This is a genomic window from Acidisoma silvae (assembly GCF_020618775.1).
Taxonomy (GTDB): domain Bacteria; phylum Pseudomonadota; class Alphaproteobacteria; order Acetobacterales; family Acetobacteraceae; genus Acidisoma; species Acidisoma silvae.
The window spans coordinates 279,576-335,917 of the sequence record NZ_JAESVB010000003.1; the positions used below are offsets into that span (position 1 = coordinate 279,576).

Below are 56,342 nucleotides of genomic sequence, written 5' to 3' on the forward strand. Positions count from 1 at the left end.
ATCGAGATTTCTTTCCGGCCCCAATCGGCCAGGCTGAAATCACGGACCTTGTAATCTCCGGCTGGGGAGGTGATGGCAGTATCGGGCATGGGTGTTCGTTCCGTTCGATATCTAAAGGCGGAATAGCCGAGCGCCCGCCTGAGGGAAAGTTTTTCCGAGCAGGGCCGACAGGCGCAGGCGTCACATCCCATGCCTGATCGCGCCCGTATGAAGCGAAGCGCCCCGAAACACGATGCCGGGAGCGCCGAGGAGACCGCTGGACTATGATACGATCGCTACTGACAGCCCGCCGTTTCGCGCCTCTGTTCTGGTGCCAGTTCTTCGCCGCCTTCAACGACAATTTTCTGAAGAACGCGCTTCTGTTCCTCATCCTGTGGGGTGCCATCGGTGCCGGCAACCATGGCGGGGAACCGCCGCATGCGGCCAATGCGCTGATCACGCTGGCCGGCGCCATTTTCATCCTGCCGTTCTTCCTGCTCTCGGCCATCGGCGGCGAAATGGCGGATCGTTACGACAAGGCGCGCCTGTGCCAGCGAATCAAACTGGTTGAAATTGCAGTCGCTGTTCTCGCGGTTGTGGGCTTTCTGCTGCAGAGCATCCCGATCCTGTTCGTCGCGCTCTTTGCCTTCGGCACGCTCAGCGCCCTGTTCGGTCCCGTGAAATACGGCATCCTGCCCGACCAGTTGCAGGCGGAAGCGCTGCCGACGGCGAATGCACTGGTGGAGGGTGCCACCTTCCTGGCCATCATCGGCGGCACGGCGGCCGGCGGTTTTGTCTCCACCCTGCCGCATGGGCGGCTGGTCCTGGCCGGCACCGTTCTGGTCTTCGCGCTGGCGAGCTGGGCCTGTGCCAGGCTCATTCCCCAAACCGGCGAAGCTGCACCCGATCTGAGGATCGAACGCAATATCTTCGCCTCCACCTTCTCCCTTGTCGCCCATCTGCGCGACGAGCGGCGCATCTGGTGGGTGGCGCTGGCCAATGCCTGGTTCTGGCTGGTGGGCGCCATTGCCCTCGGCCTGCTGCCCGGGCTGATCAAACTGTCGCTCGGCGCCGACCGGCAGACGGCAACGCTTGCCTTGCTGCTGTTCTGTGTCGGCATCGCCGTGGGGTCGCTTCTGGCCGCGCGACTGACGGGTGGGCGCGCGAAACTGATGCCCTCCGTCATTGGCACGGCCCTGGTCGGCGTCTTCCTGCTCGACCTGGCGCGCGTGACCCTGGGTGTTAAAGACCACCCGAACCTGACCGCCCATGTCTTCACCGATCTGGTTCTTATCTCGATCTCGGGCGGCTTGCTGGCCGTGCCGACCTTCGCCGCGTTGCAGGCCTGGGCGAAGCCCGACCATCGGGCGCGCATCGTGGCCGGGGCGAATGTCATCGGCGCCGGCGCCATGGCGATCGGTGCTATCCTGACGGCGGCGCTGCTGGGGACGGGGCTTGCCGTGCCGGTGATCTTCGGCCTGCTCGGCATCGCCTGTCTGTTGGTCGCCGTCTGGATGCTGGCTACGCTACCTTCAACCCTCACTCAGCCGAAAGAAGCTGCGATGGACATGACCGTATTCGAGGCGACGGCCCGAGCCGCGCGCATCCATGGCAAAAACCGTGTTGCGGCCGAGGATGCGACCTCCGGCACCATTACCTACAAGCGCCTGCTGCTGGGCGCGGCCATTCTGGGCCGCAAGCTCAGCCCCCTATCCGCCCCCGGTGAAGCGGTGGGCGTGCTGATGCCCAATGCCAATGCAACCATGGCCCTGGTGCTGGGCCTGATCTCCTCGGGCCGCGTGCCCACCATGCTCAACTTCACGGCGGGCGCGGCGAATCTGCTGCATGCCTGCAAGGCTGCGAAAGTGCGCAGCATTGTTACCTCCCGCGCCTTCATCCAGAAGGGCGAGCTTGAAAAGCTCATCCAAGGGCTGGAAGCCTCGCCGGACGGCGAGCAGCTGCGCATCGTCTATCTGGAAGACGTCCGTAAGCAGATCGGTACCGTCGACAAGCTGCGCGGCCTTCTGCAAGGCAACCGGCCCATGGCGAAGCGGCGCGCGGACGATACCGCCGCCATCGTCTTCACTTCGGGCTCGGAAGGCGTGCCGAAAGGCGTCGCCATCAGTCACCGCAATATGCTGGCCAATATCGCGCAGGTCGCGACCGTCATCGAATTCAATAGTTCGGACAAGATCTTTAACGTCCTGCCGATGTTCCATTCCTTCGGCCTGACCGCCGGGGTCGTGCTGCCACTCTATTACGGCGTGCAGGTGTTCCAGTATCCCTCGCCGCTGCATTACAAGACCATCCCAGACCTGATCCGCAAAACCGGCGCGACGGCGCTGATCGGCACCGATACCTTCCTTGCTGGCTATGCGCGTCAGGCGAAACCGGACGATTTCCGCACGTTGCGCTACGTCGTGGCCGGGGCTGAGCCGGTGAAGGCCGCGACGCGCGCGCTGTATCAGGACAAATTCGGCATCCAGCTGCTGGAAGGCTATGGCGTGACCGAGACTGGGCCGGTACTGGCGCTGAATACGCCGACCTTCAGCCGCATCGGCACTGTCGGGCAGATGCTGCCGGATATCGAGATGCGGCTTGATCCGGTGCCGGGCATTGCCGAGGGCGGCAGGCTGGTGGTGCGCGGACCCAATATCATGCTCGGCTATCTGCGGGTCGATGCGCCAGGCGTGATCGAGCCGCTGCCGGAAGGCTGGCACGATACCGGCGATATCGTAACGATCGATGCCGACGGCTATATCACCATCAAGGGCCGCGCGAAGCGTTTCGCCAAGCTGGGTGGCGAGATGATCTCGCTACAAGTCGTCGATATGCTGGCGGCTGAGCTTTGGCCGGAGGCGGTATCGGTCGCGGCTGCCATCCCCGACGCCCGCAAGGGCGAGAGAATTATTCTGTTCACGGAACAGGTCGATGCCGACCGCGCGAGCTTTCTGACCTTCGCCCGCGCCCAAGGTGCGACGGAGCTGACGGTGCCGGCGGAAATCCGTGTGATTGCCGCCGTGCCCGTGCTGGGCTCAGGCAAGGTCGATTTCGCCGGGGTTCAGCGCCTGGCGCTGAGCACCGTCGCCAGCGGCCAGGCTGCCTGAGAGAACAATCCTCGTCCTCGGGCTTGACTCTGAGACCCAGCTTGTAGCGCTGAAATGGGTAGACCCGCGGCATGAAGCCGCGGGCGACCCTCTGAAATCTAAAGCGCCTCGATCGCCGCCGCGATGGAGAGAACGTCGCCGTCCTCTCCACGCGGACCGATGACTTGCAACCCAACCGGTAGGCCATTCGGCAGAATCTCGGAGCGGATGATGGCCGCCGGCGCCTGGGCAAGATTGACCGGGTAGCTGAAGCCCGCCCATTCCGTCCAACGGCCGAGGCCGGAGCCCAGCGGCACTTCCTCCCCCGCCGTGAAGGGCAGAACCGAACAGGCCGGGGAAATGATGGCGTCGAAACCGTCCAGCAGCATGTCGAAAGCCGCACCGAAAGCAGCCCGGCGGCCATGCGCCTTGATGAGATCGACGGCGCTGTATTCAGCGCCCTGAGCCGCGATCTGCCGCAGGCCGGGATCGACATTGGCGAGATCGGCTTCCGACAGCGCGGACAGGCGCGCTGCCGCGCCCGCGAACCAGTGGCGGTGAAACAGATCGAGCAGGTTCTCGTCCACCGGCAGGTCGACAGGGACAAGTTCCACCCCGGCTGCTGCCAGCCGCGCCAGAGCGCGCTCGAAAGCCGCCGCGATCTCAGGATCGACATAGCCGGAGGGCGGCGTGCGCCAGACACCGAAGATCATGCCCTTGAGGTCGGTCGGCGGGGCGGCATCGGCTGGGGAGAAGGACAGCGGGTTCTGGAACCAGTCGCGCAGATCGCGCCCGGACATGACCTGTAGCATCAGCTGCGCGTCGGCCACGGTACGCGTCATCGGACCGATATGGGCGACTGTGCCGAAAGCACTGGCCGGATAGGCCGGCACGCGGCTGAAGGTGGGCTTATGGCCGACGATGCCGGTGAAGGCCGCCGGCACGCGAATGGAACCCCCGCCATCGGTGCCCAGATGCAGCGCGCCCGCGCCGGTTGCGGCTGCAACGGCGGCCCCGCCGGAGGAGCCGCCCGGCGTGAGATCGGGATTCCAGGGATTGCGGGTAATGCCGGTCAGCGGACCGTCGGTCAGCGCTTTCCAGCCGAATTCGGGAGTCGTGGTCAGACCGAGAAACACTGCGCCGGCTTGGCGCAGCAGAGCCACCGAAGGGGCATCAGCCGGGGAGGTCACGCCCGGTGAGCGCGACCCGTACTGGGCAAGGCTGTCCTTGACGTAGACGATATCCTTGATGGTCGTCGGAATACCGTCCAGCTGGCCGATCGGATTTCCGTCATGCCAGCGCGCCTCGGACTCAGCGGCCGCGGCGAGTGCGGTTTCGTGATCAATGCGGACGAAGGCGTTGAAACGGTCCTGCACCACCTCGGCGCGTGCGAGCGCCGCGCGTGTGACATCAACCGGGGAAAGCTCTCGTTTTTCGTAAAGTGCGAGCAGCTCTGTCGCGCTCAGGCGGCAAAGCGCGTCGGCGTCATCCAGAGGGGTCGCCGGCAGAGAAGGCTGGGCCATGCGGTGCTAGTCCTTTCCAAGCACCCGACCCCGCCTCGCTGCCGGACGAGCGTCAGGTATTCATCGCGTCGAAGAAGTCCTGGTTCGTCTTGCTGTATTTCAGCTTGTCGAGCAGGAACTCCATACCGTCCGTCGAACCCATCGGGTTGAGGATGCGGCGCAGCACCCACATCTTGGACAAGGTCGCGCGCTCCACCAAGAGCTCTTCTTTGCGGGTGCCCGATTTGGTGATGTCGATGGCCGGGAAGGTGCGCTTGTCGGAGATCTTGCGGTCGAGAATGATTTCCGAGTTACCGGTGCCCTTGAACTCTTCGAAGATGACTTCGTCCATGCGGCTGCCGGTATCGATCAGCGCAGTCGCGATGATGGTCAGGCTGCCGCCTTCCTCGATATTGCGGGCCGCACCGAAGAAGCGCTTGGGACGCTGCAACGCATTGCTGTCGACACCGCCGGTGAGCACCTTGCCCGAGCTGGGCACGACCGCGTTATAGGCGCGGGCCAGACGGGTGATGCTGTCGAGCAAGATAACGACGTCACGCTTATGCTCGACCAGGCGCTTGGCCTTTTCGATTACCATCTCCGTCACCTGAACATGGCGGGTCGCCGGCTCGTCGAAGGTTGAGCTGATAACCTCACCCTTCACGCTGCGCGCCATGTCGGTCACTTCCTCGGGCCGCTCATCGATGAGCAGAACGATCAGGAAGACTTCCGGGTGATTGGTGGAAATCGCGGTCGCGATGCTCTGCAACATCACGGTCTTGCCGGTGCGCGGCGGCGCCACGATCAGCGCGCGCTGGCCCTTGCCGATCGGGGAGATGAGGTCGATGACGCGCGGCGTATAATCCTTCGCCGCCCCTTTGACGGGGGAGGGCGGCAGCTCCATTTCCATCTTCAGGCGGTCGTTTGGATAAAGCGGCGTCAGATTATCGAAATTGGTGCGGTGCCGAACCGCTTCGGGCGCCTCGTAATTGATCGTATTGATCTTATACATCGCGAAATAGCGTTCGCCGTCCTTCGGCGCCCGGATCTGCCCTTCGACCGAATCGCCCGTACGCAGACCGAAGCGACGGACCTGATGCGGGCTGACATAGATGTCGTCCGGGCCCGGCAGATAATTGGACTGCGGGCTGCGCAGGAAGCCGAAGCCGTCGGGGAGGATTTCGAGTGTGCCTTCGCCATGAATGGCCTGATCATTCTCCGCAAGGCTTTTGAGAATGGCGAACATCATTTCCTGCTTGCGCAGCGATGACGCGTTCTCGATCTGCAAAGACTCAGCAAGGCTGAGGAGATCGGTGGGGCTTTTGGCTTTAAGCTCGGCGAGATGCATAGGAACGCCTTCGGGGGATCAGATCGGCCGGGATTTTATGGCCTACAAGCGACGGGACGTGCTTGGGGGTTGATTGGACGGGTATGATACGGGAGGCGGCTGATACCGGTTAAAGACGCGGCCGCTCTATGGCTGGAAGAACACCAACCACTCATATAGCTTTCAACTGGCCTGTCAGGCGGCACAAGTCAAGACCCCGTGTAGCCGTGAAAAGCTCATCCCACGAAAAAGAGCTGACCTGCCGCAGACGCCAATTGCAGTCGCCCCGTTCGGCCTGATAGCCTGATCTCCGCTCGGCAAGATTAAAAAACAGCAAACAATTGCCGGCTTAAACCTGTCAAAGGGCAAATCTGTCAAAAGACAGGCAAGTAAAACGAGCGAAAACGACAAACGCTCAAGGGAGAGACAAAAGATGGACCAGATGGCTCCGAACAGCCTGCTACAGGCTCCGCCTTTCGCAAAGCGTTATGAAAACTTCATCGGCGGCAAATGGGTCGCGCCCGTCGGTGGCCGCTATTTCGAAAATACATCATCCATCAATGGCCGCGTCGTCTGCGAGGTTCCCCGGTCGGACAAGGACGATATCGAGTTGGCACTCGATGCCGCCCATGCCGCGAAGGACGCCTGGGGACGCACCCCGGCCGCCGACCGCGCCCTGATCCTGCTGCGCATCGCGCAGGTGCTGGAAGACAATCTGGACAAGCTGGCTTTGGCCGAAGCCTGGGACAACGGCAAGCCCATCCGGGAAACGACAGCCGCCGATATTCCGCTCGCCATCGACCATTTCCGCTATTTCGCAAGTTGCGTGCGGGCCCAGGAAGGGTCGCTGAGCGAAATCGACCATGACACCATCGCCTATCATTTCCATGAACCGCTCGGTGTCGTCGGCCAGATCATTCCCTGGAACTTCCCTATCCTGATGGCTTGCTGGAAGCTGGCCCCGGCGCTCGCCGCCGGGAACTGCGTGGTTCTGAAGCCGGCCGAACAGACCCCGGCCAGCATCCTTGTGCTGGCCGAGCTGATCGGCGACCTGCTGCCGCCCGGCGTGCTGAACATCGTGAATGGTTTCGGTCTCGAAGCCGGCAAACCGCTGGCATCCAGCCCGCGCATCGCCAAAATCGCCTTCACGGGCGAAACGACGACAGGCCGGCTGATCATGCAGTATGCCAGCCAGAATCTCATTCCGGTGACGCTGGAACTGGGCGGCAAATCGCCGAACATCTTCTTCGCCGATGTCGCGAACGAGGATGACGCCTTCTTCGACAAGGCGCTGGAAGGCTTCACCATGTTCGCCTTGAACCAGGGCGAGGTCTGCACCTGTCCCAGCCGTGCGCTGATCCAGGAATCGGTTTACGACCGCTTCATGGAACGCGCGATCAAGCGGGTGGAGGCGATCCGCCAGGGCAATCCGCTTGACCCCAGCACGATGATCGGTGCCCAGGCCTCATCGGAACAGCTTGAGAAGATCCTCAGCTATTTCGATATCGGCCGCCAGGAAGGCGCCAAGATCCTGACGGGTGGTGAGCGCAACGTGCTCGACGGCGACCTGAAGGATGGTTTCTACATCAAACCGACAATCCTTCAGGGCCATAACAAAATGCGGGTCTTCCAGGAGGAGATTTTCGGACCGGTCGTGTCCGTCACCACCTTCAAGACCGAGGCGGAAGCGCTGGAAATGGCCAATGACACGCTCTACGGCCTCGGCGCCGGGGTCTGGACCCGCGACGGCAGCCGTGCCTATCGCTTCGGCCGTGGCATTCAGGCCGGCCGCGTCTGGACCAACTGCTATCATGCCTATCCGGCCCATGCCGCTTTCGGCGGCTACAAACAGTCCGGCATCGGGCGCGAGACGCATAAGATGATGCTGGATCACTACCAGCAGACCAAGAACCTTCTGGTCAGCTATAGCCCGAAGGCGCTTGGGTTCTTCTGATAGGGGTATCCCACCGCAGCAGGTAGGTCCCCGGCACAAGCCGAGGGCGGCCCCGCCCGGGGATGACGGGTTTAAGATTCGACGTCCTGCCTGTCACCCGCGGACTTGTTCCGCGGGTGACAGGCAGGGTGAGGCGACCGCCTCAGAACGGCTTCACAATGACCATGATGACGATGATGATCATCAGAACCGTCGGCACCTCATTGGCGATACGATAGAATTTCTCAGGCCGCTTATTGCGGTCGTTCAGGAAATCCTTGCGCCATTTTGATTGCGCACCGTGAAAACCGGTGAGTGCGAGAACCGAGACCAGCTTCACATACCACCAGCCGGTGCTCCAGACGACAACGCCCGGCGTCGCCAGCAGGATAATGCCGAAGATCCAGGTCGCGATCATGGCCGGGTTCATGATCTGCTTCAGCAGCCGCCGCTCCATGATCTTGAAGCGCTCGCTTTCCGTAGAGCCCACCGGCACCTGACAGTGATAGACATAGAGGCGCGGCAGATAGAAGGTCGCGGCCATCCAGGCGACCATGCTGATAACGTGGAAGGCCTTGATCCACGGATAGAGGCTGATCAGCAGCATCAGACGGAGACCTTCGCCAGTCCAAGCAAAGCCGGCAATTGCGCCATGTCCTTGAAAATCCCAGCACCTTCCACGACCAGTTCCTGACCGGGGGCATGCGGCGAAAAGCCGAGGCAGGTCATGCCGGCCAAGCGGGCGGCGCGCGAACCGGGTACCGAATCCTCGATCACCACGCAGCGCTCCGGCGGCACGCCGCCGGCTTCGGCCGCGGCCAGAAACAGATGCGGATCAGGCTTGCCGTTCAGGCCGATCCTGATCATGTCCTCGGCGCTGTGCTGACGGTCACCGACCAGATGCGCCATGCCCGTGCGGCCGAATTTGACCGCCATCTCGGCATGGCTGGAATTGGAGGCCACGCGCCACTTCATGCCGGCCTCGGTCAGTTGCTCCAGCGCCTCGGCGGCGCCGGGAATAGCACCGACCTCGTCACCCAGAGCCTTGACCATGGCGGCCGAGAAAGTCGCCCCGAAATCTGCCGGCACCGGGCGGCCGATCACCGCTTCCGTGCGCCGGATAATGTCCTTCAGCGAAGTGCCCATGAAGGTGTGCATGCAGTCCTCGGCGGTGATCATCCAGCCGAGATCATTCAGCTGCCGCGACAGCACAACGGCGGCCAGGCCTTCACTGTCGATCAGAACACCGTCACAGTCGAAAATGACCAGGTCGATCGGTTGATCGCGCCGGGCGAGAACTTCAGAAGCCGTCAGCATGCGGGTATCGCCATCCTTGAGGTCGTGTCATGCCCGGCCTGGGCGAAAGGGCAGTTGCCATGTGGCGTCGGGCAAATACGGCCACCGGCCGTGCTACAGAGGCCTGGGCCCCTAGACTGCGCATGGCGGGCGACACCCGCCAGGGCCGCGATGAACCCAGGATCGTCATTCTGCACCGGCGCCCGGAAATAGCCCGGCACCCCGTGCTTCTCCGCCAGATCGCGATATTCCATATCAAGCTCGACCAGCGTCTCTGAATGATCGGAGACGAAGGCGACGGGCACCACGACCAGCGCCACCCCGTCCCGTCCCGCTTCCATCACCGCATCATCCGTGCTGGGCGCCAGCCATTGCTGCGGCGTGGCGCGGGATTGGTAGCAGACAAGACTGTCGATCGCAGGATCGGTGAGGTATCGCCGCAGACCGGCCACATAGGCTTCGATCTGGAACTGATAGGGATCGCCACGGTCGACGATGACCTGGGGCAGCCCATGGGCCGAAAATAGCACTCTGAGGGGCGTGCCGGGGGGCAGGGCGGCTTTTGCGGCGTCGATGGTCCCTTGCGCCAGCGCCGCCGCATTGGCCAGCACAGCCTCATCCTCGAACCAGCAGCAGAGGGTCGTGGTTTTGACGGCGAGGCCCGCCTTGGCGGCGGCCTCCCGCCACGCCACCAGAGAACTACCTGTGGTTGTGCTGGAATACTGCGCATAGAGCGGCAGGAGAAGAATTTCCTCCGGCTGCCATGCCTTGACCGCTGCGACCGCCGCCTCGCTGAACGGATGCCAATAGCGCATGGCGATGAAGCATTTGGCGTCCCAATCCTGCTTAAGGTCCGCTTCAAGCGCGCTTGCCTGTCGTTCTGTCAAAGGCAGAAGCGGGGATCCGCCCCCCATCAGCCGATAATTCTCCTGGGCCGCCGGCACGCGCTTATGCGCGATATAGCGCGCCAGAAAAGGGCGGATGAAAGGCGGCACCCGCAAAATCGCAGGATCCGTGAAGAGGTTCATCAGGAAGGGACGAACCGCGTCCTGATTGTCCGGGCCGCCGAGATTGAACAGGACGACCGCAACCCGCGGCCGAGCCGGTTTTACCGATGCATCGGCCTGGCGGGTTGAAATCTGATCCACTCACTGACCTCGAACGAAATCGACCAGGTGCGCCACATGATCGGGGGGTGTCGGCGGCATCACGCCATGGCCGAGATTGAAGACGAAGGGGCGACCCTTCATGGCATCCAGGATAGCACGCGCTTCCTGTTCCATCACCTCTCCCCCGCTTAGAAGAGCAAAGGGATCAAGGTTGCCCTGCAGCCCTACCGTCGAAGGCACCAACTGCCTGACGAGATTGAGGTCTGCCGCCGTATCGACGCCCATGGTGCTGACCCCTGTCTTTTCCGCATAGGCTGCCGCCATGGTGCCGGCGAGGCGCGGAAAGCCCACGATCGGGATATCGGGGTGATGCTGACGGATAGCGGCCACGATGCGCGCTGTCGGCTGGATGACATGTTTCTCGAAGCTGGTCGGCGACAGCAAACCGGCCCAGCTGTCGAACAGCATCACCGCTTCCGCTCCGGCTGCGATCTGAGCCAGCAGGTAGGTGATGCTGGCCTGGGTGATCCGGTCAATCAGCCCATCGAACAGAGCGGGATCTTGGGCGGCCATTTTACGCGTCTCGGCAAAATCCTTCGAACCGCCCCCTTCGACCATGTAGCAGGCCACCGTGAAGGGCGCGCCGACGAAGCCGATCAGCGCGGTGTCGGGATGCTCGGCCGCAAGCCTGGCGCGGGTCAGCCGGATGGTTTCCAGGACCGGCGTTACCTTTTCCAGGAATCCTTGAACCTGCAGGTTTTGCAATTCATCCACAGTCCGGAGTGGCGGCAGGCGTGGGCCATGGCCTTCATCAAAACGTAGCTCCCGTCCCAGAGCCCAGGGCAGGATCAGGATGTCGCTGAAGAGGATCGCGCCATCCATGCCGAAGCGGCGGATAGGCTGCAAGGTCGCCTCGGAAGCCCGTGTCGGATCCAGACAAAAACTAACAAAATCAGTAGTTTGAGAACGAAGTTCCCGATACTCCGGGAGGTATCTTCCAGCCTGCCGCATCAGCCAAATGGGCGGTGGCCAGACGGTTTTCCCCAGAAATGCGTCCAAAAGTCTTTTCACGGTTATCCCCAAAGAAGGTCGGTCTCCCTACTAACTCAGAATAGAATTTTAAGTAGGTGGGGGTAGTAGATGGGGTGTGGAAAAGCGGGGTACCCGGTCGGCCCAGTTTTTCTCCCCAGAGTTTTCCACAGGCTTGAGAGGGATTAGCGCGCTGTTTTTTCTCAAGACTCTGTGACCGCCCCGTTACAGCCCGGTTAGGGCCGTACACATCTTCACATGTACGCTGGAATTGCAGGCTGTCCCCGCATGGCGCGCCGCCCAGCCGAAGCGCTCTCCCTTATCCCCACTTATCCCGTTATGATCCCGAGATGTCCACGCACAGATTGAACCTCCATCTGGTCTCGGATGCGACCGGCGAGACGCTCAACGCTATCGCCCGCGCGACCACCGTTCAGTTCGAGCATCTGGCCATCGTGCCCCATCGCTGGAGCCTGATCCGGACGCGGTTTCAGCTGCATCGGGTGCTGGACGGATTGCAGGCCGAGCCCGGTCCGGTGCTGTCCAGCCTGGTCGATCGCGCGCTGCGCAGCGAGCTGGATATGGCCTGCGACCGCTTGGGCGTGCCGATCGTGCACGTGCTGGATCAGGTCATGACGATGCTGCAGGACCATCTGGGCGAGCAGGCCTCTGCCCGGCCGGGGCGACAGTATATACTGGATGCCGATTATTTCCGGCGGATCGACGCCATTCATTATGTTCTGGCGCATGATGACGGGCAGGCTCAGGCCGGGATTGCAGAGGCCGATATCATTCTGGTCGGCGTCTCGCGCTCGTCCAAAACCCCGACCTCCTTCTATCTGGCCAATCGCGGCATCAAGGCGGGCAATATTCCACTGGTGCCGGGCATCGCGCTGTCTGATGCGCTGGATAATCCGCGCTGCCCTGTCGTGGGGCTGACGCTGGATCCGCAATCGCTGATCGATATCCGCCGTCATCGCCTGCGGATGCTGGGCACGCATCAAGCGATAGGCCAGGCGCCGGATCGGGGCGATTACACCGACCTGGAGGCCGTCACGGCCGAACTGCTATGGGCCAAGCGGCTTTGCACCAGCCGCGGCTGGCCGGTGATCGATGTCAGCCGCCGGTCCATCGAGGAGACGGCGGCGACGATCATTCAACTGATGGAATCCTGGACCGAACGCCGGCTGAAGGCAGAGGCTGAACGCCGATCCGGCACGATTACACCTTGAGTTTATCACCTTTGCCGCGCCAGATGGCATAAGGCCAAAACCAAACTTCCATAGTATGAGCCCATCATTGGCCTTTACACGGACCGACCATGCTATCCAGCCGCGCTAAATATGCCCTCCGTGCCATTTTGATCCTTGTGGAGGAGGCTGAGGCTGATCACTGGACCAGTGCGCAGACCATTGCCGAGCGCAGCGACACACCCAGGAAATTCCTTGAAGCAATCCTGGTGCAGCTGCGCGACCAAGGTTTCATTCAAAGCCGCCGGGGCCCGGTCGGCGGCCATAAGCTGCTAATGCCGGCCAGCCAGATATCGGTTGCCGATGTCATGCGGATCATCGATGGGCCCATCGCGCTGACACCTTGCGCCAGCAAGACCCGCTTCGGTGTCTGCAAGGATTGCAAGGATATCGAGACCTGCCAGCTGACCGACCTCATGAAACGGGTGCGCGATGCGGCGGCCGCGGTTCTGGAGGGCTGCACCATCGCCGATCTGGCTAAGGTGCCGCAGGCGGGAGCGATGCTTTCTCTTTGACCGCCCTGATGGAGGGCTATTTTCTACTTGACCAATAGGAAATAGATGCTGGCATAATGGGGCATGAAAGCGCATGCTATTTTCGAGCTTGCGCCGATCTGGCTGCGTGTCATCTGCTGTTGGCCTACCACCATCGGGCCGTGACGTTTGTCGCAAAGATTGCAGTCCGCGAAACGGTCTTTTCGGAAGGGAGACAGGATGACCCAACAGACCATCGCCATTGTCGGCGCGGGCTTCAGTGGCACCCTGCTGGCGCTGCATTTGATGCGGCAATGCTCACCCGAGACCCGCATCGTCCTGATCGAGCGCAACCAGCATTTCGGGCGCGGCGCCGCCTATTCCACTGGCAATTCCTCGCATCTTCTGAATGTCCCGGCTGCCAAGATGAGCGCCTTCCAGGCGCGGCCCTCCGATTTCCTGGACTGGCTGAAAGCCTGTCCGCCCGAACTGCTGGACGGCCTGCAACCGCTGCCCACGACCTTCGTTCCCCGCGCGATTTTTGGCCGCTATATCAGCGATCTTCTTGAAAACGAGATGAAGTCCACCCTTCATTGCGGACAGCTTGAATTGCTGCGGGCCGATGTCACTGATATCGCACCCGGATCGGGCGGCATGGTGGTGACGCTCGGCAATGGCGAAGCCCTGCCGGTCGACCGCGCGGTGCTGGCGGTGGGTAATTTCCCGCCCTCGCCGCCGCCCGTCGCCGATGCGAGTTTCTATGATACCGAGCATTATCGCCCTGACCCCTGGGCGCCTGACCTGCTCGATAATCTGGACCCGGAAGCCCCGCTGCTGCTGATCGGCACCGGTCTGACGACCGTCGATACCGTCGTCTCGCTGCTCGACCGCGCCCATCGCGGCCCGATCGTCGCTTTGTCCCGCCGTGGATTGCTGCCGCAGAATCATCTTCTGGGCCCGGTCAAAACGGCGCTGCCGGAAACCGAGGAATTTCCGACGCGGCTCAGCAATCTCGCGCGTTTTCTGCGGGATCGCAGCGGCCAGGCACGGGAGGCCGGCGGATCCTGGCAGGCGGTGATCGACGAATTGCGGCCGATGACGACGGAAATCTGGCAGGCCATGCCGCATGAGGACCGTCTGCGCTTCCTGCGTCATCTGCGTCCCTGGTGGGATACGCATCGCCATCGCATTTCCGGCCCGGTCGCGGCGCGCATCGCGGAGGCTCGCCGCACTGGCCAGTTGCGCATTCAGGCCGGACGCATCCGGGGTTACAGCGTGACGCCGGACGGGGTGGAAGTGACCTATCGGCCGCGCTTCAAGGACGAGCTGGACAGCTTGACCGTCGGACGCGTGATCAACTGTTCCGGGCCGGAAAGCGATTTCGGCCGCATTCGTGACCCGCTGGTCCGCCGCATGCTGGATCAGGGGATGGTGCGGCCGGATGCGCTGTCGTTGGGTCTTGATATTACCCGGACCTGCGCGCTGCTGGGCCGCGACGGCGGCATTTCCCGTCGCTTGTTCGCCATCGGCCCTGTCACCAAGGGCGCCTTCTGGGAAATGACGGCGGTGCCCGATATCCGCCAGCAGGCTGAATTCCTGGCCGGGCAATTGGCAGCACTGGTCAAGCCGCCTGCGGTGGCGGCCCAATCATCGGACGTATCCTGGTCGATCTGACGGCCGGCCGCTTGCGCTCAGGCGCGGATCGCGGCTTCCTGAGTCTTGCATTGAGATTGGGCAAGGACGGGCAAGATGGCGCATCTGGGATTTGTGGGTACGGGCACATTGGCGGACGCGGTGATCCGCGGGCTGCAAACGACAGCCGCCGCCGAACATACTTACCATCTCTCGCCACGGTCTGAGGGCCGGTCGAAGGCTCTGGCCGCCGACTTTCCGCAGAATACGGTGCGGGAAGAGAGCAATGAGGCCGTCGTCGAGAAAAGCGACATCGTTCTCATCGGTGTGCTGCCCAAGCAGATTTCCGATCTGGGCCGGCTGCCGTTCCGGGCCGATCAGATCATCGTCAGCTTTCTGGCCGGCGTCCCGGTGGATGTGCTGTTGCAGCAGGTCGCGCCCGCTACCCGCGTCGTGCGCATGATCCCGCTGCCCGGCGTCGAGTTCTGCAAAGGGCCGATCCTGATGACGCCGTCCGACGCCTCGGTTGAGGAACTGTTCGGTGGCGTCGGCGAACTCGTGATTCCTGCGCGGGAATCGGACCTCGATACGATAAGCATGGCGACGGGCCTCATGTCCGCCACCTTCCAGTTGCAAAATACGGTGATCGACTGGATGAAAAGCCGGAATATCGCTGACGGTGTCGCGACGCCTTTCGTGCGCTCGCTCTATTCCGGCCTCGCTGAACTGGCGCTCGCCGCCGAACGGCAGGGCCACGGCCTGCCGCCGCAGAATTATGAGACGCCCGGCGGGTTGAACGAGACGGTGCGCGCCTATTTCAACCGCACCGGCTGGTTCGATGAGATGACAAAGGCGCTGGACGTGGTCGAAGCCCATCGCCGTACGTTGATGAAGAAAAGCTAAACTTCCAGCAGCGCCTTGATGACCCCGGTCTCGGGTTTCGCCCAGACCGGAATGGCGGCGGCACCTTCCGTCATCGGCGCACGGTGGGTGGCAAGGGCGGCGGTCGGCACCTGCCCTGCCGCCATGGCGCGCATCACCTCGGCGAAATCATCCGTCAGCGCGTTGCGGCTGGCGATCAGCGTCGTCTCACGCTTGTGAAATTCCGGATCGGGAAAGGAAATATCGGCTGGCACGATGCTGAGCAGCACATAGCGTCCGCCATGGCCGAGATAGAACAGCCCGGCATTCATCGACGGCGGATGCCCGGTGGCGTCGATCACGACATCGAAGAACTCGCCTTCGGTCATCGCTTCAAGCTGCGCCTTTGTATCCGGGCCGGCGGTGACGATATGGGTCGCACCCAGTTCCCGCTTGGCGAAATCCAGCCGGTTCTGCCGCAGGTCCATGACCGTCACCTCCGCGCCGCGCGCGCGGGCGAAGATGGTGGCGGCAATGCCAATTGGCCCCGCGCCCACCACCAGAACACGATCCTCCGCTTGCACGGCGCCGCGACGGATGCCATGCGCGCCGATGGCCAGAAACTCCACCATCGCCGCCTGATCCAGCGTCAGTTCAGGGGCCGCGATGACGTTCTGCGCCGGTACGGCGATGTATTCCGCCATGCCGCCATCCTGATGCACGCCGAGCACACTGACGCGGCGGCAGCAATTCGTCAGGCCCCGCTGGCAGGCGCGGCATTGCCCGCAACTGAGATAGGGGACGACGACGGCGGTGGTGCCGGTGGCCAGGCTTGAACCGGCCGGTGCTTCCACGATCTCGGCACCCAGTTCATGGCCCATGACGCGCGGATAGCTGAGATAGGGCTGCGTGCCACCGAGGATATGGTAATCGGTGCCGCAGATGCCGACACGGCGGACGCGCAGAAGCACGTCGCCCGGACCCCGTTTGGGTTCGTCGCGATCGATCAGGCGCAGCGCGCCGGGCTCGGGACAGATCAATGTTTTCATCGTGTTTGATCCGGCAACCGGCGCGTCAGATCGACCAGCCCCCGTCGATGATCTGTGCCGTGCCGGTGGTGTAGCTGCTTTCGTCCGACGCCAGATACAGCGCGAGATAGGCGATTTCCTCGGTCGAACCCAGGCGTCCCATTGGCTGGCGGCGCACGAAGCCGGCACGGGCGTCATCCTCGGAGATATGCCCGGCATCGGCCTGCGCCTTGATCCGGTCATTGAGAGAGGGCGACTGCACGGTGCCCGGGCAGATGGCGTTGCAACGAATGCCGCGCGTCACATAATCGGCGGCGACGGATTTCGTCAGCCCGATGACGGCGGCTTTCGATGCGCCGTAAGCGGCGCGGTTGGGCGCGCCTTTCTCGGAGGAGGCGATGGACGCCATATTGACGATCGAGCCTCGCCCGGCATCCAGCATGGCCGGCAGGAAGGCGCGGATCATCCGATACATGGCGGTGACGTTGAGATCGAAGGAGAAAGCCCAGGCCTTCTCGTCGCAATCGAGAATGGAACCCTGATGCACATAGCCCGCGCAATTGAACAGGATATCGACGGTGCCGATATCCGCCGCCGCCTTCTGCACGGCCTCGGGTGAGAGCACGTCCAGCACCAGGGTACGTGCGCCCTGCAAAGTCTCAAGCGCTGCCGCGTTGATGTCACTCGCGATCACCTCCGCCCCTTCGCGGATGAAGAGCTCGGCCGTGGTGCGGCCAATGCCTTGCCCGGCGGCCGTAATGAAGGCGCGCTTTCCCTGAAGTCTCATCTTGCGTCTCTCCATAATCCGGCTGGGCTATTGGTGATTAGCGATCGTTTGTCTGTCGTTTATCTATCGTTCTTGGGTCCTGAAGGACCAATGGCCGGACCATCCGATCTGTTGTAGTAGTTCGGTAAAGTCCTGCCAAGCGGAACCAAATGGGAAAAAGAATGGCACTCGAAGCCATCCAGAAGGGCCGGCTGTACAGCCAGATCGCAGATCGGCTCTGTGAACTCATCCGCAGCGGGGATTATCCGCCCGGCAGCTTTCTGCCCTCCGAACGCGAATTGGCGGCAGCGCTTGAGGTCAGCCGATCCTCCGTGCGCGAGGCTTTGATCGCGCTGGAAGTGCTGGGCGTGGTCGATGTCCGCGTGGGCGCCGGCATGGAAGTGCTGCGCGTGCCGGATGCCTCGGCCACGCGTGACATCATGGCTCAGCTGGTCCGCATCAATCTCGCGGAACCCGATCCGGAACTGCCGGTAACGCTGGATCTGTCGGCGGAGATTCCGCCCTTCGCTTTGCTGCAAGCGCGAAGACTGGTTGAGCCGGAAACGGCTGCCTTGGCCGCGCGTCATGCGACCTCCGTGCAGATCGACACGCTGCGCATCGCTTTCGCGCGCAACCAGCGCGATAATCGCGAGGGTTCGCGGACCAATCCGGGGGACCGGCAATTCCATATTGCCATCGCTCAGGCCAGCGCCAATCCCGCGTACGAGATGCTGATCACGCTGCTGCTCGGTCATCGCTACAGCCCGTTGTTCCGGCATTTGCAGCATCTTTATACGCCGGAGGACATGGCGTTTCGATCGGAGCGCGAGCATGGCGCGGTGCTGGATGCGATTGTCGCGCGCGATGCCGATCTGGCGCGGGCACGCATGGCGACGCATCTCGATTCCGTCATCGCAATATTCGACCGCGAATAGGAAAGGCGCATAAACCCTTGCCACCAGGCGCCGGAGGTCTCTTTCTATCCGCCCTGCGCCCCTAGGAGCCTGCCGATGACCGTCTCGACCGCCGCACTTGATCATGTCCTGGCCGCTGTGCCGCAGCGCTATGCGGGGCCTGGCGGCGCGGTCGCGGTGGTCAAGGATGGCGTGGTGCTGGCCCGTCATACATGGGGCTGGGCCGATGCCGAACGCCGCATCCCTTTCACGCCGCAAACGATCAGCCTGATCTGCTCGATCTCCAAGCAATTCACCTGTGCCGCGCTGCTGGACCAGTTTCCGGACCCGACCGTGCTGGACGGTGACCTGCACCGCCGCCTGCCGCTGCTGGAATGCGAGAAACCCGGCATTCTCGACTTGGCCCATAACCAGTCAGGTCTGCGCGACTATTGGGCTGTTGCCATGCTGTATGGCGCGCCGGTGGAAGGGCTGTTCACGCGACAGGATGCCGAGCGCATCATCAGCCGCACGCGCAGCCTGCATTTCAGCCCTGGCACGCGCTATTCCTACGTGAACCAGAATTTCCGGCTGATCTCGGACATCCTGGAAGAGCGGGCGGGGCTTGATTTCGGCACGATCCTGCGCCGCCGCATCTTTGATCCTGCCGGCATGCCCTATGCGCTGCTCAATGCCGATACCTCCTGGGTCGCCGGTGGCACGGTCGGCTATGAGGGCAGCGTCGAGGCAGGGTTTCGCCCGGCGGTGAACCGCATCCAGTGGACTGGGGATGCCGGCATCGGCGCGTCGCTGGACGATATGATCGCCTGGGAGCAGCATATCGATGCGACGCGGAACGACCCGGAGGCGCTCTACAGCCGTCTCTCCGCGCCTGTCACCTTCCGCGATGGCGCAGCGGCCTCCTATGGGTTCGGCCTGGCGCGGACACAGTTTTTTGGGCGGGATGCGACCTGTCATGGGGGCGCCCTGCGGGGCTTCCGCAGCTTCCGGGCCTATATCCCGAGCGAGCGCATTTCGGTCGTGACGCTGTTCAATCATATGGCCGATCCGCGCGGTCCGGTTGTGGATATCCTGGCCGCCATGCTGGGCGAGGATGCGCCCGCGCCGCGCGCCAACGCAGATACCGGGCCTTTTGTCGGCCAGTATCTGGAGCCGGAAACCGGCATTGCGACGCGGATCGAAGCTGCGGCCGGCGGCAAGCTGCGGCTCGATTTCGGACACGGGGCTGAGATTCTGTCGCCCACCGGCGCGGATAATTTCGCCTCCGCCTCCGTCCGTCTGACGCGGCGGAATGGCGCGCTGCATATGGCGCGGGCGGGTGAGAACCTCAGCACGACGCTGACGCCGCATGAGGGCGAGCCGTCTGTCGATGTCGATGGCGTCTTCCGGTCGGACGAGCTTGGCGCCGAGGTCACCGTGATCGCCGCCGGCGGCACGCTGTATGGCGCCTTTTCCGGCTTTCTGGGTCAGGGCGCTATGCAGCTTTTGCAGTCTTTCGGACCAGATTGCTGGCTGCTGCCCTGCCCCCGCGCGCTGGACCACACGCCGCCCGGGGATTGGACGCTGCATTTCACGCGGGATGGCTCGGGCCGTGTGGATAGTCTGACGGTCGGCTGCTGGCTGGCGCGGCAGATCGTCTATCGCCGCGTCGGCTGAGTGCGCGCGATGCGCCATCAGCTCAACCTGGAACAGTTGCGCATCTTCGTCGCCGCAGCCGAACGTCAGCATATGACGCGGGCGGCAGAGGCGCTCAATCTGGCGCAATCGGCGGTCAGCGGCGCTATCGCCAATCTGGAGCAGCGCTACGGCACGAAACTGTTCCATCGCGTCGGGCGCGGCATCGCGCTGACGGAAGCGGGCGGGCTGTTCCTGCCTGAGGCGCAGGCCGTGCTGGTGCGGGCCGAAAGAGCCGAGCTGGTCCTATCGGAACTCGGCGATCTCAAGCGCGGAACCCTGACGGTGCAGGCCAGCCAGACTATCGCAAGCTATTGGCTGCCGCGTTTTCTGGTGCGCTTCCGCCACGCGCATCCGGGCGTCGAGATCAGGCTGTCCATCGGCAATACCGCGCAGGTGGCGGCGGCCGTCCATGAAGGCACGGCGGAACTGGGCTTCATCGAAGGGGCCATCAACGACACGGCGCTGATCGCCGATGAGGTGGCGCGGGATCAGCTGGTCGTCCTCGTCGCGCCCAGCCATCCCTGGGTCGCGGCCGAAAGCCTGACGCTGGACCAGTTGGCCGACGGTCCATGGGTGCTACGGGAGCAGGGGTCCGGCACACGTTCGGCTTTCGAGGCGGCCATGAGCAGCTTCGGTGTCTTTTCAGGCTCGCTGAAAGTGTTGCTGGAACTGCCGTCGAACGAGGCGGTGCGCGCGGCGGTTGAGGCCGGGCTGGGTGCCACGGCCCTGTCCGCTTCCGTTGCCGCGCCCAGCCTGGAAGCCGGACTGTTGCAGACCATCGATCTGAAACTGCCTGACCGGCCCTTTTACGTGCTGCGCCGGACCGAGCGCTATCTCAGCCGCGCGGCCGAAGCCTTGATCACCATCATCGGCAGCGCGGTGCCAAGGAATTAGGGTGACCGGGGCCTGATCAACGGAATCTGCGGTGCGGCGTCTTCCGGCAGATCGCCGGTCAGGCGCGGATCGGTGTGAACCTCGACCTGCATCGCATAGGGCGTGAAGCCCATACGCTGGTAGAAGCCGAGCGCCGCCGGGGAATCGAAAGAACAGGTATGTAGCCAGAAGCGGCTGATGGGCTTGGCCCAGGCGCGGGCTATGGCAGCCCTCATCAGGGCGCCGCCGAGACCCTTGGCCGTGAAACCGGGGGCAAGGCCGAAAAAGAGCAGCTCGCAGGCCTCTGCCTCCCGGAAGTCGAGCTGAAGGATGCCGATCGCCTCTCCGTCCTGCCGCAAAGCAAAGCTTTCTATCTGCGGATCGGCCAGAAGCGCCGCCAGTTCCGCATCCGGCAGGGCGGCCTGGGAAAACCACAGCCAGGGGTCGCCGACGCGGCGGAACAGGGCCCTATAGCCGGCGAGGTCGGCAGGATCGAACGAGGTGAGCGTGACCTCGGGCGGGAAGAGGGCGGCAGGCAGCGGGTCAGGTTTCGCGCCCATTTCCAGAAACGTCACGATATTGGCGAGATGCCCGGGCGGTAGCGGAGAATAGCCCGGTGGCAGGGGCGTGGTGTGGGTCGTCATGAGCGGTCAGGCTTTCGGCTGATGGGTTGGGGGCGTCATTTGCCGAGAAAGGCGGGTTTTCGCTTTTCGGTGAAGGCCGTCATGCCCTCTTTCTGGTCTTCGGTCGCGAAGGCCGCGTGAAAGGTCCGCCGCTCCTGCTTGATGCCCTGCGCCAGCGGCGTCTCGTAGGCCGCATTGACCAGCTCTTTCGCCAGCTGAACGGCGACCGGCGGCAAGGCGGCCAATTTGGCGGCGACAGCCTTCGCCTCTTCGATGAGCTTGTCCGCCGGCACGACGCGGCTGACGAGACCGGCGCGCTCGGCCTCCTCCGCGCCGATCATCCGGGCCGTCAGGATCATTTCCATGGCCTTCGCCTTGCCAACCGCGCGCGGCAGGCGCTGGGTGCCGCCCGCGCCGGGCGGAATGCCCAGCGTGATTTCCGGCTGGGAGAAGCGGGCCGTATCGGCGGCCAGGATGATGTCGCACATCATGGCAAGCTCGCAGCCGCCGCCGAGCGCATAGCCGGCGACGGCGGCGATGACCGGTGTGCGGCAGCGCGTGACCGCCTCCCAGTTGCGGGTGATGAAATCCTCGGAGACGGCCTCGGCGAATGTCTTGGACGCCATTTCCTTGATATCGGCGCCGGCGGCGAAAGCCTTGTCCGATCCGGTGAGGATGATGGCGTGAACGGCAGGGTCGGCGTCCAGCGCCGGTATGACGGCGGAAAGCTCATCCATCATGGTGCTGTTCAAGGCATTGAGGGCTGCCGGCCGATTGAGGCGAATGACGGCAAACCCCTCCTCCCGCTCCAGGATAAGGCAAGTGAGTTCCAGTGCGAGGTCCATGCGTCCGGTCCTTCTCGTTCTGCGCCAGCAGGCTGCTTTACCCTGTTTACCAGACTTCCCTCGGTTGACACGCCGATGGTCGGGGGGCAGCGTGATCTTTCTATGTTCGGACCTTAAGCCAATCCCTAAGAATGGCGCTGCCGGACAAGACGAGACGAAGGAATAGAGTGAATGGTGAGCCAAGATAACGAGAACGGGCCGAAGCGCCTGCGCAGCCGTCGTTGGTTTGACAACCCTCATGATCCCGGGATGACCGCGCTCTATCTGGAGCGCTACATGAATTTTGGCCTGACGCGGGCGGAACTTCAGTCCGACAAGCCGATCATCGGCATCGCGCAGACGGGGTCTGACCTCTCGCCCTGCAACCGCCATCATCTCGACCTTGCGCATCGCGTGCGCGACGGCATTCGCGAAGCCGGCGGCGTGCCGCTGGAATTCCCTTGCCATCCGATTCAGGAAACCGGCAAGCGGCCGACGGCCGCTCTGGACCGCAACCTGGCCTATCTCAGCCTGGTCGAAGTGCTGCACGGCTATCCGCTGGATGGCGTGGTGCTGACGGCCGGTTGCGACAAAACCACGCCCGCTTTGCTGATGGGCGCGGCGACGGTGAATATTCCGTCGATCGTTCTCTCCGGCGGCCCGATGCTGGACGGCTGGTTCAAAGGCAAGCTGGCCGGGTCCGGCACTGTCGTCTGGCACGCCCGCAAGCTCTATGCGGAAGGCGAGATCGGCTACGAAGAATATATGGAGATGGTCTCGGCTTCGGCGCCTTCCATCGGCCATTGCAATACCATGGGCACGGCGAGTTCGATGAATGCGCTGGCGGAAGCGCTCGGCATGTCGCTGCCTGGTTGTGCCGCCATTCCCGCGCCCTACCGCGAGCGCGGTCAGATTTCCTACGAAACCGGCCGGCGGATCGTGCAGATGGTGCATGAAAACCTGCGCCCGTCGGACATCATGACCAAAACCGCCTTCGACAATGCGGTGGTCGCCGCCGCGGCGCTGGGCGCGTCTTCCAACTGCCCGATCAGCATGATCGCCATCGCGCGCCATATGGGTGTCGATCACAGCCTGGACGACTGGCAGCGTCTGGGGCCGGAGATTCCGCTGCTGGTGGATATGCAGCCGGCCGGCCGCTTCCTGGGCGAGTCTTTCCATCGCGCCGGCGGCGTGCCGGCCGTGATGAAGGAGCTGCTGGCCAAGGGGAAGATCGACGGTTCGGCACTGACGGTCACCGGCAAGTCCATTGCCGAGAATCTGGCCGCGACCGAGGACGGCGACCGCGAGGTCATCCGCGCCTATGACGCGCCGCTCAAGGAACACGCCGGCTATATCGTCCTGTCCGGCAATATTTTCGACACGGCGGTGATGAAGACCAGCGTCATCGACGCGGAGTTCCGCGAGCGCTTCCTCAGCAACCCCGCGCATCCGAATGTGTTTCTTGGCAAGGCCGTGATCTTCGAGGGGCCGGAAGACTATCACGAGCGGATCGAGAATCCGGATCTGGGCGTGGACGAGGATTCCGTCCTCATCATCCGCAATGTCGGGCCGGTCGGCTATCCGGGCAGCGCCGAGGTGGTGAATATGCAGCCGCCGGCGGTGCTGCTGAAGCGCGGCGTCAATGCCCTGCCGACGATGGGTGATGGCCGCCAGTCCGGCACCTCCGGCAGTCCGTCGATCCTCAATATCTCCCCGGAAGCCGCTGTCGGCGGCAATCTGGCGCTATTGAAGAACGGCGACCGCATCAGCATCGATCTCAATGCCCGGCGCGTCGACGTGCTGATTTCCGACGAGGAATTGGCGACGCGGCGCGCGGCCTATAAGCCGCCCGTGCTCGACAATAAGACGCCCTGGGAAGAGATCTATCGCAGCATGGTGGGGCAGATGGGTACCGGCGCCTGCCTGGAACCGGCGACCCAATACATTAATGTGCTGGAAACCCGCGGCGAGTCCCGCAACAACCACTAAGGCGGACGTTGAATTTCGGGCTGTCATGTCCTAAGTTCGGGGTCTATCCGCTACGCCCGTAGGCGGGCTGCGTTATGCGATCCAAGCCCCTGGACCCTCAAGTCCGGGGGCTTTATCGTTTCGTATATGATCCGAACGATAGTGATGATTGATGGCGGCCATTTGCGTGTGCAGGCAAGGCAGAACAAGCTTGCCTATGACCCGACCCTAATCGAGAAGGTCGCTCATGCCTGCATCGAGCAGGCTCAGGAAAATCTGCTCCGGATTCTCTATTATGATTGCGCCCCTTATGTGGGAGAGGCGCGTTTACCGGTTTCCGGCAAGATGCATCAGTTTACCGGGTCAGGAGACTGGCTGCGGGCGCTGGGGCGCAAAGACCTGTTTGCCATCCGCCAAGGCGTCCTGAAATTCAGAGGTTTCAAGCCCAAGCGTATTCCGATCTCTCCCACCGCTTTGTCGGATGATGACTTCGTGCCCGACTTCGAGCAAAAAGGCGTCGATATGCGCATTGGTCTCGACATAGCGACTTATTCCGATGAGCGCCTGACGGACCGGATCGTTCTGATCACCGGGGACACGGATTGTATCCCTGCCATGAAGCATGGGCGAAAGTCAGGGATACAGATGATTTTGGTTAGTCTTCCCGGCCAGCGGCTGGCGCCTGAGCTTTTCGAACACGCGGATTTCAAGCGGACGATCGTCTGGCCGGGCTGATCTGATCGTGTCTCCGCTCATTCTGCTGGTTATCGTCACCGGCCTGCTGCGCCTCCTGATGGCGTCGCTCATGGGCCTCGGCATCGACGAGACCTATATGGTGGCGGTCAGCCATCATCTGGAACTCTCCTATTTCGATCATCCGCCGGTCGCCTGGTGGCTGACCCATGCGGCGATGTGGATCACCGGCTCGGATGCGCCGGTCATCGTGCGCCTGCCCTTCATCCTGCTTTTCGCGGTCTCGACCTGGCTGATGGCCAAGATCACCACCGCAGTGTTTCACGATAAACAAGCGGGGTTCTGGGCAGCTCTGCTGATGAACCTGTCGCCCGTCTATACGCTGACATCGGGCGGCTGGGTGCTGCCGGATGGGCCGCTGGATTGTGCGCTGCTCGGCTTTCTGTGGTTTTCGCTCTGTGCCACCGGTCTGATCCCGGATCGCCATCGCTGGGGCAGTTGGCTTGGTGCCGGCCTGTGCGCCGGTTTGGCCATGCTGTCGAAATACAACGGCGCGCTGGTGCTGATCGGCTTGCCGCTTTTTCTGGCGACAGTGCCCGGGGCCCGCGTCTGGCTCAGGCGTCCGCAGCCCTGGATCGCCGGCCTGCTTGCGGTGCTGTTATTCGCGCCTGTAGTGATCTGGAATCAGCAGCATCACTGGGCGTCCTTCGCCTTTCAGGGGGACCGCGCCGGCGGGCTGCGCTTCCAGCCCTTCGCGCCCTTCGGCGTCTGGGCCGGAGAGGCTCTGTTCGTGCTGCCCTGGATCTGGGTGCCGCTGATCCTGGTCTGGCTGCGCGCCCTGCAACGCGGCCCTGCCGCCCCCAAAAGCTGGCTGCTGGCGCTTTTCGCCGCGACGCCGGTTCTGCTCTTCGCCGTGGTGTCCCTCTGGTCGTCGCGCCATATCCTGTATCATTGGTCCGCACCCGGCACGCTGATGCTGTTTCCGCTGCTGGGCGCCGAGGTTGCGCGCCGCTTGCAGGCCGGCGCGCCTCGCCTGCGCCGCGTCATCGTCGGCACGGCCGCCTTTGTGCTGATCGCCCTGGCGCTGGTCGGCAGCCAGATGCGCTTCAACTGGCTGTCAGCCGCCTTTGGTCCTGGCATTCTCGGCAAAGGCACCGATGTCGCCGGGGGGGTGGATTGGAACGACCTCCGCCCGCAGCTGGCCGCGCGGGGGCTGCTGAAGACCCCTGGCCTCGTCATCGCGGTGACCCGCTGGAACGACGCCGGGAAGGTTGATTATGCATTGGGCGGTCAATTTCCCGTGACCGTTCTGGCCGAGGACACGCGGGAATACGGCATTGTCGCCCCGGCCAATCGCTTTCTGGGCCGCCCCATGCTGCTGCTGACGCCAGATACGCATCAGGCGGATATAGCGGCCCGCTTCGCGCCGCTGTTTGACACGTTGACGACGCAGCCGCCGCTGACGTTGCGCTTTGCCGGCTATCCTTTCATGACGCTGTCGGTTCTGGCTGGCACCGGATTTCACGGCTTGCCGCCGGGAGACGTAAAATAAAGCAACGGGATATCGGAAACCTCCCGTTGCCCGTTGCCGATATCGGCAATGGCGCTTAATCCTCGCTAGAAATACAGCTTACGTGGATACGGATATGGCAGAGACGCTAAACAAGACGAACAAGCCCTCCCGCGCCGAAGCTGAAGAAGCTGTCCGCGTGCTGCTTCGCTGGGCCGGCGACGATCCCGACCGCGAAGGCCTGCTGGACACGCCGGGCCGCGTCACCCGCGCCTATGAGCAGTATTTCGGCGGCTACGATATCGACCCCTATGCCGTCCTGAACCGCACCTTCTCGGAAACGGAAGGCTATGACGAGATCGTGCTGCTGCGCGACATCCGTTTCGAAAGCTGCTGCGAGCATCACATGGCGCCGATCATCGGCCGCGCCCATGTCGCTTACCTGCCGAGAAGCCGTGTCGTCGGCATCAGCAAGCTGGCCCGTGTCGTCGATGCCTATGCGCGCCGGCTGCAGATTCAGGAAAAGATGACGTCGCAGATCGCCAATACGCTGGACGAGGTGCTGCAGCCGCATGGCGTCGCCGTGGTCATCGAAGCGACCCATCAATGCATGACGACGCGCGGCGTGCACAAGCCGGGCACCAGCCTGGTGACCAGCCGCATGCTCGGCGCCTTCCGTGATAACCCTGCGACACGCCGGGAGCTGATGGCCATGCTGCAGCGCCCGGGTATCGGCGCGGCCGCCGAAGGCTGACCGCGTCAGACGATATCAGCGCGTCTCAGCCCTCGTCGCGAGCGGCTGCGGCGCGCTGAAGCTTCTCGAAAATTGACGGGTCACTTTGACCGGCCGTGAGGTCGAGGGCGCTTTTGCCTTCGGCATCGGCGCGTGTCGGGTCGGCGCCGGCCTCCAACAGCAGATCCATCATCGCCAGCCGGCCGAACATGGTGGCGAACATCAGCGGCGTGCGGCCCATGTCATTGGGCGCATCGACATCGGCGCCGGCGGCGATAAGTCGTCGGGCGATCTCCAGCTCGTTCTTGAAGGCGACCCCGGCCAGCGCCGTGGCGCCTTTGGCATCCCGCCCATCGACCACGGCACCGGCCTTGAGCAGAAGCTCCACGGCTTCGGCCTGACCATTATAGGAGGCGAGGATGAGCGGCGAAAATCCGCGGCCATCGGGCCGGTTGGGATCCGCGCCCTGGCGGAGGAATTCGGCCAGCAATTCCAGCTGACCGTCACGCGCCGCACCGTAATAGAGCTGTTCGACTTGATCGGGCGTCAGGCTGCTGGGGCCTTTCGGTGTCTGATCGCTCATGCGTCCTTGGCTCCTGTGGCTGGCATGGGGACAAGATTGCTCTCCCCGATTTCCAGAATTTCGACGGGATCCCCGACCGCGATCGCGCCGGTGCCGTCCGGGATCATGTTCTGTCCGAACATGACACCGCCGGGCGCGCGCCGGATGCGGCCAAGCGTCTTCAGGGGTTCGCTTTTGTTGGGACGCTCACCGGTTTCCTGGTCGACGGTGGTGACGATGCAGCGCGCGCAGGGTTTGACGATGCGAAAGACCGCGTCGCCGATGCGAATGCGGCGCCAGCGGTCCTCCGCCCAAGGCGTGGTGCCGCTGATGATGATATTCGGCCGGAAGCGCGCCATGGGAACGCCCTCCGCCATTTCCGCATTCAAGGCGTCGAGCGAGGCGGTATTGGCGAGCAGCACGGGAAAACCGTCATTGAAGGCGGTGCGGTCTTCCGGCCGGCTGTAATCCGGATCGACGGGTCGCACCGTCGTATCGTCCAGATAGACGAGGCCGCAGGGAATGCCGGTGGCGGCGCTCAGCCAATCAGCGGCCGCTTGTCCCGCGTCGCGTGCCGGCACCTCGTCCCGCCACACGGTCACCTGCCGGCGCAAGGCCCGCGCATCGGGAACGGCAATCGCGAGTGCGGCGCCTGTGCCATTGCTCAGATGCAGCCCGGCTGCGGTCGCCTTCGCGCCTATGCGGGCCATGAGCGGGATGTCGCGCTGGGTCACAAAGCGGCCGTCGGGCGTCACCACCATCCAGCGCCGATCGTGCATCAGTCCCCATGGCTCGACCAAGGCCCGGGGGACGGATCCACCTTGCAGGGCCTTCACCGGGTAGATGCAGATGTCAGCGACGACCGCGCCGCTTGTCATGTCATGGCCTTTGTTCAGGATGGCGGATTTTAGGGCGCCAGTTCGGGCACACGGTCATAGATCGCGCGTGTCAGTTCCTCGCGCCGGTCAAGCAGGCTGCGATACCAGGCGACACGGTCGGCGACGCCATAGGCATCCATGCGGGCCTGGGCAACGGATTGGCGGGCGGCATTGCCGATGGTGATGCCAAGGCCGGGTGCCGTCACCAGGCGGATGATCTTCTCGTAAAGATCGGATTCGCTGCGGAAGATCAGGCCGGTCACGCCGTCCTCGATCGAATCCCCATAAACGGTGGGGCTGGCCAGCGGAACAACCCGGGCTGACGCGGCCTCGATATATTTCAGGTCCGACTTGGCGCGATTGAAGGCGCTGTCCAGCAGGGGCATGAAGCTGATCTCGGACTGGGCCAGCAGACTCATATAGGTGCGGTGGTCACAGAGCGGCGTGAAGGACTTATGCGGCGTTTCCAGCGCATCGAAGAAGGCCTGATCATAGACGACCTGAAACTGCAATTGCGCGCCCAGCGCTGCCGCGGCCGCATTAAGCACCGGCATATAGGGCTGCCAGTCGACAGTGCGGTTAAGGGCACCGAAGAACAGGGTCACGCTGCCCGGCGTCATGAAATTGACGATCGGCCGTAGCTCGGAAATGCCATTCGGGAAGATGGCGACTTCAGGGTTCTGCTGGCGCAAAGCTTCGGCCAGAACAGGGGTGCTGGTCTGCACGGCATGGGCGGCGCGAAAATTCATCAGCCGCTCGTCCCGCAGCTGCGGCATGAAATCCGGCAGATCGTCGAATTCCGTGACCACCAGAAAGCCGCGCTGCATCAGATGGCGGAAGACGGCAACGCCTTCGTCGCCGACAAGCAGCGGGCGGTGCAGCACGCAGATGGCCGGCTGGCGCTCGCTGGGCTGAGGGAAGGTATCGATATCGCCGACCTGCACGGAGACGGAGGGATCGGTCTTTAAGGCGCGCATCGGATAGATGACGCGGATATCGCTGACGGCCGCGAAGGGCTTCAGCATGGTCGAGCGGATGGCGATCGGCTGGGCCGGTGTCTTGCGCGCCCGCCAGATGAACTGCATTGGTGCGCTGCGCGCGAGGAAATTTTCCCGCGACAGGCCCATGGCGGGCAGCACGTCCTTCAGCAGGTCGGCTGCGGTTTCGGCGCCTTTCTGGTCGAAGGTGCGCGGGGTCACGTCGCAGGCCTGCAACCCGGTTTGGGCCAGGGCCTTTTCCATCGTGGCGAGGGTGAACCAGCGCAAATGCGTGCGGTCCAGCACGCCCTGGTCCTCGTAATCGAAGGTGCCGTTGATCAGTCGGAGCGGCACGCTCCAATGCGCCGCATTGGGCACGCAGATAAGCATGACGCCGCGCGGGCTGAGAAGCTTTGCGTGTTCACGCATGATCCGCCAGGGATCGCGCAGATGTTCCAGCACATCGCCATAGATAATGCAGTCGTAACCATCGGGCACTTCGAAGGGCAACGGATCGCTTTCGATATCGATACAAGCGACTTCGCTCAATCGGCCGGCCGCGACCCGCACGGCCTCGGGCATATGATCGACGCCCAGCACGCGAGCCCGTGGATTGCGCAAGCGGTAGGCCGCGCCGAGCGCGCCTTTGTGACAGCCCACATCCAGCACTACATCGGCGTCGAGTGGAATGCGGTCGAGCAGGTCTGGGTTACCGACGTCCGGATAGTCAGGAGCAGGCGTCAAGGTGCGCGATAGGCTCAAGTCTATCCTCCGTGGGCGAAGCGGGAGCCGCACCCTTTTCCGTCCACGTCATGCGCAGCCTATGTTGCAGTGCATGATAAACCTGCATAGGTGCTTCGCCAGTAGTCTCATTTGCAGCATCGGCCGGCGGCGCGCAAATTTTAGCACCGTCACAATGCCAGGAGGCGTCATGAGCGCCCAGTCCTCATATTCTTCCCACTCAACGGGTTTTCATAAAACTAAAGTGACAGCCATTCCCGGGGACGGCATCGGCCCCGAGGTGATGAAGGCGGTTCAGCGCATCCTGGCTGCGGCCGGTGCTGAGATTGACTGGGAAGAGGCCGAGGCGGGCGCGGAAGTCTTCAAGCGCGGCATCGCCACGGGAGCGCCGCAGGAGACACTGGATTCGATCGCGCGCAACGGCATCGTCCTGAAGGGACCGCTGGAAACCCCGGTCGGTTACGGCGAGAAATCCGCCAATGTGACCTTGCGCAAATTCTTCGAGCTTTACGGAAATATCCGGCCGGTGCGGGAACTGCCCGGCATCAAGACCCCCTTCTCAGGCCGGGGGATCGACATGGTCATCGTGCGCGAGAATGTCGAAGACCTCTATACCGGTATCGAGCATATGCAGACGGCGGGCGCCGCGCAGTGCCTGAAACTCATTACCGAGCCGGGCTCCGAGCGCATTCTGCGCCTCGCCGCCGCGCTGACGCAGGCGGAGGGCCGGAAAAAGCTCACCTGCGCCACCAAGGCGAATATCATGAAGTTCACCGAAGGCATGATGAAGCGTGTCTTCGAGCGCATCATGCCGGACTACCCGGACCTCGAACCCTCGCACATGATCATCGACAATTGCGCGCATCAGATGGTCATCGCGCCCGAGCAGTTCGATGTTGTGGTTTCCACCAATATGAACGGCGACATCATCTCTGACCTCGCCGCCGGCCTGGTGGGCGGCCTGGGCGTGGCCCCCTCCTCCAATATCGGCGACCATGCCGCGATGTTCGAGGCGGTGCACGGCTCAGCGCCGCAGATCGCCGGTAAGGATCTCGCCAATCCGACGGCGCTTCTTCTGTCGGCCATCATGATGCTGCGCCATATCGGCGACTTCGCGGCGGCGGAAAAAGTGGAGCAGGCGCTGCTGGTGACTTTGGAGGAGGCCCGCAACCTCACCGGCGATATCGCGCCCAAGGGCACCGGCGTCGGCACGACCGCCTATACCGATCAAGTCATCGCCAATCTGGGCCGCACCAGCGGCTTCGCTTCGCGCGCCTATCAGCCGCTGACGCTGCCGCAATGGCCGGAAGGCGTCTGGCATCATCCGCCGCAGACGCGCGAAGTGACGGGCGTGGATGTCTTCATCGAAACCGGCGCCGAGCCCCCCGCGCTCGCGGCCTCTTTGCAGACGGCGGTCGCGGGCAGCGGGCTGACGCTGAAGATGATCGAAAACCGTGGCGTCCAGGTCTGGCCGGCGCATTCCGGCCGCCCCTTCCTGGTCGATCTGTTCCGGTGCCGCTTCATGCTTGAGGCGCCGCGCGACAATGCCGACGCCGCTATCGCCCAGGCGCTGGCCGGAATCGGTGCTGGCCATCATTGGATGCATGTCGAGAAGCTGCAACGTTTCGACGGCCGCGACGGCTATACCAAGGCGCAGGGCGAGAACTAAGCGCAACCCACGAAAAAAACGGCCTTGGGCCGCCTTTTTTGTCAGGCGTGGCGGGTGGAGGAGCGCTCCATCCGAATGCGCTTGAGGTCGGTCGGGTCAGACCACACGCGGCGGGTCACGGCGCGGGCCATCCATATCCCGACCATACGATGCTGTCCGTCGATCAAAGCACGGACCCGGTGCATCTCGTAGGATGACCCCTCATAGGCGATGAGCCTGGGCTTTGCCGGGGCGGTCAGTCTCGCGACGAAACCTTCGACCAAAGACCCGGGCTGGCGTACGACGGATGCGTAGCGCGCGCTCCAGCCGCCGATATGCACGCGCGCATAACCGCTCAGCCGCGCCGGGCGCAGGCTGCGCCCGAGACGCGGGTCACCGGCGATCTGGCCCAGTAGGACCGGATCGCGCAGCGAGCCGTAGAGGAAGATCAGCAAGGCGCCGAAAGTCCTGTGAAGGTAGTGGGGAAGGCTTAGTGGCCAGAGGCGGCGTGCTCGAAATCCGGGGCTTCGATGCCGGAGCTTTCCAGCTGCGTCACCAGGTCAGCCTTCAGACGCTCAAGCCCCTCTTCCGTCTTCGCTTCCGCGCGGGCGACGAGGACGGATTGCGTGTTGGAGGCTCGCAGCAGCCACCAGCCGTCGGCCGTCTTCACGCGCACGCCATCGGTCTCGGACACATCGGCGCCCGCTTCCTTCAGCCGCGCCGCCACTTCGGTGATGACCGCGAACTTACGGACGTCATCGCATTCGAAGCGCAGTTCCGGCGTATTGATGACCTTCGGCAGGGCGTCGTGGATTTCCGCGAGGCTGAGCGGCGAGCGGGCGGTGATGCCCAGCAGGCGGATGGCGGCATACAGGGCGTCGTCGAAGCCGTACCACTTGTCGGCGAAGAAGACATGGCCCGACATTTCGGCGGCCAGCGGCGACCCGGTTTCGGCCATTTTCGCCTTGATCAGGCTGTGGCCGGTCTTCCACATCAGCGGGTTGCCACCGGCTTCCGCGATCTCGTCGAACAGAACCTGACTGGCCTTGACGTCGGAGATGATGGTGGCCCCCGGCAGCGCCTTCAGCACGTCACGTGCGAAGACGACCAGCATCTGGTCACCGAAGAAGACATTGCCGTTACCGTCGACGGCGCCGATGCGATCCGCGTCACCGTCGAAGGCGATGCCGAGATCGGCCTTGGTGCCCTTCACGGCCGCGATCAGCGCTTCCAGGTTCTTCGGCACAGTCGGGTCAGGATGGTGGTTCGGGAAATGGCCGTCGATATCGCCGAACAGGATGGTGTGTTCGCCGGGCAGATGCTTGACCAGCTTTTGCAGGACTTCACCGGCGGCGCCGTTGCCATTGTCCCAGACGACCTTGAGCTTCTGCTCGCCGCCGTCCCAATCCTTCACCAGACGCGCGACATAGTCGTCGGACAGATCGACGGTCTCGTCATGGCCCTGGGTCTCCTCCACCACGTCGCCGGCGGCGGCGAGACGGCCGAGTTCCAGAATGTCTTTTCCGAAGAACGGCTTCTTGCCGATCATCATCTTGAAGCCGTTATATTCGGGCGGGTTGTGGCTGCCCGTCACCATCACCGCGCCATCGGTGCCGCGCGTGAAGGCCGCGAAATAGAGCAGTGGCGTCGGGCCACGCCCGACGCGCAGAACATTGATGCCCGATGCCTTCAGCCCGTCGACCAAAGCCTTTTCCAGCAGCGGCGAGTGGGTGCGGCCGTCATAGCCGACCGCAACCGTCGAGCCGCCCTTGCGCACGATCATGCTGCCGAAGGTGCGGCCGATGGCGAAACCATCGGCCTCGGTCAGGGTCTTACCGACGACGCCGCGAATATCGTATTCGCGCAACGAGGTCGCGTTGAAGGCATGGGTGAATGACATGGGACGTCCTTAAAGCCTGTTAGCCGGTGTATTTCTTGAGGAAGGCGCGCACTTCCGGCGCCAGATCAGGACGCGAGAGGCTGAAGGCAATCTGCGCTTCCAGGAAGCCGACCTTGTCACCGCAGTCGAAACGCTCGCCCTCGAAGCGCAGGCCGTGGAAGGGCGAATGACCGATCATCTTGGCCATGGCATCGGTGAGCTGCACTTCATTGCCGGCGCCGCGTTCCATCTTGGACAGATGGCCGATCACTTCCGGCATCAGGACATAGCGGCCGATGATGGAGAGGTTGGAGGGAGCCACTTCGGGCTTCGGCTTTTCGACGAGGCCCGTGACCTCGACCAGCTTGCCGTCGTCATGGCCGGTTTTGAGGATGCCGTAGCGGTTGGTCTGGTCGCGCGGCACTTCCACCACGGCGACGACGCTGCCTTCGGTTTCCTTATAGGCCTGGGCCAGCTGCGTCATGCAGGGGGTGTCGGACAGAACGAGATCGTCCGGCAGCAGGATCGCGAAAGGGTCGTCGCCGATGAAGGTGCGGGCGCACCAGATGGCGTGGCCGAGACCCATCGGCTCCTGCTGGCGCACGGTGCTGATCGAGCCCGGCTGCAGGCGGTCACGGTGCAGCTGCTCCAGCGCTTCCAGCTTGCCGCGTTCGCGCAGCGTCGCTTCCAATTCGTAGGAGACGTCGAAATGATCAATGAGTGCCGTCTTGCCACGGCCCGAGACCATGCAGAACTGTTCGATGCCGGCCGCGCGGGCTTCGTCGACCGCATATTGAATGAGCGGGCGATCGACAACGGTTAGCATTTCCTTCGGCATGGACTTGGTCGCAGGCAAAAAGCGCGTGCCAAGACCAGCCACGGGAAGCACCGCTTTTTTCAACGGTTTGGCGGACATCAGTTACTCCTAAGCAACAGAGTTTAGGATCGAAGTAGGACGCGATAGCAAATTAGAAAGCAACTGTTAGTCGGTCCAAAAGGATTAGGTTTTTCCCGAACACGCGGCGCTCGCAGCTAATCTAGGGTGTGCCAGGAAAAACCCAAGGTTATCTTCGTGAATTTGCGTCGGCGGCGGCCACAGCGCTGATATTGATGATAGCGCGCGCGGTGGCCGTCGGCACCAGAATATGGATGGGTTTGGCCATGCCGAGCAGCAACGGACCGACCTGAAGCCCGTCGCCCGAGGCCTTGATCAGGTTGAAGGCAATATTGGCCGCGTCCAGCGTCGGGAAGACCAGAAGATTGGCTGTGCCAGTCAGCGTGCTGTCATTGATCGCGCGGGCGCGCGTTGCTTCCGCCAAAGCGGCATCGGCCTGCATTTCGCCATCGACTTCCAGATCCGGCAGACGCTCGCGGATCAGCCCCAGAGCGCGGCGCATCTTGCGGGCGGATTCCGAATTGCTCGATCCGAAGGAGGAATGCGACAGCAAGGCGACCTTTGGCGTCAGCCCGAAGGATGCGACGGCTTCGGCCGCCAGTTCCGTCATCTCGGCGATCTGCTCGTCCGTCGGGTCGAGGTTCATATGCGTGTCGGCGAAGAAGAGCGCGCCTTCCTGCAGGATGACCGCCGTCATGGCGTAGATACGCGACGCCCCGGACCGGCGGGGAATGATGGGAAGGGCGTATTGCAGATGCCGCCACCAATCGCCGTAGCCGCCGCAGATGGCGCCGTCGGCCACGCCCTCGGAGACCATCAGCGAGGCGCAGATGGTGGAATGGCTGCGGACCAGAATTTCCGCCGCATCCGGCCGCACGCCGCGACGTCCGGCAAGGGTTTTGTATTTGGCCAGAAGCGGTGCGAAGACGTCGGTATCGACCGCCGGGTCATAGATGGTCACGGCGCTGTTGAGATCGAGGCGGAGGCCCATCTCGCGCACCTTGCGCTCGATCCCCTCTCGGGAGCCGAGCAGGATCGGGCGGGCGATGCCGTCATCGACCACCGTCTGCACGGCGCGCAGCACGCGCTCGTCCTCGCCCGCGCCATAGACGATGCTGCGCAGGTTCTGCTGGGCGGCCGCGAAGACCGGCCGCATGAGCTGGCCGGAGCGATAGGTGAAGCGCTCCAGCTCGCGCTTGTACTGGGCGAAATCGTCAATCGGAAAGCGTGCCACGCCGCTGGCATGGGCGGCACGGGCGACGGCCGGGGCGATTTCCAGGATCAGGCGCGGGTCGAAGGGCTTGGGGATGATATAGTCAGGCCCGAAGATCGGTGCGGCCCCGCCATAGGCGGCGACCACCGTTTCGCTCGCCTCGATGCGGGCAAGGCCGGCCAAGGCTTCAACCGCCGCCTGCTTCATCTCCTCGTTGATCGTCGTGGCACCGCAGTCGAGCGCGCCGCGAAAGATGAAGGGAAAGCAGAGGACGTTATTGACCTGATTGGGGTAGTCGCTGCGGCCCGTGCCGATAATGGCGTCCGGCCGCACTTCGGCCACGATTTCGGGCAGGATTTCCGGCTCTGGATTGGCAAGCGCCATGATCACCGGGCGGGGCGCGAATTTCGCCAGCCATTCGCGCTTGAGGACGCGCGGCGCGGAGAGGCCGAGGAACAGGTCCGCCCCGTCCAGCACATCTTCCAGGGTGCGGGCCTCGGTATCTTTGGCGTAGCGGGCGAGGTTCGGACCCATATTATTGCGGCCGCGATGCACCACGCCTTCGATATCGGTCAGGAAGACATTCTCGACCTTCAGCCCCATGGTGACGAGCAGATCGACGCAGGCCAGCGCGGCGGCGCCGGCGCCCGAGGTCACAACCTTGATCTCGGCCAGCGTCTTGCCCTGCAGCACGAGGCCGTTGGTGACGGCGGCGGCGACCGTGATGGCGGTGCCGTGCTGATCGTCGTGGAAAACCGGGATATTCATCCGCGCGCGGAGATCGGCTTCGATCTTGAAGCATTCCGGCGCCTTGATGTCTTCGAGATTGATGGCGCCGAAGGTCGGCTCCAGTGCGGCCACCACATCGCAGAAGCGGTCGGGGTCTGCGGCATCGACCTCGATGTCGAAGACGTCGATGCCGGCGAATTTCTTGAAAAGGACGGCCTTGCCTTCCATCACCGGCTTGGAGGCGAGCGCGCCGATATTGCCCAGGCCCAGCACGGCGGTGCCGTTGGAGATGACGCCGACCAGATTGCCGCGCGCGGTATAGAGCTTGGCGTCGTCCGGTTCGGCGACGATGGCCTGGCAGGCGGCGGCGACACCGGGGGAATAGGCGAGCGCCAAATCGCGCTGGGTTGCCATGCGCTTGGTCGGCTCGATGGCGAGCTTACCAGGGCGCGGATAGCGGTGATAGTCGAGTGCGGCTTTACGGAGATTGTCGTCCATTGCTTCCCCCTTATGCGCCGTCGTAGCGCCAGCCTTGGGGCGCTATAAGACCAAGATGAGAGAGCCGATGCAACGTCACTTCCCGGACAAATGTCCGGGAATCAAAGCCTTAAATTTTAGAGAGAGAAGATGGTGCGGTCGAGAAGACTCGAACTTCCACGGGGTTGCCCCCACAAGCACCTCAAGCTTGCGCGTCTACCATTCCGCCACGACCGCATCGTGGGTGCCGGGGTATAGCCAATGATTGAGATCGCAGCAATCGACGATTTGCCATCTGATGCACGCATAGAAGTGGCATCAGATGCGCGTGTGCTGTGGGAGATCGCCGAGGGCCTTACCCCTTATCCGGCGGCTTTAGCGCGGATGGAGGCCAATGTCCGGGCCATTCGCGCCGGAGAAGAGCCGGAGCGGGTCTGGTTCGTGGAACATCCGCCGCTCTACACCGCCGGCAGTTCGGCCAAGCCCGAAGACCTGCAGGCGCCGGATCGCTTCCCCACTTTCCCCGCCGGGCGCGGCGGCCAATGGACCTATCACGGCCCCGGTCAGAGGGTGGCCTATGTCATGCTCGACCTGGACCGCGCCCATGGCAGCGTTCCCGCCCGCGACCTGCGTGCCTATGTGCGGGGGCTGGAGGAATGGCTGATCCGGACGCTGGACCGGTTCAATATCAAGGGTGAGCGGCGGCCCGGCCGGGTCGGCATCTGGATCGCGGATCGGGCAGCCGGCACCGAGGCCAAGATCGGCGCCATCGGCGTGCGCGTGACGCGCTGGGTGACCTGGCACGGCATCTCTCTCAATCTGGAACCGCAGCTTGACCACTTCGAAGGCATTGTTCCTTGCGGCATCCGCGAGTATGGGGTGACAAGCCTTCATGCGCTCGGGATAATCGTCAGCATGGCCGAACTTGATGCGGCCCTGGCGGCGAGTTGGATGGACGTCTTCGGCAGTCCGCTGATAAGGGGCTGACGCAGAGGCCTCGGCTGTTTTAGCGGGGCATGAGTTTAATCGTCTTCGGAAGAAGACGGGCGCTGAGGTTACGGCGAGGGCCGGCCGGTGCCCGTCGCATTGATGGGAACTTGGGATGGCCTCGGCGGCCGAGCAACTTGCGGCAAATTTGAACTTCGGGACCTTTTCCAAGGCAACCGAACTCAAGAAGCGGATCTGGTTCACCCTCGGGGCGTTGATCGTCTTCCGCCTGGGCACCTATATCCCGGTTCCCGGCGTTGATCCGGCGGTCATGAGCCAGCTCATGACCCAAAACGGCGGCGGCATCCTGGGCATGTTCGACATGTTCTCGGGCGGTGCGCTGGGTCGTATGACCGTCTTCGCGCTGAACATCATGCCTTATATCTCTGCCAGCATCATCATTCAGCTGATGTCCTCCGCTATCCCGTCGCTGGAAGCGATGAAGAAGGAAGGCGACAGCGGCCGGCGCCGCTTGAACCAGTATACCCGCTATCTCACCGCCATTATCGCGATCTTCCAGAGCTACGGCATCGCGGTCGGGCTGGAGAGCATGCGTGGCAGTGTCGGCGCCGCCGTCGTCGACCCCGGCATGTTCTTCCGCTTCACCTGCGTCGTGACCCTGGTCGGCGGCACCATGTTCCTGATGTGGATCGGCGAGCAGATCACCGCGCGCGGCATCGGCAACGGATCCTCGCTCATCATCTTCGCCGGCATCGTCGCCAATCTGCCCAGCGCGCTCGTGCACCTACTGGAACTCGGCAAGACCGGCGCGCTGTCGCCCATCTTCGTGCTGGCCTTCATCATCGGCGCCGTCGTCATCATCGGCTTCGTAGTGTTTATGGAGCGTGCGCAGCGCCGCATCATCATCCAATATCCCAAACGCCAGGTCGGTCAGCGAGTCTATGGCGGCGAATCGAGCCATATGCCGCTGAAGATCAACACGGCCGGCGTCATCCCGCCGATCTTCGCCAGTTCCATCCTGCTGATCCCGGCGACCGTCATCGGCTTTGCCCATGCTGGCGGCCATGGCCCTGCCTGGCTGCAATGGCTGGCGGGCTCTCTGGCCCACGGCCAGCCCGTCTATATGATTCTCTATGCCGCGATGATCATCTTCTTCTCCTATTTCTATACGGCGGTGGTGTTTAACCCCGAGGAGACGGCGACCAATCTGAAGAAGCAGGGCGGCTTCATCCCCGGCATTCGCCCGGGCAGCAATACGGCGTCCTATTTCGACCGCATCCTGACCCGCCTCACGACCGTCGGCGCGCTCTATCTCGTCGTCGTCTGCCTGGTGCCCGAATGGCTGATCGGGCATTTCAGCCTGCCCTTCTATTTCGGCGGCACCAGTCTGCTGATTATTGTGTCCGTCACTATGGACACCGTCACGCAAATCCAGTCCCATCTGATCGCGCATCAATACGAAGGCCTGATCAAAAGGGGCCGCGGGCGCGGGAGGGGCCGATGAACATTATTCTTCTCGGGCCGCCGGGCGCCGGCAAAGGCACCCAGGCCAAGGGTCTGCAGAGCCGTCACGGCATCGCCCAGATTTCGACCGGTGACATGCTGCGCGCGGAAGTCGCGGCCGGCAGCGATGTCGGTCTGCGCGCCAAGGCGATCATGGATCAGGGCGGTCTCGTGTCCGACGATATCATCGTCGCCATGCTGGCCAGCCGCATCGAGAAGCCCGACTGCGCCCATGGCTTCATCCTGGATGGTTTTCCCCGCACCGTGCCGCAGGCCGAAGCGCTGGACGTCATGCTGGCGAAGCGCGGCACGCCAATCGATGCCGTCATCGAACTGCGCGTGAATGACGAGGTGCTGATCGAGCGTATCGCTGGCCGCTTCTCCTGCGGGAAATGCGGCGCGAGCTACCATGACGAGTTCAAGCACCCGAAGGTCGAAGGCACCTGCGACATCTGTGGCGCGCATGACTTCATCCGTCGCCCGGACGACAAGCGCGAGGTCGTAACAGCCCGCCTCGAGGCGTACAACCGCCAGACAGCCCCCCTGCTGCCTTATTACGCGGCGCAGGACCGCCTGGTGGTTGTGGACGGTCTGGCCGAGATTGACGAGGTTGCTGGCACGATCGAAGCCGCTTTGGAGACCCTGTCCCAGCACAGAGTCACCCATGCGCTCACGCAAAGTTGATCTACAGCCGTTGACTCTCAGTTAGGGGCGGCGCTATTCCGCACCTCCACCGATCGAGGGCAGGGGTCCTGGTCGGTACTTTTTCTCGGCCATATCCGGGACGACCAGCTGAACGCACCCGAGCGTTCGGCGCTTGAGGAGTGTGAAGCGTGGCGCGTATTGCCGGGGTGAACATCCCGACCAACAAGCGGGTTGTCATCAGTCTGCGTTATATCTACGGCATTGGCCCGACCAACGCCGTCCAAATCTGCGAGCGCTTGGGCATTGCCGCCGATCGCCGGGTTAACCAGCTGTCTGACGACGAAGTCCTCCGCATCCGTGAGCTGATCGACCGGGAATTCCGCGTCGAAGGCGATCTGCGGCGTGAAGTGTCGATGAACATCAAGCGTCTGATGGATCTCGGCTGCTATCGCGGTCTGCGTCATCGTCGTGGCCTCCCGGTTCGCGGCCAGCGCACCCACACCAATGCCCGCACCCGCAAGGGTAAGGCCGTGGCGATCGCCGGTAAGAAGAAGGTGACCCGCTAAGGGGTTTACCCCCAGCGTTTCACCTTGCGTTGGAAATTTTTGCGACGTTTTGGCCGCCCGGTTACGCCGCGGCGGCCACGTCATCAGTGACAGGATTTATCTATGGCGAAGCCCGCCGCTTCTTCTCGCCCGCGTAAAAAAGAGCGCAAGAATATCAGCTCCGGCGTGGCGCATGTTGCCGCGACCTTCAACAACACCGTGGTGACCATCACCGACGCCCAGGGCAATACCATTGCCTGGTCTTCGGCTGGCGCCCAGGGTTTCAAGGGTAGCCGCAAGTCCACCCCGTACGCGGCGCAGATGGCGGCGGAAGACGCGGGCCGCAAGGCGCGCGACCACGGCATGGAGACCCTCGAGATCGAGGTGAGCGGCCCGGGTTCCGGCCGCGAAAGCGCGCTTCGCGCCCTGCAGACCGTCGGCTTCTCGGTCAGCTCCATTCGGGACACGACCGCTGTTCCGCACAATGGTTGCCGCCCGCGTAAGCGCCGCCGCGTCTGACGCGGAGCGTCTGGCCGTCCTGTTGCCGGATTCTGCCGGCCCTCTCCGTCTGATGTGGTGAGGGCCCGGCGCCCGGCTTGTTCTTTTATGAGGCGAACGTGGTATTGCAGAGAAATTGGGAATCGCTGATCAAACCCGAAAAGCTCGAAGTCGAGCCGGGTAACGATCCCTCCTGCGTGGCCACCGTTGTGGCGGAGCCGCTGGAGCGTGGCTTTGGCATGACGCTCGGCAACGCTATCCGCCGCGTCCTGCTGTCGTCTTTGCAGGGTGCCGCTGTGACGGCCGTGCAGATCGACGGCGTGTTGCATGAATTCAGCACGGTTCCCGGCGTCCGCGAGGATGTGACCGACATCGTGCTGAACGTGAAGCAGCTGGCGCTGCGCATGCATGGCGAAGGCCCGAAGCGCATGATGCTGTCGGCCACCGGCCCCGGCGAAGTGCGTGCCGAGCAGATCCAGGCCGGCCACGACATCGAAATCATGAACCCTGACTTGGTCATCTGCACGCTGGACGAAGGCGTGAAGCTGGGCATGGAGTTCACGGTCAATATCGGCAAGGGCTATGTCGCGGCTTCCGCCAATCGTCCGGAAGATGCGCCGATCGGCCTGATCCCGGTCGACTCGATCTATTCGCCGGTGAAGCGCGTGTCCTACAAGGTGGAGCCGACCCGCGTTGGGCAGGTCACCGACTATGACAAGCTTCTGCTGACGGTTGAGACCAACGGCGCCGTGACCCCGGAAGATTCGGTGGCGCTCGCCGCTCGCATCCTGCAGGACCAGCTTCAGCTCTTCATCAACTTCGATGAGCCGCAGCAGCTTCGTCTGGAAGAGCAGCAGGATGACCTGCCGTTCAACCGCAACCTGCTTCGCAAGGTCGACGAGCTCGAGCTTTCGGTCCGTAGCGCCAACTGCTTGAAGAACGACAATATCGTCTATATCGGCGATCTCGTTCAGAAGAGTGAGCAGGAAATGCTGCGCACCCCGAATTTCGGTCGCAAGTCGCTGAACGAAATCAAAGAAGTGCTGACTGCTATGGGTCTCGCGCTGGGCATGAACGTCCAGGGCTGGCCGCCTGAGAATATCGAAGACCTCGCCCGCCGGCTCGAAGAGCCGTTCTGACGTACGGCTTCAAACTTTAACCGCGTTTTGACTAGAAGCACGCACAGGTCAAAGGACTGAAACCATGCGTCATGGCGTTTCCGGGCGTAAGCTCAACGTTACCTCTACCCACCGCGCTGCCATGTTCCGCAACATGGCCGTTGCCCTGATCAAGCACGAGCAGATCACGACGACGCTGCCGAAGGCGAAAGAACTTCGCCCGGTCGCCGAGAAGCTCGTGACCCTTGGCAAGCGCGGCGATCTGCATGCGCGCCGCCAGGCCTATGCCCAGCTGCGCGACGACACCATCGTCACGAAGCTCTTCGAGGCGCTGGCCGGTCGCTACAAGGCGCGTGCCGGTGGCTACACCCGCGTGCTGAAGGCCGGCATCCGCTATGGCGATGCCGCTCCGATGGCGATCATCGAATTCGTCGATCGTGACGTTTCCGCCAAGGGCCAGGACAGCGGCCCCAAGCCGGAAGTGGCGACCGAGGAAGAAGGCTTCGGCGCCGAGGCGTAATCCTCGCCGAAGCGTCTGGTGATAAGAAAGGGCGGACCCCGCGAGGTGTCCGCCCTTTCGCTTTTTAAGTCCGAAGGATTTCGCGTGGCGCGCTCCCCTTCCCCCCCAGGCGATCTGTTTGGCGCACCGGCGCCGGGGCCTGCCCTGGCGGGTTCGGGACGGGCCAGCGCCGCGCGCGGCAAATTGCGGCCTTTGGCCGATCGGTTGCGGCCGGCCACACTCGGTGACGTCACCGGCCAGGATCATTTGCTTGGGCCCCAGGGCACGCTGACGCGGATGCTGGAGCGCGGGTCTCTGTCTTCCCTCATTCTTTGGGGACCGCCCGGCGTTGGCAAGACAACCATCGCGCGCCTCATCGCCGAGCGGGCTGGGCTGGTCTTCTCCCAGATTTCCGCCGTTTTCTCGGGCGTCGCGGATCTTAAGCGCGTCTTCGAGGAAGCGGCGCGGCGCAACCGCACCGGCGACGCCACGCTGCTTTTCGTGGATGAAATCCATCGCTTTAATCGCGCCCAGCAGGATGCCTTCCTGCCTGTGGTCGAGGAAGGGATTGTGACGCTGATCGGTGCGACGACGGAAAACCCGTCTTTCGCGCTGAACGGCGCCCTGCTCTCCCGCTGCCAGGTGCTGGTGCTTAAGCGGCTGGATGATGCAGCCCTTGGCCAATTGCTGGACCGTGCCGAGGCCGAGATCGGCCGCGCTTTGCCGCTGACCGGAGAGGCGCGGGCGACGCTGGCCGCCATGTCGGACGGCGACGGGCGCTATCTGCTCAATATGGCCGAACAGCTCTTCTCGCTGCCGGATGAGACTGAGGCGCTGGATCCGACCGGGCTCGCCGATCTGCTGTCGAAGCGCGCGGCGCTGTACGACAAGGACCGCGAGGAGCACTACAACCTCATTTCCGCGCTGCATAAGGCGATGCGCGGCTCGGACCCCGATGCGGCGCTGTATTGGTTTGCCCGCATGCTGGGCGGCGGCGAAGACCCGCGCTATATCGCCCGCCGCATCCTGCGCTTCGCGGCCGAGGATATCGGCATGGCCGATCCCCAGGCCCTGCTGGTGACGGAGACGGCCTGGACGACCTATGAGCGGCTGGGCAGCCCGGAAGGCGAATTGGCCTTGGCCCAGGCGGTCGTCTATCTGGCAACGGCGCCGAAATCGAACGCGGTCTACAAGGCTTTCGGTGCCGCTAAACGGGCCGCGAAAGCAACCGGTAGTCTGATGCCGCCGGCCCATATCCTCAACGCGCCGACGAAGCTCATGCGGGACCTCGGCTACGGCGAAGACTATGCTTATGACCATGATCAGGAAGAGGCCTTTTCAGGCCGTAACTATTTCCCCGACGGCATGTCGCGGGAGCAATTCTACAATCCGGCGGAACGCGGCTTCGAGCGCGAGATTGCCAAACGTCTGGATTATTGGGCCAAGCTGCGCCTGCAGCGAGAGCGGGAGCGCGGCGAATGAGCACTATTGAAGAACGCATTGTCTCGGACGACGAGGCCGATATCCGGCTGGACCGCTGGTTCCGCCGGCATTTCGCAGGCCTTACTCAGGGGGCCATCGAAAAGCTCTGCCGCACCGGGCAGATCCGGGTCGCTGGCAAGCGGGTTGAGGCCTCGACGCGCCTGCAGCCCGGCCAGGGCGTGCGCATTCCCCCGGCCGCCCTCGCCGCCGCAGACCAGGATGCGCCGCGGCCAGTGCCGGTGGCAGACGCGCGACAGATCAAAGAGCTGGAACGCATGGTGCTCTACCGCGACGACGCGGTGATCGTACTGAACAAGCCGCCAGGCCTGGCGACGCAGGGCGGCGCCGGCATTACCAAGCATCTGGACGGCATGCTGGACGGGCTGCGCTATGGTAGCGAGCATCGTCCGCGCCTCGTGCATCGGCTGGACCGTGACACCTCGGGCGTGCTGCTGCTGGCGCGTTCGCCGGGGATCGCCGCCAAGCTTGCCGCCGCCTTCCGCACCCGGAAGGTGGAGAAGACCTATTGGGCCGTCGTGATGGGCCTGCCGGTGCCGCTGGAAGGCCGGATTGACCGGGCTTTGACGCGCGTGCAGGGCATTGGCGGCGCGCGCAGCGCCATCGCCCATCCCTCAGACCCGGACGCCCAGAAGGCGGTCACGGAATACGAGACACTGGACCATGCCGGTCGCAAGTTCAGCTGGCTCGGCCTTTATCCGCATACCGGCCGTACCCATCAGCTGCGCGTCCATTGCGCCGCCATGGGCCATTCGATCCTGGGCGATATCCCCTATGGCGGGGAATCGGACATGGAGACGATGCTGGGACAGTTGCATCTTCATGCGCGCAAGCTTCACCTGCCCCATCCGGCCGGCGGCACCTTGACCGTGTCCGCCCCCCTGTCCGCGCATATGGAAGAGACGTTCAAGAGGCTCGGTTTCGTCAATCCGGCGCCGGAGCCGACCCGCAGGGTCAAGGGTTAACGGCCAGGAACGACGATCCGGTCCGGAGGCACTACGCCGCCGGTAAGTTTTGCAACCACGCATTCGGCGGCGTCCACCGCCATCTGCGTCATCGACCCTGCGGTGACGCCTGCCATATGTGGCGTCAGAATGACCTTGGGGTGATCGCGGAACGGATGGTCGGCCGGCGGCGGCTCCTGCGTCAGCACGTCCAGCCCGGCCCCGGCGATATGGCCGGACTCCAGCGCCGCCAGCAGGGCATCCTCATCCACCAGGCCGCCGCGCCCGGTATTGACGAGGTAGGCCCCCTTCGGCATCCGGGCCAGCGCAGCCGCGTTGATCATCCTGTCGGTTTCCGGCACCAGGGCGGTGTGGAGCGAGACGATATCGCTCGTCTCCAGCAGCTGCTCCAGGCTGTCCTCGCGCCGCGCATGGACATAGACGGCGGGGTCGGTCTGGCGGGAATAAGCGATGACCTCCATGCCGAAGGCCGCCGCCATGCGGGCCGTGTGCTGGCCGATAGGGCCCATGCCGATAAGGCCGAGGCGCTTGCCATGGGCGTCCGAGGCCCACATGTCGCCCGCCCGCCAGCCGCCTTGCGCAATGACCGGCTGAATGCTGTGGATCTGTTTCAGCAGGTCCAAGGTGAGCGCGATTGTATGTTCGGCGACGGCGCGGGCATTCGCACCCGGCGTGCGGGTAATCAGCATGCCGCGCGCACGGGCAGCGTCGAGATCGACTTCATCAGTGCCGGCGCCATGGCGGGCGATGATGCGCAGATTGGGGGAGGAATCCATCACGGCCGCGGTGATGGCGCCCTGACGGGCGATGATGCCGGCGGCGCCGATCTCCGCCGCGCGGGCGGCAACTGCGCCAGGGCTGGAGAAAGCGGGCATGTAGTGAACGGCCAGACCTGCGGTTTCCAGGAGCGTCACCCCCTCTTGTGCCAGAACGGGAGAGGTGACGAGTACACTGGAAGACGCCATTAGCTATCGCCTGTCTTTCTGTTCGCGTTCGCGTTCGAAATGCCGGTAATACTTGCCTGTGACCAGATCGGTCTGCACGACGACCGCGACATCGGTCGTGTTGAATTGCGGGTCGACGACCGCACCATCGCCGACAAAACCGCCGAGGCGCAGATAGCCCTTGATCAGCGGCGGCAGGCTGACCAGCACCTGCCGGCCATCGATCGCGGCCGGGTCCATCCGCTGCATATCGACATAGCGTTCCGGCAGGGCCTTCATGCGGATATCGGGCGGCGCCAGATGATTGGCGTGGAGATAGGTCAGCTCGGCGGCCAGGGCGTCGACGTCATTGCCCGGCAGGCTGGCGCAGCCGAACATCAGATCGATGTTATGTGTGAAGACATAGGCCGCGATGCCGCGCCACAGCAATTGCATGGCGGCGCGGCCGCGATAGGTGGCATCGACGCAGGAGCGGCCAAGTTCCAGGACGCGGCCGGGAAAGCGCTCGATCAGCGAAATGTCGTATTCGTCTGAGGAGTAAAAGCGGCCGATGGTCTCGGCGGCTTCCCGGCGAATGAGGCGGTAGGTACCCACCACGGCGTCCGGCCCGTCACCCAGGTCATGATCGACGACGAGAAGATGATCGGCGACAGCATCGTAGCGGTCGCTGTCGCGGCCGGTGCGGGCGGCGGTTTCATCAGGATGGGCGCCGAGTTCGTCGTAAAAGACGCGGTAGCGCAGGGCCTGGGCGGCATCCAGTTCCCCTGCGGTGCGGGCGATGCGCAGGCCGAGATTGCCGGCACGCAATTCGCCGATGCCTTCCTCGCGGTTCAGGTCAGGCAGCGGCGGTTCGATCACGCTCACTTAATGCCCACGGTCGGCCCCAGGGCCGTTTGCGAGGCGCGGCGGCGTTTCGGACGCGGCCGTGCCACGGCTGGGCTTGCGCTTCGCCGGGGCCGGCGTTTCCGCCGCCATCGTCTGTTCGGGCAAGCGGCGTCCGAAGAGTTCAAGCCGATGCGAGACAAGATCGAAGCCAAGGCGCTTGGCGATGCCGCGAATGGCGTCTTCCAATTCGGCATCGATGAATTCGATGACACGGCCCGTATCGACATCGACGAGATGATGATGGGGGCCGGGCGTCGTCGGTTCGTACCGCGCGCGTCCGCCGCCGAAATCATGGCGTTCGAGAATACCATTTTCCTCGAACAGGCGCACGGTTCGGTAGACGGTCGCAATCGACATGCGATTGTCGAGGGCGACGGCTCGCCGATACAGTTCTTCTACGTCGGGGTGATCCTCCGCTTCGGAAAGAACACTGGCGATGACGCGGCGCTGCCCCGTCATTTTCAGGCCCTTTTCGATGCACAGGCGCTCGATGCGCGACATCATCGTTGGTTTCCGGTTCTATCCCCGCCGTTCCGGGCGTTACGATCAGCGGCGCTCAGACTGGCATCCTGCCAAGCCCAAGGCCGCCCGGATCGTTATAGGGGGAGCCGCCAGAGGAGGCAAAGCTCAGAGTGGCAGAATGGCGTCAGCCGCCTCGGGTGGAGCGTCCGTTCGCCTTCACGGGCGCGCGGGGCTTGGTGCCGAGGCCGATCTTTTTGGCAAGCGATGACCGCTGGCGCGCATAATTGGGGGCGACCATCGGGTAATCCGGCGGCAGGCCCCAGCGCTCGCGATACTGCTCGGGCTCAAGATTATAGGCCGTCTTCAGATGGCGCTTCAGCATCTTCAGCTTCTTGCCGTCTTCCAGGCAGATGATGTAGTCGCCGAATACGCTCTTTTTCACGGGAACCGCCGGCTGCGGCTTCTCGACCACTTCCGGTGCCGCGCCGACATTGGACAGCGTGCGGAAGACTTCCTGGATGAGTGTGGGCAGGGCTTCGGGTGCTACCGTGTTATGAGACACATGGGCGGACACGATCTGGGCGGTCCAGCCAAGGACACTAAGATTGGCGGCATCGTCAGACATTCATCATTCTCCTGGCCGGATGATAAGGCACGTACGCGACTTGCGCTAAATATTTCCGAGATAAGCGGCCGTATAGGTAGAATTCAAACAATCCAGCGATGTGATGTTGCGTGGGTTTTATAGAGTGCATCGCCGATTCGGGCCTTCTCTACATCGAAATGGCTAATCAGGGCAACAAGGTTAACAGGTCGTCAAGTAAAGCAATATCATGAACGCAAATACAGCCGAGGCGGCATTTCTTGACGTGACCACCGAAACTTGTCCGATGACCTTTGTGAGAACGCGTTTGATGCTTGAACGCTTGGCCGAGGGCTCTCTTCTTCGTGTACGCCTGCGCGGTGCGGAGCCGCGCGACAGCGTGCCGCGCATGGTGGCCGCCCAAGGTCATGCCATTGTCGAATCTATTCCGGACGCAGACCCGGATGTTCTCGAAATCGTCATCTGTCGTGGCCCGAAAGCCTGACTGTGGCTGAGGTTTTTGGGAAGCGCGTCGCTGTCATTCTGCCGCCGCGCGAAGGGTTTGGTCCGCAATCGGCCGGCGCCATCGCCTTGCTGCAAGCGCGGCTGGCGGCATCGGCGGGGGCCGGTTTCACCGTGACGATTGTGGGCGCGCCGCAAAAGGGGGCGATATTTCCTTTGCCGTTTCGCGCGGCGGAGGAGCGCTGGTCGATGTCCAGCCTGTTTGGGGGCGGGGACGCGCGCTATGCCGCAGCGGTTGCGCGGGTGCTGCGCGGACTGTCAGCGGATCTGATCGAAGTTCATAACCGGCCGGATCTGGCCCGGCGCCTCGCGGCCCGGTTTCCTGCGCGCCGCATCGCTTTGTTTTTGCATAACGACCCGCGCGCCATGCGCGGGGCCAAAACAGCAGCGGCGCGCGCCGCCCTGTCGCGAACTCTTGGTGCCGTGGTCTGCGTCTCCCGCTTTTTGTCCGATGCCTGGATGGAGGGATCGGACAGCGGCGTTCCTGTGCCGCGCATCCTGCCGAATAGTCTTGATCTGGCTGCCCTGCCGCCGTCACCGTCTTCTGCCGAGCGGGACCGGGTCATTCTCTTCGCGGGCCGTGTCGTGGCCGATAAGGGCGCCGACAGCTTCGTGCGCGCCTGCGCCGAGGCTTTGCCCCAGCTGCCCGGCTGGCGTGCCGTCATGATCGGGGCGGATCGTTTCCGCCCTGACAGTCCCGAAACGTCTTTTACCGAAAGCCTGCGCGCGGCGGCCGACAAGGCGGGGATCGAGCGCCTGGGCTATCGCGATCATGTGGCCGTCATGGCGGCATTAAGCCGTGCGGCCATCGCCGTGGTGCCCAGCCGCTGGCAGGAGCCCTTCGGCCTCGCAGCGCTGGAAGCCATGGCGGCCGGTGCGGCGCTGGTGTCATCACATCGGGGGGGCCTGGCGGAATTGGCGCTTGGCGCCTCTGTGGCGATCGACCCCGATGATGTATCGGGTATCGCGGCGGCGCTGGTCGGTCTGGCGCGCGATCCGGCCCGGCTCTCTGCCTTGTCACAGGCGGGCCAAGCCAGAGCGCGTGCCTATGATGTGCCGGAGGCTCGCCGCCGGCTTGATGCTTTGAGAATGGAACTGCTGACCTCGTGATGCCGATCAGTCTTCTCCTGCAACGCGCGGCATTGGTCGCGGTTCTGCTCGTCACGCCTTCGCTGCTGAATGCGCGAGCGCTGGCCGATATCTTCTTTTCCGTCACGGCCATCCTGTTCTTGGCCCAGTGCGCGCGGACGCGGCAATGGGCCTGGTTGCGCCAGGGCTGGGTGCCTTTCGCAGGCGCCTGGTGGATCTGGGAGATGATCTGCTCCCTGCCCTTGCCGCATCCCTTCCATGGCACCTGGCCCAACTTCGTCCAGGCGCTGGTCATGCTGCGCTACGGCGTTTTCGCTGCCGCGCTGGAGAACTGGGTGCTGCGCGACCCGCGCCCGCGCCTCTGGCTACGCTGGGTGGTGCAGGCGGTCGCGGCCTATATCTGTGCCGGCGTGCTGTATCAGTACGCTTTTGGGAAGAACTTCTATGGCTATGGCCGCTGGGCTGACGGCGAGCTGACCGGCCCCTTCTACAAGCCGCGCGCCGCCCCCGAACTGGTGCGGATCCTGTTTCCGGCCGTGCTGCCGCCGGTCATGGCCCTGATTTCGCGCAAATCCTTCTGGTATCGCGCGGCGGGCGTTCTGCTGGCCGCCGTCGGGATCGCCTGCATGGTGCTGATCAGCCAGCGCATGCCGGTGCTGCTGACCATCCTGGGCCTGGCTGTGGCAGCGCTCTTCCTACCCAAGCTGCGGCCGGTCGCGATCGGCCTTGTTGTCGTGGGCGGTCTGGTCATCGCCGCCTCCCCCGTCATTTCGCCCCATACCTATTACCGGCTGGTCGAGAAGTTCTCGACGCAGATGGATCATTTCCGCCCCAGCCCGTATGGCCTGCTGCTGCGCCGCGCGGATGAGATCACCGAGCAGAACCCTATTGTCGGTCGTGGTTTCAACGGGTTCCGCGACGGTTGCCCAGATATGCGCTACTGGGTCGGCTGGACGCATCAGCCCGGCGACATCGGCGGCGGTCTGCCGACCTGCAAACAGCATCCGCATAATTTCTATCTCCAGGCGGCGACGGATGGCGGCTATCCCGGCCTGATTCTGTTCTCGCTCATGGTCATCGCCTGGCTGCGCGATATGGCGCGCGGCCTGTGGCGCAGGCCGGACGCCGTGCGTGTCGGCCTGTTCGCGGCGGCCTTCATCCATCTCTGGCCGATTGCCTCGACCAGCGCTTTCCTCAGCCTGCCCGTCAGCGGCTATTTCTTCGTCGTGCTCGGCTGGGGCCTCGCGGAAGCGCGATGGCGCCAGCCCTCGCCTGCAGTGGCAGCAGAGCCGAGCCCTCGCCCCGCAGGGTGAGAGGACCTATATAGTCCTGTATAGATTTTCGTTATTGCCTTCGTGATCCGGAGTATCTCATGTCCGACACCCTCACCGACGCACCTGCCCCGACCGCCCCGACGCTCGTGCCCGTCACCGTTCTCACCGGCTATCTAGGCGCGGGCAAGACCACCCTGCTGAACCGCATCCTGACCGAGAATCACGGCAAGAAATACGCCGTCATCGTCAATGAATTCGGTGAGTTGGGCGTGGATAACGACCTTGTCGTCGATGCCGACGAGGAAGTGTTCGAGATGAATAACGGGTGCATCTGCTGCACCGTACGCGGCGATCTGATCCGCATCCTGGCCGGCCTGATGAAGCGCCGCACCAAGTTCGACGGCATCATCATCGAGACCACCGGCCTCGCCAATCCGGCCCCCGTGGCGCAGACCTTCTTCGTCGATGAAGGTGTGAAGGCGAAGGCGCGGCTGGATGCGATCGTCACCGTGGTCGATGCTCTGAACCTGCCCGCGCGTCTGGCCGACAGCGCTGAAGCCGCCGCCCAGATCGCCTTCGCGGATGTCATCCTGCTGAACAAGATCGACCTCGTGACCACCGCCGAACTGGTGGCCGTGGAAGCGCGCATCCGCGCTATCAACGCCATCGCGCCGATCATCCGCTCGGAAAAGTCGAGCGTCGCGATCGAGGCGGTGCTGGAGCGCAAGGCCTTCGATCTCAACCGCATTCTTGCCCTCGACCCGGATTTCCTTGATTCGGACGAGCATGAGCATAACGAAGAGATCAGCAGCATGAGCTTCACGGTGTCGCGCCCCATCGACCCGCAGAAGTTCAATGGCTGGATCGGCGCGCTTCTCAACGCCAAGGGCGCCGACCTGCTGCGGACCAAAGGCATTTTGGACTATCAGGGCGAAGATCGCCGTTTCGCCTTCCAGGCCGTGCATATGATTGCCGATGGCGATTTCATCGGCCCCTGGAAAGACGGCGAAAAGCGCCAGAGCCGTATCGTCTTCATCGGCCGTGACCTCAACCGTCCGCAGCTGCGTCGCGGCTTCGAATCCTGCCAGGTGGATTGATCAGCCTTATGTCCTCCGCTCAATCCCCGGTCCGGGACAGTCTCGTCGCAACGCGTGGCTTCCATCGCGCCATTGATGCCTATGTCGTTCAGATCACCTTCGATCGTGGCGGCGAATTTGTGGCCTTCGGTCTGGGCGACGGCGCGGTGCATTTTGCGCCGGTCGCTGACGCCGAGGCCGAATGGACCAGTGTTTTCGTGCATGAGGGCGCGGTGCTGAGCCTTGCCGCCGATGTGGTGCCGGGAGCCGTCGTGACCGGCGGCGACGACGGCGATTTCCGCCGCGTGAAGCCGGACGGCGAGGCGGTAACGCTGAGCGATCTCGGCTCCAAATGGGTGGACCATGTGACCAGCTTCGCGCCGGGCCGTGGCCGTGGCCGGGACAAGGACGTGCCGATCCTGGCCTGTTCCGCCGGCAAGCAGGTTCACCTGTTCGACGCGCGCGGCCAGAAGCTGAAGGTGTTGGAACATCCTTCCACCGTCACCGGCATCAGCTTCGACAATCGCGGCAAGCGGATTGCGGCCTCGCATTACAATGGCGCAAGCCTGTGGTTTGTGGCCGCCAAGACCGATACGCCGCGCCGGTTGGAATGGAAGGGCAGCCATATCGGCGTCGCCCTGCACCCGGACGGGGAATCCGTCGTCACCAGCATGCAAGAAAACGCGCTGCACGGCTGGCGGCTGACGGACAGCCAGCACATGCGCATGAGCGGCTATCCGACCAAGCCGGAATCGATTTCCTTCTCGCGCTCGGGGCGCTGGCTGGCCTCATCCGGCGCCGATACCATCGTCATGTGGCCCTTCTTCGGCGGCGGCCCCATGGGCAAGCCGCCGCTGGAACTGGCGGGCGGCGCCAGCGTCGTCGTCAGCCGCGTGCAGTTCAATCCGCGTTCGGATGTCGTTGCCGCCGGTTTCGCCGATGGCCGCGTGGTGCTGGCCGATATCGAATCCCAGCGCATCGTGCCGGTTGCCGAGCCCGGCCATGGCGCCATTACGGCCCTGGCCTGGAACGACAGCGGCAGCCATCTGGCTTTCGGAACCGAGACAGGTTTCGCCGGCGTGGTGGATTTGTCGAAGCGTTAAAAGCCAGCATCCTTCTCACGCCGGAACTCCGGTTTGAGGGTGCGATAGAGGCTGCGATAGGCCGCGAGCCGCGGCTGGTAGGCATCGCGCAGGGCAGCGTCCGGCGCGATGGTCTCGATAATTTCGGGCTGGGTCGCAACCAGCCCGCCGCCGGCGGCCATGCGGCCGAGCCGCGCGGCCCCGAAGGCTGCGCCATGCGCGCCATCGGCAAAGCGGTTGAGCGTCAGGCCCGTGGCCGAGGCGATGATCTTCGCCCAGAGCCGGCTGCGGGCGCCGCCGCCGATGAAACCGGCCTCCCCCACTTGAATGCCGGCTGAGTTCAGCGCCGCCACGCCATCGGCCAGACTGAAGGCGACGCCTTCCAGCACTGCCTGGATCATCGACGCGCGATTGCTGTCCGGCGTCAGGCCGAACAGCACGCCCCGCGCCCAAGGGTCGTTATGCGGGCTGCGCTCGCCAGTGAGATAAGGCAGGAACAAAAGGTCGCTGGGGCCGGTAAAACCGGCTTCCACCTCTTCCAGCAGCGTCGCGATATCGGCCGCACCGCCAAGCCGGCTCATGGTCGATAGCGCGCTGGCGCCATTGAGCACGGCGGTCATGGCGCACCAGCGCCCAGGCAAGGCATGACAGAAACTATGCACGGCCTGTTCCGGCGCCGGGCGATAGCGCTCGGTCGCGACGAAGACCTGGCCGGACGTGCCGAGTGCGACAAAGCTGCTGCTGTCATTGACGACGCCGATCCCCAAACCGCCGGCCAGCGTATCCCCTGCCCCGCCGGCCACCACGGTCGTGGGCGACAGACGGAAGCGATGCGCGATGGCGGGCCTGATGGTGCCGGTATCGGTCGGGCTTTCCACGACCGGCGGTAGCAGCGCGGCATCAAGCCCGATGCGGCGAATGGCGGCGTCGCTCCAGCCCCGCGTCTCTTCATCCAAAAGCCAGGTGCCAGCGGCGTCCGTGACATCGGTGACGTAATGCCCGGTCAGATGCAGGCGGACGAAATCCTTCGGCAGCAGCAGGCGTTTCGCGCGTGCCAGACTTTCCGGCTCATGCTTCTGGAGCCAGAGCAGTTTGGGGGCGGTCAAACCGGCCATGGCCGGCACGCCGAGTTGACGCGCAAGCGCCTGGCCCTCAGCCTGCAAATCTTCCGCTTCAGCCTCGGCACGGCCGTCATTCCACAGCATGGCCGGCCGCACTGGCCTGTCCTCGGCATCGAGCAGGCAGAGCCCGTGCATCTGGCCGGAAAGGCCGATGCCGCGCACCCGTCCCATAAGATCTGCGTTTCCTGCGGCAAGCTGGTCGAGGGCTGCTTCCACCGCCTGCCACCAGCTTTCTGGGGATTGTTCCGAGGCCAGAGGCAGCGGGTGCGTGGGCACCGGCACGGCGATGGAGACGGAGGCCAGCACAGCCTCCCGCTCATCGACGACAATGGCTTTGACGGCGGAGGTGCCGAGATCGATGCCCAGATAGCAGGTCATGGGGTGAAGCCTCGTCCGCGTCCGATGATGCCGGTGCCGAATTTGTCTCGTAGCCGGTTCAGCGCTTGCTGGCGAGCGACCCGCCGGTTGGAATCGGGGTCCGCGAGGTCAACCGGATCGGCGTCCTCAACCGGCCGCAGCGGCTGCGCACCGAGACCCAGCAAACGGAAAGCGGTGCCGTCGATTTCGCGCGCCAGCAGGGAACGGCCGGCGTCATACAGCAAATCCGGCAGCGCGGTCGGCACCGCCAGGCGCAGGCTGCGGGTGCGCAGCTTATGCTCGGCGGTCTTAAGCTTCAGCGTGATGCCGCCGGCGGCGAATTCCTCTTTCCGCAGGCGTCGCGCCAGCTTTTCAGCAATCTGCCACAGGATTTTCTCAAGCTCCGGCAGAGTGCGGATATCCGTATCGAAGGTCGTCTCGGCGCTGATGGATTTCGTCTCGCGCTCGGGATCGACCCGGCGGTCATCCTCGCCGCGCGCGCGGCGGCAGAGCGCGGGACCGTCCGCCCCCAGCATGCGATAGGCGGTCTCGATATCCAGCGCCTGCAACTGGGCAAGGCGGGTAAAGCCGAGGCTGGTCAGTTTGGCGGTGGCGGCCGGGCCGATGCCGGGCAGCAGGCTGACGGGCTCATTGGCCAGAAGTGCCGCGGCTTCCGACCCGATGACGGAGAAGCCGCGCGGCTTGTCGCGCTCGGCGGCGAGCTTGGCCAACAGCCGGTTATGGGAAAGGCCGATGGAGATGGTGACGCCGATCTCATCCTCTACCCGCCGGGCAAGGCGCGCCAGCATGACGGCGGGCGGCGCGCGATGCAGGGTTTCCGTGCCTGACAGATCAAGCGCGGCCTCGTCGATCGACAGCGGCTGCACCAGCGGCGTCATATCCGCCATCAGCGCGCGGATGCGGCGGGATTCGTGCACGTATTTCGCCATTTCCGGTTTCAGGACGACGGCATCCGGGCAAAGCTTCAGCGCCTTGAACATCGGCATGGCGGAGCGCACGCCCGACAGCCGCGCGATATAGCAGGCGGTGCTGACGACGCCGCGATGCGCGCCGCCGACGATTAGCGGGCGGCTGGCGAGTTCCGGACGGTCCCGTTTCTCGACGCTGGCATAGAAGGCATCGCAGTCGATATGGGCAATGCTGAGCGTAAAAAGTTCCGGGTGGCTGATGAGCCGGCGCGATCCGCAGGCCGGGCAAAGCCGCTTCGGCGCCTCACTGACAGAATCGCAGGATCGGCAGAGGGTGGGCATGGCGCGGTCGGCTCCCGGTGCCGCAATCTAGCCGGCCCGGGACCGCGATGCCAGGAGGTCAGGCGTCGTTCAGCGTGGGAGCGGAGGCGAGCGCATGGGCATCCAGCAGCGCGGGTGGCAGCAGGGACCGGAAGGCGGTGGCCAGATCCCGCAGCAAAGGCTCGACGGCCGACGTTTTGCGCCAGACCAGCGCGATACGGCGGCTGGGACTGGCATCCTCGAAAACCAGCAGATGCACGGGCCGCGATTGCGGACCCGCCATGCCATGGGCGGCCAGCGCCGGGATCAGCGTCATGCCGATGCCGGCCATGACCATCTGGCGCAAGGTCTCCAAACTCGTGGCGCGGAAACCGGTGGTCTCGCGTGAGCC

The 56,342-nt window shown here is 63.7% G+C and carries 53 protein-coding genes and 1 tRNA gene (2 of these 54 cut by a window edge); 28 read left to right on the forward strand and 26 right to left on the reverse strand.

The features are described 5' to 3' along the window. Positions 1-89, reverse strand: partial view of an adenosylhomocysteinase gene (gene ahcY, locus ASILVAE211_RS09345; protein WP_227321032.1) — the 5' end (the start) only. The gene continues 1,231 nt to the left of window position 1, outside the view; 89 of the gene's 1,320 nt are visible here — the first part of the coding sequence; it begins with the start codon at positions 87-89; its stop codon lies beyond the left edge, outside the window. Between the two features lie 174 nt (positions 90-263). On the opposite strand from ahcY, the gene ASILVAE211_RS09350 reads away from it, so the two are divergent. Beyond that, complete coding sequence (locus tag ASILVAE211_RS09350; RefSeq protein WP_227321033.1) at positions 264-3,086, forward strand: MFS transporter; 2,823 nt, start codon at positions 264-266, stop codon at positions 3,084-3,086. A 98-nt stretch (positions 3,087-3,184) separates the two neighbouring features. On the opposite strand, the gene ASILVAE211_RS09355 is transcribed toward ASILVAE211_RS09350, so the two are convergent. Both ASILVAE211_RS09355 and rho read right to left on the reverse strand, forming a co-directional pair. Continuing rightward, a complete protein-coding gene (locus ASILVAE211_RS09355; protein WP_227321034.1) occupies positions 3,185-4,588 on the reverse strand; it encodes an amidase in 1,404 nt (467 codons plus the stop codon). Positions 4,589-4,640: 52 nt separating this feature from the next. After that, on the reverse strand, positions 4,641-5,915 hold the full coding sequence (gene rho, locus ASILVAE211_RS09360; RefSeq protein WP_227321035.1) for a transcription termination factor Rho: 1,275 nt from the start codon (positions 5,913-5,915) through the stop codon (positions 4,641-4,643). A 421-nt stretch (positions 5,916-6,336) separates the two neighbouring features. Between rho and adh the strand changes: the two genes are divergently transcribed. Then, entirely contained in the window at positions 6,337-7,848 is a 1,512-nt protein-coding gene (adh, locus tag ASILVAE211_RS09365; RefSeq protein ID WP_456304490.1) for an aldehyde dehydrogenase, read from the forward strand. A gap of 142 nt (positions 7,849-7,990) precedes the next feature. On the opposite strand, the gene hemJ is transcribed toward adh, so the two are convergent. From hemJ to hemE, 4 genes are read right to left on the reverse strand one after another with little or no spacing between them, the layout of a single operon-like run. Next, a complete protein-coding gene (gene hemJ, locus ASILVAE211_RS09370; protein WP_227321037.1) occupies positions 7,991-8,434 on the reverse strand; it encodes a protoporphyrinogen oxidase HemJ in 444 nt (147 codons plus the stop codon). Beyond that, positions 8,434-9,144 carry an HAD family hydrolase gene (locus tag ASILVAE211_RS09375; protein ID WP_227321038.1) on the reverse strand — a complete coding sequence of 237 codons (711 nt, stop codon included), beginning with the start codon at positions 9,142-9,144 and terminating at the stop codon, positions 8,434-8,436. Before ASILVAE211_RS09375 ends, hemJ begins: the two co-directional genes overlap by 1 nt. Then, the gene (hemH, locus tag ASILVAE211_RS09380) at positions 9,138-10,271 is read right to left on the reverse strand and encodes a ferrochelatase (protein WP_227321039.1); all 1,134 of its coding nucleotides are present in this window, start codon (positions 10,269-10,271) and stop codon (positions 9,138-9,140) included. The genes ASILVAE211_RS09375 and hemH overlap by 7 nt, the downstream gene beginning before the upstream one ends. Continuing rightward, positions 10,272-11,315, reverse strand: a complete 1,044-nt coding sequence (gene hemE, locus ASILVAE211_RS09385; RefSeq protein WP_227321040.1) for a uroporphyrinogen decarboxylase — start codon at positions 11,313-11,315, stop codon at positions 10,272-10,274. It abuts the gene before it with no gap. A 296-nt stretch (positions 11,316-11,611) separates the two neighbouring features. Here hemE and ASILVAE211_RS09390 point away from each other — a divergent pair, with 296 nt between their 5' ends. From ASILVAE211_RS09390 to ASILVAE211_RS09405, 4 genes are all read left to right on the forward strand, one after another. After that, positions 11,612-12,493 (forward strand): pyruvate, water dikinase regulatory protein, encoded by an 882-nt coding sequence (locus tag ASILVAE211_RS09390; protein ID WP_227321041.1) that lies wholly within the window; start codon positions 11,612-11,614, stop codon positions 12,491-12,493. Positions 12,494-12,582: 89 nt separating this feature from the next. Then, positions 12,583-13,026, forward strand: coding sequence for an RrF2 family transcriptional regulator (locus ASILVAE211_RS09395; RefSeq protein ID WP_227321042.1), 444 nt, complete (start codon positions 12,583-12,585; stop codon positions 13,024-13,026). A 198-nt stretch (positions 13,027-13,224) separates the two neighbouring features. After that, positions 13,225-14,658: an FAD/NAD(P)-binding protein gene (locus ASILVAE211_RS09400; protein WP_227321043.1), complete on the forward strand. Its 1,434-nt coding sequence runs from the start codon at positions 13,225-13,227 to the stop codon at positions 14,656-14,658. A gap of 75 nt (positions 14,659-14,733) precedes the next feature. Beyond that, the gene (locus tag ASILVAE211_RS09405; protein ID WP_227321044.1) at positions 14,734-15,519 is read left to right on the forward strand and encodes an NAD(P)-binding domain-containing protein; all 786 of its coding nucleotides are present in this window, start codon (positions 14,734-14,736) and stop codon (positions 15,517-15,519) included. Here the strand turns inward: ASILVAE211_RS09405 and ASILVAE211_RS09410 are convergent. Continuing rightward, the gene (locus ASILVAE211_RS09410; protein ID WP_227321045.1) at positions 15,516-16,526 is read right to left on the reverse strand and encodes a zinc-binding alcohol dehydrogenase family protein; all 1,011 of its coding nucleotides are present in this window, start codon (positions 16,524-16,526) and stop codon (positions 15,516-15,518) included. The genes ASILVAE211_RS09405 and ASILVAE211_RS09410 overlap by 4 nt on opposite strands. 25 nt (positions 16,527-16,551) lie before the next feature. Next, on the reverse strand, positions 16,552-17,292 hold the full coding sequence (locus tag ASILVAE211_RS09415) for an SDR family oxidoreductase (protein WP_227321046.1): 741 nt from the start codon (positions 17,290-17,292) through the stop codon (positions 16,552-16,554). Between the two features lie 161 nt (positions 17,293-17,453). On the opposite strand from ASILVAE211_RS09415, the gene ASILVAE211_RS09420 reads away from it, so the two are divergent. From ASILVAE211_RS09420 to ASILVAE211_RS09430, 3 genes are all read left to right on the forward strand, one after another. Further along, positions 17,454-18,206 (forward strand): FadR/GntR family transcriptional regulator, encoded by a 753-nt coding sequence (locus ASILVAE211_RS09420; RefSeq protein WP_227321047.1) that lies wholly within the window; start codon positions 17,454-17,456, stop codon positions 18,204-18,206. A gap of 75 nt (positions 18,207-18,281) precedes the next feature. Further along, entirely contained in the window at positions 18,282-19,841 is a 1,560-nt protein-coding gene (locus ASILVAE211_RS09425) for a D-aminopeptidase (RefSeq protein ID WP_227321048.1), read from the forward strand. Positions 19,842-19,850: 9 nt separating this feature from the next. Then, positions 19,851-20,756 carry a LysR family transcriptional regulator gene (locus tag ASILVAE211_RS09430; RefSeq protein WP_227321049.1) on the forward strand — a complete coding sequence of 302 codons (906 nt, stop codon included), beginning with the start codon at positions 19,851-19,853 and terminating at the stop codon, positions 20,754-20,756. On the opposite strand, the gene ASILVAE211_RS09435 is transcribed toward ASILVAE211_RS09430, so the two are convergent. Together ASILVAE211_RS09435 and ASILVAE211_RS09440 are read right to left on the reverse strand one after the other, a co-directional pair. After that, the gene (locus tag ASILVAE211_RS09435) at positions 20,753-21,379 is read right to left on the reverse strand and encodes a GNAT family N-acetyltransferase (protein WP_227321050.1); all 627 of its coding nucleotides are present in this window, start codon (positions 21,377-21,379) and stop codon (positions 20,753-20,755) included. The two genes, ASILVAE211_RS09430 and ASILVAE211_RS09435, sit on opposite strands and share 4 nt — an antisense overlap. A gap of 35 nt (positions 21,380-21,414) precedes the next feature. Further along, entirely contained in the window at positions 21,415-22,203 is a 789-nt protein-coding gene (locus ASILVAE211_RS09440) for an enoyl-CoA hydratase (RefSeq protein WP_227321051.1), read from the reverse strand. Positions 22,204-22,374: 171 nt separating this feature from the next. On the opposite strand from ASILVAE211_RS09440, the gene ASILVAE211_RS09445 reads away from it, so the two are divergent. The 4 genes from ASILVAE211_RS09445 to folE all read left to right on the forward strand — a co-directional run bounded on the left by ASILVAE211_RS09445 (position 22,375) and on the right by folE (position 27,107). Then, entirely contained in the window at positions 22,375-24,171 is a 1,797-nt protein-coding gene (locus ASILVAE211_RS09445; RefSeq protein ID WP_227321052.1) for an IlvD/Edd family dehydratase, read from the forward strand. A gap of 144 nt (positions 24,172-24,315) precedes the next feature. After that, positions 24,316-24,885: an NYN domain-containing protein gene (locus ASILVAE211_RS09450; protein WP_227321278.1), complete on the forward strand. Its 570-nt coding sequence runs from the start codon at positions 24,316-24,318 to the stop codon at positions 24,883-24,885. A gap of 7 nt (positions 24,886-24,892) precedes the next feature. After that, positions 24,893-26,395 (forward strand): glycosyltransferase family 39 protein, encoded by a 1,503-nt coding sequence (locus ASILVAE211_RS09455; protein WP_227321053.1) that lies wholly within the window; start codon positions 24,893-24,895, stop codon positions 26,393-26,395. Positions 26,396-26,489: 94 nt separating this feature from the next. Then, complete coding sequence (folE, locus tag ASILVAE211_RS09460) at positions 26,490-27,107, forward strand: GTP cyclohydrolase I FolE (RefSeq protein WP_227321054.1); 618 nt, start codon at positions 26,490-26,492, stop codon at positions 27,105-27,107. Between the two features lie 25 nt (positions 27,108-27,132). Here the strand turns inward: folE and ASILVAE211_RS09465 are convergent, their stop codons facing one another. The 3 genes from ASILVAE211_RS09465 to ASILVAE211_RS09475 are packed head-to-tail and all read right to left on the reverse strand — an operon-like array spanning position 27,133 to position 30,265. Next, positions 27,133-27,669, reverse strand: coding sequence for an ankyrin repeat domain-containing protein (locus ASILVAE211_RS09465; protein ID WP_227321055.1), 537 nt, complete (start codon positions 27,667-27,669; stop codon positions 27,133-27,135). Beyond that, positions 27,666-28,526, reverse strand: coding sequence for an MOSC domain-containing protein (locus tag ASILVAE211_RS09470; protein ID WP_227321056.1), 861 nt, complete (start codon positions 28,524-28,526; stop codon positions 27,666-27,668). The genes ASILVAE211_RS09465 and ASILVAE211_RS09470 overlap by 4 nt, the downstream gene beginning before the upstream one ends. 29 nt (positions 28,527-28,555) lie before the next feature. Beyond that, positions 28,556-30,265 (reverse strand): methyltransferase domain-containing protein, encoded by a 1,710-nt coding sequence (locus ASILVAE211_RS09475; protein WP_227321057.1) that lies wholly within the window; start codon positions 30,263-30,265, stop codon positions 28,556-28,558. 223 nt (positions 30,266-30,488) lie between these two features. On the opposite strand from ASILVAE211_RS09475, the gene ASILVAE211_RS09480 reads away from it, so the two are divergent. Next, positions 30,489-31,913 (forward strand): NADP-dependent isocitrate dehydrogenase, encoded by a 1,425-nt coding sequence (locus ASILVAE211_RS09480; RefSeq protein WP_319799549.1) that lies wholly within the window; start codon positions 30,489-30,491, stop codon positions 31,911-31,913. Positions 31,914-31,954: 41 nt separating this feature from the next. Here the strand turns inward: ASILVAE211_RS09480 and ASILVAE211_RS09485 are convergent, their stop codons facing one another. The 5 genes from ASILVAE211_RS09485 to ASILVAE211_RS09505 form a co-directional block, all read right to left on the reverse strand. Continuing rightward, the gene (locus ASILVAE211_RS09485; RefSeq protein WP_227321059.1) at positions 31,955-32,347 is read right to left on the reverse strand and encodes a gamma-glutamylcyclotransferase family protein; all 393 of its coding nucleotides are present in this window, start codon (positions 32,345-32,347) and stop codon (positions 31,955-31,957) included. A gap of 35 nt (positions 32,348-32,382) precedes the next feature. Further along, entirely contained in the window at positions 32,383-33,792 is a 1,410-nt protein-coding gene (gene pgmG, locus ASILVAE211_RS09490) for a phosphoglucomutase/phosphomannomutase PgmG (protein WP_227321060.1), read from the reverse strand. A 19-nt stretch (positions 33,793-33,811) separates the two neighbouring features. Further along, complete coding sequence (gene galU, locus ASILVAE211_RS09495; RefSeq protein WP_227321061.1) at positions 33,812-34,687, reverse strand: UTP--glucose-1-phosphate uridylyltransferase GalU; 876 nt, start codon at positions 34,685-34,687, stop codon at positions 33,812-33,814. 148 nt (positions 34,688-34,835) lie between these two features. Beyond that, positions 34,836-37,106: an NADP-dependent malic enzyme gene (locus tag ASILVAE211_RS09500; protein WP_227321062.1), complete on the reverse strand. Its 2,271-nt coding sequence runs from the start codon at positions 37,104-37,106 to the stop codon at positions 34,836-34,838. A 130-nt stretch (positions 37,107-37,236) separates the two neighbouring features. After that, positions 37,237-37,322, reverse strand: a tRNA-Leu gene (locus tag ASILVAE211_RS09505). A gap of 24 nt (positions 37,323-37,346) precedes the next feature. Here ASILVAE211_RS09505 and lipB point away from each other — a divergent pair. From lipB to ASILVAE211_RS09550, 9 genes are all read left to right on the forward strand, one after another. Continuing rightward, positions 37,347-38,072 (forward strand): lipoyl(octanoyl) transferase LipB, encoded by a 726-nt coding sequence (gene lipB, locus ASILVAE211_RS09510; RefSeq protein ID WP_227321063.1) that lies wholly within the window; start codon positions 37,347-37,349, stop codon positions 38,070-38,072. Positions 38,073-38,187: 115 nt separating this feature from the next. Next, positions 38,188-39,537: a preprotein translocase subunit SecY gene (gene secY / locus ASILVAE211_RS09515; RefSeq protein ID WP_227321064.1), complete on the forward strand. Its 1,350-nt coding sequence runs from the start codon at positions 38,188-38,190 to the stop codon at positions 39,535-39,537. Continuing rightward, complete coding sequence (locus ASILVAE211_RS09520; protein WP_227321065.1) at positions 39,534-40,220, forward strand: adenylate kinase; 687 nt, start codon at positions 39,534-39,536, stop codon at positions 40,218-40,220. The genes secY and ASILVAE211_RS09520 overlap by 4 nt, the downstream gene beginning before the upstream one ends. A 149-nt stretch (positions 40,221-40,369) precedes the next feature. After that, positions 40,370-40,747 (forward strand): 30S ribosomal protein S13, encoded by a 378-nt coding sequence (gene rpsM, locus ASILVAE211_RS09525; RefSeq protein WP_227307584.1) that lies wholly within the window; start codon positions 40,370-40,372, stop codon positions 40,745-40,747. Between the two features lie 102 nt (positions 40,748-40,849). Next, positions 40,850-41,245: a 30S ribosomal protein S11 gene (rpsK, locus tag ASILVAE211_RS09530; protein ID WP_227307583.1), complete on the forward strand. Its 396-nt coding sequence runs from the start codon at positions 40,850-40,852 to the stop codon at positions 41,243-41,245. Between the two features lie 98 nt (positions 41,246-41,343). Continuing rightward, positions 41,344-42,363 carry a DNA-directed RNA polymerase subunit alpha gene (locus ASILVAE211_RS09535; RefSeq protein ID WP_227321279.1) on the forward strand — a complete coding sequence of 340 codons (1,020 nt, stop codon included), beginning with the start codon at positions 41,344-41,346 and terminating at the stop codon, positions 42,361-42,363. Between the two features lie 64 nt (positions 42,364-42,427). Further along, on the forward strand, positions 42,428-42,862 hold the full coding sequence (rplQ, locus tag ASILVAE211_RS09540) for a 50S ribosomal protein L17 (protein ID WP_227321066.1): 435 nt from the start codon (positions 42,428-42,430) through the stop codon (positions 42,860-42,862). Between the two features lie 84 nt (positions 42,863-42,946). Continuing rightward, the gene (locus ASILVAE211_RS09545; protein ID WP_406566037.1) at positions 42,947-44,323 is read left to right on the forward strand and encodes a replication-associated recombination protein A; all 1,377 of its coding nucleotides are present in this window, start codon (positions 42,947-42,949) and stop codon (positions 44,321-44,323) included. Then, positions 44,320-45,306 carry an RluA family pseudouridine synthase gene (locus tag ASILVAE211_RS09550; protein ID WP_227321067.1) on the forward strand — a complete coding sequence of 329 codons (987 nt, stop codon included), beginning with the start codon at positions 44,320-44,322 and terminating at the stop codon, positions 45,304-45,306. Before ASILVAE211_RS09545 ends, ASILVAE211_RS09550 begins: the two co-directional genes overlap by 4 nt. Here the strand turns inward: ASILVAE211_RS09550 and ASILVAE211_RS09555 are convergent. The 4 genes from ASILVAE211_RS09555 to ASILVAE211_RS09570 all read right to left on the reverse strand — a co-directional run bounded on the left by ASILVAE211_RS09555 (position 45,303) and on the right by ASILVAE211_RS09570 (position 48,222). Beyond that, positions 45,303-46,271 (reverse strand): hydroxyacid dehydrogenase, encoded by a 969-nt coding sequence (locus ASILVAE211_RS09555; RefSeq protein ID WP_227321068.1) that lies wholly within the window; start codon positions 46,269-46,271, stop codon positions 45,303-45,305. The genes ASILVAE211_RS09550 and ASILVAE211_RS09555 overlap by 4 nt on opposite strands. 3 nt (positions 46,272-46,274) lie before the next feature. Beyond that, positions 46,275-47,114, reverse strand: coding sequence for a GNAT family N-acetyltransferase (locus ASILVAE211_RS09560; protein ID WP_227321069.1), 840 nt, complete (start codon positions 47,112-47,114; stop codon positions 46,275-46,277). Continuing rightward, complete coding sequence (locus ASILVAE211_RS09565) at positions 47,115-47,639, reverse strand: Fur family transcriptional regulator (RefSeq protein WP_227321070.1); 525 nt, start codon at positions 47,637-47,639, stop codon at positions 47,115-47,117. 142 nt (positions 47,640-47,781) lie between these two features. Further along, positions 47,782-48,222, reverse strand: coding sequence for a MucR family transcriptional regulator (locus tag ASILVAE211_RS09570; protein WP_227321071.1), 441 nt, complete (start codon positions 48,220-48,222; stop codon positions 47,782-47,784). 208 nt (positions 48,223-48,430) lie between these two features. Between ASILVAE211_RS09570 and ASILVAE211_RS09575 the strand changes: the two genes are divergently transcribed. From ASILVAE211_RS09575 to ASILVAE211_RS09595, 5 genes are read left to right on the forward strand one after another with little or no spacing between them, the layout of a single operon-like run. Then, positions 48,431-48,685 (forward strand): sulfurtransferase TusA family protein, encoded by a 255-nt coding sequence (locus ASILVAE211_RS09575; protein ID WP_227321072.1) that lies wholly within the window; start codon positions 48,431-48,433, stop codon positions 48,683-48,685. A 2-nt stretch (positions 48,686-48,687) separates the two neighbouring features. Then, the gene (locus ASILVAE211_RS09580; protein ID WP_227321073.1) at positions 48,688-49,812 is read left to right on the forward strand and encodes a glycosyltransferase family 4 protein; all 1,125 of its coding nucleotides are present in this window, start codon (positions 48,688-48,690) and stop codon (positions 49,810-49,812) included. Continuing rightward, entirely contained in the window at positions 49,812-51,104 is a 1,293-nt protein-coding gene (locus tag ASILVAE211_RS09585) for an O-antigen ligase family protein (RefSeq protein ID WP_227321281.1), read from the forward strand. Before ASILVAE211_RS09580 ends, ASILVAE211_RS09585 begins: the two co-directional genes overlap by 1 nt. Before the next feature lie 59 nt (positions 51,105-51,163). After that, a complete protein-coding gene (locus tag ASILVAE211_RS09590; protein WP_227321074.1) occupies positions 51,164-52,162 on the forward strand; it encodes a CobW family GTP-binding protein in 999 nt (332 codons plus the stop codon). Positions 52,163-52,170: 8 nt separating this feature from the next. After that, a complete protein-coding gene (locus ASILVAE211_RS09595; protein ID WP_227321075.1) occupies positions 52,171-53,244 on the forward strand; it encodes a WD40 repeat domain-containing protein in 1,074 nt (357 codons plus the stop codon). Here the strand turns inward: ASILVAE211_RS09595 and xylB are convergent. The 3 genes in view from xylB to ASILVAE211_RS09610 are tightly spaced (at most 58 nt apart) and all read right to left on the reverse strand, a layout consistent with a single transcriptional unit that may run on beyond the window. After that, complete coding sequence (gene xylB, locus ASILVAE211_RS09600) at positions 53,241-54,722, reverse strand: xylulokinase (RefSeq protein ID WP_227321076.1); 1,482 nt, start codon at positions 54,720-54,722, stop codon at positions 53,241-53,243. The genes ASILVAE211_RS09595 and xylB overlap by 4 nt on opposite strands. Next, complete coding sequence (locus ASILVAE211_RS09605) at positions 54,719-55,972, reverse strand: DNA polymerase IV (RefSeq protein ID WP_227321077.1); 1,254 nt, start codon at positions 55,970-55,972, stop codon at positions 54,719-54,721. Before ASILVAE211_RS09605 ends, xylB begins: the two co-directional genes overlap by 4 nt. Positions 55,973-56,030: 58 nt before the next feature. After that, a protein-coding gene (locus ASILVAE211_RS09610; protein ID WP_227321078.1) for a LysR substrate-binding domain-containing protein crosses the window boundary here: on the reverse strand, positions 56,031-56,342 show its final stretch. 633 nt of this gene lie beyond the right edge of the window; only the last 312 of its 945 coding nucleotides appear in the window; its start codon lies off the right edge, out of view; it ends in the stop codon at positions 56,031-56,033.

Excerpts from the sequence above, each read along its gene's own strand:
- pgmG (WP_227321060.1), bottom strand. The coding sequence starts at position 33,792 with ATGTCATTCACCCATGCCTTCAACGCGACCTCGTTGCGCGAATACGAT.
- ASILVAE211_RS09500 (WP_227321062.1), bottom strand. The coding sequence starts at position 37,106 with ATGGACGACAATCTCCGTAAAGCCGCACTCGACTATCACCGCTATCCG.
- ASILVAE211_RS09405 (WP_227321044.1), top strand. The coding sequence starts at position 14,734 with ATGGCGCATCTGGGATTTGTGGGTACGGGCACATTGGCGGACGCGGTG.
- ASILVAE211_RS09465 (WP_227321055.1), bottom strand. The coding sequence starts at position 27,669 with ATGAGCGATCAGACACCGAAAGGCCCCAGCAGCCTGACGCCCGATCAA.
- ASILVAE211_RS09435 (WP_227321050.1), bottom strand. The coding sequence starts at position 21,379 with ATGACGACCCACACCACGCCCCTGCCACCGGGCTATTCTCCGCTACCG.
- ASILVAE211_RS09595 (WP_227321075.1), top strand. The coding sequence starts at position 52,171 with ATGTCCTCCGCTCAATCCCCGGTCCGGGACAGTCTCGTCGCAACGCGT.
- xylB (WP_227321076.1), bottom strand. The coding sequence starts at position 54,722 with ATGACCTGCTATCTGGGCATCGATCTCGGCACCTCCGCCGTCAAAGCC.
- ASILVAE211_RS09375 (WP_227321038.1), bottom strand. The coding sequence starts at position 9,144 with ATGCTGACGGCTTCTGAAGTTCTCGCCCGGCGCGATCAACCGATCGAC.
- ASILVAE211_RS09585 (WP_227321281.1), top strand. The coding sequence starts at position 49,812 with ATGCCGATCAGTCTTCTCCTGCAACGCGCGGCATTGGTCGCGGTTCTG.
- ASILVAE211_RS09350 (WP_227321033.1), top strand. The coding sequence starts at position 264 with ATGATACGATCGCTACTGACAGCCCGCCGTTTCGCGCCTCTGTTCTGG.
- ASILVAE211_RS09520 (WP_227321065.1), top strand. The coding sequence starts at position 39,534 with ATGAACATTATTCTTCTCGGGCCGCCGGGCGCCGGCAAAGGCACCCAG.
- ASILVAE211_RS09440 (WP_227321051.1), bottom strand. The coding sequence starts at position 22,203 with ATGGACCTCGCACTGGAACTCACTTGCCTTATCCTGGAGCGGGAGGAG.
- secY (WP_227321064.1), top strand. The coding sequence starts at position 38,188 with ATGGCCTCGGCGGCCGAGCAACTTGCGGCAAATTTGAACTTCGGGACC.
- ASILVAE211_RS09590 (WP_227321074.1), top strand. The coding sequence starts at position 51,164 with ATGTCCGACACCCTCACCGACGCACCTGCCCCGACCGCCCCGACGCTC.
- lipB (WP_227321063.1), top strand. The coding sequence starts at position 37,347 with ATGATTGAGATCGCAGCAATCGACGATTTGCCATCTGATGCACGCATA.
- ASILVAE211_RS09400 (WP_227321043.1), top strand. The coding sequence starts at position 13,225 with ATGACCCAACAGACCATCGCCATTGTCGGCGCGGGCTTCAGTGGCACC.
- ASILVAE211_RS09575 (WP_227321072.1), top strand. The coding sequence starts at position 48,431 with ATGAACGCAAATACAGCCGAGGCGGCATTTCTTGACGTGACCACCGAA.
- ASILVAE211_RS09450 (WP_227321278.1), top strand. The coding sequence starts at position 24,316 with ATGATTGATGGCGGCCATTTGCGTGTGCAGGCAAGGCAGAACAAGCTT.
- ASILVAE211_RS09410 (WP_227321045.1), bottom strand. The coding sequence starts at position 16,526 with ATGAAAACATTGATCTGTCCCGAGCCCGGCGCGCTGCGCCTGATCGAT.
- ASILVAE211_RS09390 (WP_227321041.1), top strand. The coding sequence starts at position 11,612 with ATGTCCACGCACAGATTGAACCTCCATCTGGTCTCGGATGCGACCGGC.
- ASILVAE211_RS09445 (WP_227321052.1), top strand. The coding sequence starts at position 22,375 with ATGGTGAGCCAAGATAACGAGAACGGGCCGAAGCGCCTGCGCAGCCGT.
- ASILVAE211_RS09425 (WP_227321048.1), top strand. The coding sequence starts at position 18,282 with ATGACCGTCTCGACCGCCGCACTTGATCATGTCCTGGCCGCTGTGCCG.
- hemJ (WP_227321037.1), bottom strand. The coding sequence starts at position 8,434 with ATGCTGCTGATCAGCCTCTATCCGTGGATCAAGGCCTTCCACGTTATC.
- ASILVAE211_RS09430 (WP_227321049.1), top strand. The coding sequence starts at position 19,851 with ATGCGCCATCAGCTCAACCTGGAACAGTTGCGCATCTTCGTCGCCGCA.
- ASILVAE211_RS09570 (WP_227321071.1), bottom strand. The coding sequence starts at position 48,222 with ATGTCTGACGATGCCGCCAATCTTAGTGTCCTTGGCTGGACCGCCCAG.
- ASILVAE211_RS09550 (WP_227321067.1), top strand. The coding sequence starts at position 44,320 with ATGAGCACTATTGAAGAACGCATTGTCTCGGACGACGAGGCCGATATC.
- ASILVAE211_RS09415 (WP_227321046.1), bottom strand. The coding sequence starts at position 17,292 with ATGAGACTTCAGGGAAAGCGCGCCTTCATTACGGCCGCCGGGCAAGGC.
- adh (WP_456304490.1), top strand. The coding sequence starts at position 6,337 with ATGGCTCCGAACAGCCTGCTACAGGCTCCGCCTTTCGCAAAGCGTTAT.
- ASILVAE211_RS09565 (WP_227321070.1), bottom strand. The coding sequence starts at position 47,639 with ATGATGTCGCGCATCGAGCGCCTGTGCATCGAAAAGGGCCTGAAAATG.
- ASILVAE211_RS09470 (WP_227321056.1), bottom strand. The coding sequence starts at position 28,526 with ATGACAAGCGGCGCGGTCGTCGCTGACATCTGCATCTACCCGGTGAAG.
- ASILVAE211_RS09420 (WP_227321047.1), top strand. The coding sequence starts at position 17,454 with ATGGCACTCGAAGCCATCCAGAAGGGCCGGCTGTACAGCCAGATCGCA.
- galU (WP_227321061.1), bottom strand. The coding sequence starts at position 34,687 with ATGTCCGCCAAACCGTTGAAAAAAGCGGTGCTTCCCGTGGCTGGTCTT.
- rplQ (WP_227321066.1), top strand. The coding sequence starts at position 42,428 with ATGCGTCATGGCGTTTCCGGGCGTAAGCTCAACGTTACCTCTACCCAC.
- ASILVAE211_RS09355 (WP_227321034.1), bottom strand. The coding sequence starts at position 4,588 with ATGGCCCAGCCTTCTCTGCCGGCGACCCCTCTGGATGACGCCGACGCG.
- rho (WP_227321035.1), bottom strand. The coding sequence starts at position 5,915 with ATGCATCTCGCCGAGCTTAAAGCCAAAAGCCCCACCGATCTCCTCAGC.
- folE (WP_227321054.1), top strand. The coding sequence starts at position 26,490 with ATGGCAGAGACGCTAAACAAGACGAACAAGCCCTCCCGCGCCGAAGCT.
- ASILVAE211_RS09555 (WP_227321068.1), bottom strand. The coding sequence starts at position 46,271 with ATGGCGTCTTCCAGTGTACTCGTCACCTCTCCCGTTCTGGCACAAGAG.
- ASILVAE211_RS09395 (WP_227321042.1), top strand. The coding sequence starts at position 12,583 with ATGCTATCCAGCCGCGCTAAATATGCCCTCCGTGCCATTTTGATCCTT.
- rpsK (WP_227307583.1), top strand. The coding sequence starts at position 40,850 with ATGGCGAAGCCCGCCGCTTCTTCTCGCCCGCGTAAAAAAGAGCGCAAG.
- ASILVAE211_RS09605 (WP_227321077.1), bottom strand. The coding sequence starts at position 55,972 with ATGCCCACCCTCTGCCGATCCTGCGATTCTGTCAGTGAGGCGCCGAAG.